At 40.1% G+C, this 51,299-nt stretch carries 50 protein-coding genes and 6 tRNA genes (2 of these 56 cut by a window edge); 44 read left to right on the top strand and 12 right to left on the bottom strand.

What is annotated here, in order from left to right:
* The 6 genes from ACZ5XR_RS16860 to ACZ5XR_RS16835 form a co-directional block, all read left to right on the top strand.
* Window positions 1–62 (top strand) — tRNA-Val (locus ACZ5XR_RS16860) (it extends 14 nt beyond the left edge of the window).
* A gap of 143 nt (window positions 63–205) precedes the next feature.
* Window positions 206–278, top strand: a tRNA-Lys gene (locus ACZ5XR_RS16855).
* A gap of 39 nt (window positions 279–317) precedes the next feature.
* Window positions 318–392, top strand: a tRNA-Gly gene (locus ACZ5XR_RS16850).
* Window positions 393–400: 8 nt separating this feature from the next.
* Window positions 401–474, top strand: a tRNA-Cys gene (locus ACZ5XR_RS16845).
* Between the two features lie 183 nt (window positions 475–657).
* A tRNA-Phe gene (locus ACZ5XR_RS16840) sits at window positions 658–733 on the top strand.
* Between the two features lie 16 nt (window positions 734–749).
* Window positions 750–823: transfer RNA gene (locus tag ACZ5XR_RS16835), tRNA-Gly, on the top strand.
* A 168-nt stretch (window positions 824–991) separates the two neighbouring features.
* Here ACZ5XR_RS16835 and ACZ5XR_RS16830 read toward each other — a convergent pair.
* The gene (locus ACZ5XR_RS16830; RefSeq protein WP_464497473.1) at window positions 992–1,285 is read right to left on the bottom strand and encodes a hypothetical protein; all 294 of its coding nucleotides are present in this window, start codon (window positions 1,283–1,285) and stop codon (window positions 992–994) included.
* 412 nt (window positions 1,286–1,697) lie between these two features.
* On the opposite strand from ACZ5XR_RS16830, the gene ACZ5XR_RS16825 reads away from it, so the two are divergent.
* The 18 genes from ACZ5XR_RS16825 to ACZ5XR_RS16740 all read left to right on the top strand — a co-directional run bounded on the left by ACZ5XR_RS16825 (window position 1,698) and on the right by ACZ5XR_RS16740 (window position 22,417).
* Window positions 1,698–2,432, top strand: coding sequence for a GntR family transcriptional regulator (locus ACZ5XR_RS16825; protein WP_464497472.1), 735 nt, complete (start codon window positions 1,698–1,700; stop codon window positions 2,430–2,432).
* Window positions 2,433–2,591: 159 nt separating this feature from the next.
* On the top strand, window positions 2,592–3,608 hold the full coding sequence (locus ACZ5XR_RS16820; RefSeq protein ID WP_464497470.1) for an SIS domain-containing protein: 1,017 nt from the start codon (window positions 2,592–2,594) through the stop codon (window positions 3,606–3,608).
* Between the two features lie 441 nt (window positions 3,609–4,049).
* Window positions 4,050–4,790 carry a GntR family transcriptional regulator gene (locus ACZ5XR_RS16815; RefSeq protein ID WP_464497469.1) on the top strand — a complete coding sequence of 247 codons (741 nt, stop codon included), beginning with the start codon at window positions 4,050–4,052 and terminating at the stop codon, window positions 4,788–4,790.
* 89 nt (window positions 4,791–4,879) lie between these two features.
* Window positions 4,880–5,713, top strand: a complete 834-nt coding sequence (locus ACZ5XR_RS16810) for a fructoselysine 6-kinase (RefSeq protein WP_464497468.1) — start codon at window positions 4,880–4,882, stop codon at window positions 5,711–5,713.
* 101 nt (window positions 5,714–5,814) lie between these two features.
* Window positions 5,815–7,107 (top strand): ABC transporter substrate-binding protein, encoded by a 1,293-nt coding sequence (locus ACZ5XR_RS16805; protein ID WP_464497466.1) that lies wholly within the window; start codon window positions 5,815–5,817, stop codon window positions 7,105–7,107.
* 53 nt (window positions 7,108–7,160) lie between these two features.
* Window positions 7,161–8,045 carry a carbohydrate ABC transporter permease gene (locus ACZ5XR_RS16800; RefSeq protein WP_464497465.1) on the top strand — a complete coding sequence of 295 codons (885 nt, stop codon included), beginning with the start codon at window positions 7,161–7,163 and terminating at the stop codon, window positions 8,043–8,045.
* Between the two features lie 6 nt (window positions 8,046–8,051).
* Window positions 8,052–8,957: a carbohydrate ABC transporter permease gene (locus ACZ5XR_RS16795; protein ID WP_464497464.1), complete on the top strand. Its 906-nt coding sequence runs from the start codon at window positions 8,052–8,054 to the stop codon at window positions 8,955–8,957.
* Window positions 8,958–9,096: 139 nt separating this feature from the next.
* Entirely contained in the window at window positions 9,097–10,110 is a 1,014-nt protein-coding gene (locus ACZ5XR_RS16790) for an SIS domain-containing protein (protein WP_464497462.1), read from the top strand.
* Window positions 10,111–10,300: 190 nt separating this feature from the next.
* On the top strand, window positions 10,301–11,314 hold the full coding sequence (locus ACZ5XR_RS16785; protein ID WP_464497461.1) for an SIS domain-containing protein: 1,014 nt from the start codon (window positions 10,301–10,303) through the stop codon (window positions 11,312–11,314).
* A 180-nt stretch (window positions 11,315–11,494) separates the two neighbouring features.
* Entirely contained in the window at window positions 11,495–12,148 is a 654-nt protein-coding gene (locus ACZ5XR_RS16780) for an HAD family hydrolase (RefSeq protein ID WP_464497460.1), read from the top strand.
* Between the two features lie 291 nt (window positions 12,149–12,439).
* Window positions 12,440–13,387, top strand: coding sequence for an agmatinase (speB, locus tag ACZ5XR_RS16775; protein ID WP_464497458.1), 948 nt, complete (start codon window positions 12,440–12,442; stop codon window positions 13,385–13,387).
* Between the two features lie 233 nt (window positions 13,388–13,620).
* Window positions 13,621–14,202 (top strand): TetR/AcrR family transcriptional regulator, encoded by a 582-nt coding sequence (locus ACZ5XR_RS16770; protein ID WP_464497457.1) that lies wholly within the window; start codon window positions 13,621–13,623, stop codon window positions 14,200–14,202.
* Window positions 14,203–14,489: 287 nt separating this feature from the next.
* Window positions 14,490–15,923 carry an APC family permease gene (locus tag ACZ5XR_RS16765; RefSeq protein ID WP_464497456.1) on the top strand — a complete coding sequence of 478 codons (1,434 nt, stop codon included), beginning with the start codon at window positions 14,490–14,492 and terminating at the stop codon, window positions 15,921–15,923.
* Between the two features lie 481 nt (window positions 15,924–16,404).
* Window positions 16,405–16,695, top strand: coding sequence for an SAV0927 family protein (locus ACZ5XR_RS16760; RefSeq protein WP_464497454.1), 291 nt, complete (start codon window positions 16,405–16,407; stop codon window positions 16,693–16,695).
* Window positions 16,696–16,716: 21 nt separating this feature from the next.
* Window positions 16,717–16,965, top strand: a complete 249-nt coding sequence (locus ACZ5XR_RS16755) for a biotin/lipoyl attachment domain-containing protein (protein WP_464497453.1) — start codon at window positions 16,717–16,719, stop codon at window positions 16,963–16,965.
* Window positions 16,966–17,096: 131 nt separating this feature from the next.
* Window positions 17,097–19,232, top strand: a complete 2,136-nt coding sequence (locus ACZ5XR_RS16750) for a sigma-54 interaction domain-containing protein (RefSeq protein ID WP_464497452.1) — start codon at window positions 17,097–17,099, stop codon at window positions 19,230–19,232.
* Between the two features lie 284 nt (window positions 19,233–19,516).
* A complete protein-coding gene (locus ACZ5XR_RS16745) occupies window positions 19,517–21,010 on the top strand; it encodes an aldehyde dehydrogenase family protein (RefSeq protein WP_464497451.1) in 1,494 nt (497 codons plus the stop codon).
* Between the two features lie 33 nt (window positions 21,011–21,043).
* Window positions 21,044–22,417 (top strand): putrescine aminotransferase, encoded by a 1,374-nt coding sequence (locus tag ACZ5XR_RS16740; protein ID WP_464497450.1) that lies wholly within the window; start codon window positions 21,044–21,046, stop codon window positions 22,415–22,417.
* Between the two features lie 232 nt (window positions 22,418–22,649).
* On the opposite strand, the gene ACZ5XR_RS16735 is transcribed toward ACZ5XR_RS16740, so the two are convergent.
* The gene (locus ACZ5XR_RS16735; RefSeq protein ID WP_464497449.1) at window positions 22,650–23,099 is read right to left on the bottom strand and encodes a S1 domain-containing RNA-binding protein; all 450 of its coding nucleotides are present in this window, start codon (window positions 23,097–23,099) and stop codon (window positions 22,650–22,652) included.
* A gap of 196 nt (window positions 23,100–23,295) precedes the next feature.
* Complete coding sequence (locus ACZ5XR_RS16730; RefSeq protein ID WP_464497448.1) at window positions 23,296–24,651, bottom strand: sigma-54 interaction domain-containing protein; 1,356 nt, start codon at window positions 24,649–24,651, stop codon at window positions 23,296–23,298.
* Window positions 24,652–24,908: 257 nt separating this feature from the next.
* Here ACZ5XR_RS16730 and ahlS point away from each other — a divergent pair, with 257 nt between their 5' ends.
* The 3 genes from ahlS to ACZ5XR_RS16715 are packed head-to-tail and all read left to right on the top strand — an operon-like array spanning window position 24,909 to window position 28,365.
* A complete protein-coding gene (gene ahlS / locus ACZ5XR_RS16725) occupies window positions 24,909–25,757 on the top strand; it encodes an AhlS family quorum-quenching N-acyl homoserine lactonase (RefSeq protein WP_464497446.1) in 849 nt (282 codons plus the stop codon).
* A 14-nt stretch (window positions 25,758–25,771) separates the two neighbouring features.
* Window positions 25,772–26,896 carry a zinc-dependent alcohol dehydrogenase family protein gene (locus tag ACZ5XR_RS16720; protein ID WP_464497445.1) on the top strand — a complete coding sequence of 375 codons (1,125 nt, stop codon included), beginning with the start codon at window positions 25,772–25,774 and terminating at the stop codon, window positions 26,894–26,896.
* Between the two features lie 29 nt (window positions 26,897–26,925).
* Entirely contained in the window at window positions 26,926–28,365 is a 1,440-nt protein-coding gene (locus ACZ5XR_RS16715) for an NAD-dependent succinate-semialdehyde dehydrogenase (RefSeq protein WP_464497444.1), read from the top strand.
* A 108-nt stretch (window positions 28,366–28,473) separates the two neighbouring features.
* Here the strand turns inward: ACZ5XR_RS16715 and ACZ5XR_RS16710 are convergent, their stop codons facing one another.
* Window positions 28,474–28,650, bottom strand: a complete 177-nt coding sequence (locus ACZ5XR_RS16710; protein ID WP_464497442.1) for a Spo0E family sporulation regulatory protein-aspartic acid phosphatase — start codon at window positions 28,648–28,650, stop codon at window positions 28,474–28,476.
* Window positions 28,651–28,912: 262 nt separating this feature from the next.
* Here ACZ5XR_RS16710 and ACZ5XR_RS16705 point away from each other — a divergent pair, with 262 nt between their 5' ends.
* Window positions 28,913–30,619: an alpha-keto acid decarboxylase family protein gene (locus ACZ5XR_RS16705; protein ID WP_464497441.1), complete on the top strand. Its 1,707-nt coding sequence runs from the start codon at window positions 28,913–28,915 to the stop codon at window positions 30,617–30,619.
* A 333-nt stretch (window positions 30,620–30,952) separates the two neighbouring features.
* Here ACZ5XR_RS16705 and ACZ5XR_RS16700 read toward each other — a convergent pair whose 3' ends face one another.
* Entirely contained in the window at window positions 30,953–31,750 is a 798-nt protein-coding gene (locus ACZ5XR_RS16700; RefSeq protein ID WP_464497440.1) for a helix-turn-helix domain-containing protein, read from the bottom strand.
* A gap of 144 nt (window positions 31,751–31,894) precedes the next feature.
* Between ACZ5XR_RS16700 and ACZ5XR_RS16695 the strand changes: the two genes are divergently transcribed.
* From ACZ5XR_RS16695 to ACZ5XR_RS16660, 8 genes are all read left to right on the top strand, one after another.
* A complete protein-coding gene (locus ACZ5XR_RS16695) occupies window positions 31,895–32,653 on the top strand; it encodes a sugar phosphate isomerase/epimerase family protein (protein ID WP_464497438.1) in 759 nt (252 codons plus the stop codon).
* 24 nt (window positions 32,654–32,677) lie between these two features.
* Complete coding sequence (locus ACZ5XR_RS16690) at window positions 32,678–33,757, top strand: Gfo/Idh/MocA family protein (RefSeq protein WP_464497437.1); 1,080 nt, start codon at window positions 32,678–32,680, stop codon at window positions 33,755–33,757.
* A 17-nt stretch (window positions 33,758–33,774) separates the two neighbouring features.
* Entirely contained in the window at window positions 33,775–34,815 is a 1,041-nt protein-coding gene (locus tag ACZ5XR_RS16685) for a Gfo/Idh/MocA family protein (protein ID WP_464497436.1), read from the top strand.
* The gene (locus ACZ5XR_RS16680; RefSeq protein WP_464497435.1) at window positions 34,815–35,783 is read left to right on the top strand and encodes a sugar phosphate isomerase/epimerase family protein; all 969 of its coding nucleotides are present in this window, start codon (window positions 34,815–34,817) and stop codon (window positions 35,781–35,783) included. The genes ACZ5XR_RS16685 and ACZ5XR_RS16680 overlap by 1 nt, the downstream gene beginning before the upstream one ends.
* A gap of 238 nt (window positions 35,784–36,021) precedes the next feature.
* The gene (locus ACZ5XR_RS16675) at window positions 36,022–37,473 is read left to right on the top strand and encodes a L,D-transpeptidase family protein (protein ID WP_464497434.1); all 1,452 of its coding nucleotides are present in this window, start codon (window positions 36,022–36,024) and stop codon (window positions 37,471–37,473) included.
* 180 nt (window positions 37,474–37,653) lie between these two features.
* Window positions 37,654–37,992 (top strand): hypothetical protein, encoded by a 339-nt coding sequence (locus tag ACZ5XR_RS16670; protein WP_464497433.1) that lies wholly within the window; start codon window positions 37,654–37,656, stop codon window positions 37,990–37,992.
* A gap of 488 nt (window positions 37,993–38,480) precedes the next feature.
* A complete protein-coding gene (locus tag ACZ5XR_RS16665) occupies window positions 38,481–38,756 on the top strand; it encodes a hypothetical protein (protein ID WP_464497432.1) in 276 nt (91 codons plus the stop codon).
* 57 nt (window positions 38,757–38,813) lie between these two features.
* Window positions 38,814–39,371: a hypothetical protein gene (locus ACZ5XR_RS16660; RefSeq protein ID WP_464497430.1), complete on the top strand. Its 558-nt coding sequence runs from the start codon at window positions 38,814–38,816 to the stop codon at window positions 39,369–39,371.
* A gap of 67 nt (window positions 39,372–39,438) precedes the next feature.
* Here the strand turns inward: ACZ5XR_RS16660 and ACZ5XR_RS16655 are convergent, their stop codons facing one another.
* Both ACZ5XR_RS16655 and ACZ5XR_RS16650 read right to left on the bottom strand, forming a co-directional pair.
* A complete protein-coding gene (locus ACZ5XR_RS16655; protein WP_464497429.1) occupies window positions 39,439–39,753 on the bottom strand; it encodes a DMT family transporter in 315 nt (104 codons plus the stop codon).
* A gap of 1 nt (window position 39,754) precedes the next feature.
* Window positions 39,755–40,105 carry a DMT family transporter gene (locus tag ACZ5XR_RS16650; protein WP_464497428.1) on the bottom strand — a complete coding sequence of 117 codons (351 nt, stop codon included), beginning with the start codon at window positions 40,103–40,105 and terminating at the stop codon, window positions 39,755–39,757.
* A gap of 238 nt (window positions 40,106–40,343) precedes the next feature.
* Here ACZ5XR_RS16650 and ACZ5XR_RS16645 point away from each other — a divergent pair, with 238 nt between their 5' ends.
* The 5 genes from ACZ5XR_RS16645 (at window position 40,344) to ACZ5XR_RS16625 (ending at window position 44,702) form a co-directional block, all read left to right on the top strand.
* Window positions 40,344–40,775: a MarR family winged helix-turn-helix transcriptional regulator gene (locus tag ACZ5XR_RS16645; protein ID WP_464497427.1), complete on the top strand. Its 432-nt coding sequence runs from the start codon at window positions 40,344–40,346 to the stop codon at window positions 40,773–40,775.
* A 3-nt stretch (window positions 40,776–40,778) separates the two neighbouring features.
* A complete protein-coding gene (locus ACZ5XR_RS16640) occupies window positions 40,779–41,807 on the top strand; it encodes a hypothetical protein (RefSeq protein ID WP_464497425.1) in 1,029 nt (342 codons plus the stop codon).
* 119 nt (window positions 41,808–41,926) lie between these two features.
* Window positions 41,927–42,379, top strand: coding sequence for a DUF2269 family protein (locus tag ACZ5XR_RS16635; protein ID WP_464497424.1), 453 nt, complete (start codon window positions 41,927–41,929; stop codon window positions 42,377–42,379).
* 185 nt (window positions 42,380–42,564) lie between these two features.
* Window positions 42,565–43,323, top strand: a complete 759-nt coding sequence (locus tag ACZ5XR_RS16630; RefSeq protein WP_464497423.1) for a hypothetical protein — start codon at window positions 42,565–42,567, stop codon at window positions 43,321–43,323.
* 479 nt (window positions 43,324–43,802) lie between these two features.
* Entirely contained in the window at window positions 43,803–44,702 is a 900-nt protein-coding gene (locus tag ACZ5XR_RS16625; protein WP_464497422.1) for a TIGR01777 family oxidoreductase, read from the top strand.
* A 54-nt stretch (window positions 44,703–44,756) separates the two neighbouring features.
* On the opposite strand, the gene ACZ5XR_RS16620 is transcribed toward ACZ5XR_RS16625, so the two are convergent.
* Genes ACZ5XR_RS16620 through cysT form a run of 4 tightly spaced genes read right to left on the bottom strand, consistent with a single transcriptional unit; the run spans window position 44,757 to window position 48,531 of the window.
* Window positions 44,757–45,827: a sulfate ABC transporter substrate-binding protein gene (locus ACZ5XR_RS16620; RefSeq protein ID WP_464497420.1), complete on the bottom strand. Its 1,071-nt coding sequence runs from the start codon at window positions 45,825–45,827 to the stop codon at window positions 44,757–44,759.
* A gap of 25 nt (window positions 45,828–45,852) precedes the next feature.
* On the bottom strand, window positions 45,853–46,929 hold the full coding sequence (locus ACZ5XR_RS16615; RefSeq protein ID WP_464497419.1) for a sulfate/molybdate ABC transporter ATP-binding protein: 1,077 nt from the start codon (window positions 46,927–46,929) through the stop codon (window positions 45,853–45,855).
* On the bottom strand, window positions 46,919–47,728 hold the full coding sequence (locus ACZ5XR_RS16610) for an ABC transporter permease subunit (RefSeq protein WP_464497418.1): 810 nt from the start codon (window positions 47,726–47,728) through the stop codon (window positions 46,919–46,921). Before ACZ5XR_RS16610 ends, ACZ5XR_RS16615 begins: the two co-directional genes overlap by 11 nt.
* Window positions 47,725–48,531, bottom strand: coding sequence for a sulfate ABC transporter permease subunit CysT (cysT, locus tag ACZ5XR_RS16605; RefSeq protein ID WP_464497417.1), 807 nt, complete (start codon window positions 48,529–48,531; stop codon window positions 47,725–47,727). The genes ACZ5XR_RS16610 and cysT overlap by 4 nt, the downstream gene beginning before the upstream one ends.
* 327 nt (window positions 48,532–48,858) lie before the next feature.
* On the opposite strand from cysT, the gene ACZ5XR_RS16600 reads away from it, so the two are divergent.
* The 3 genes from ACZ5XR_RS16600 to ACZ5XR_RS16590 all read left to right on the top strand — a co-directional run bounded on the left by ACZ5XR_RS16600 (window position 48,859) and on the right by ACZ5XR_RS16590 (window position 50,590).
* A complete protein-coding gene (locus ACZ5XR_RS16600) occupies window positions 48,859–49,023 on the top strand; it encodes a DUF2292 domain-containing protein (protein ID WP_464497415.1) in 165 nt (54 codons plus the stop codon).
* Between the two features lie 137 nt (window positions 49,024–49,160).
* Window positions 49,161–49,637 carry a hypothetical protein gene (locus tag ACZ5XR_RS16595; protein WP_464497414.1) on the top strand — a complete coding sequence of 159 codons (477 nt, stop codon included), beginning with the start codon at window positions 49,161–49,163 and terminating at the stop codon, window positions 49,635–49,637.
* Between the two features lie 227 nt (window positions 49,638–49,864).
* A complete protein-coding gene (locus ACZ5XR_RS16590) occupies window positions 49,865–50,590 on the top strand; it encodes a TerC family protein (protein ID WP_464497412.1) in 726 nt (241 codons plus the stop codon).
* A gap of 84 nt (window positions 50,591–50,674) precedes the next feature.
* Here the strand turns inward: ACZ5XR_RS16590 and ACZ5XR_RS16585 are convergent, their stop codons facing one another.
* On the bottom strand, window positions 50,675–51,299 hold the 3' portion of the coding sequence (locus ACZ5XR_RS16585; protein ID WP_464497411.1) for an HAD family hydrolase. It continues 203 nt past the right edge of the window; only the last 625 of its 828 coding nucleotides appear in the window; its start codon lies off the right edge, out of view; it ends in the stop codon at window positions 50,675–50,677.

Below are 51,299 nucleotides of genomic sequence, written 5' to 3'. Positions count from 1 at the left end.
GCTGGGAGAGCATCTGCCTTACAAGCAGAGGGTCGGCGGTTCGATCCCGTCATCCTCCACCATTTTTTTTGAGCCATTAGCTCAGTCGGTAGAGCAGATTGCTTACATCAATGATTAAGCTTCTGCGGCAATCTGCGAGAAAGAACGAGAGTTCTTTTGAGCATCTGACTGTTGCAATATATATTTAGGGGAGAAACCCTAATATGAGCCATTAGCTCAGTCGGTAGAGCATCTGACTTTTAATCAGAGGGTCGAAGGTTCGAGTCCTTCATGGCTCATCAAAGTTTTTTACGATAGCAAAATAACTCACCAAATATGCGGAAGTAGTTCAGTGGTAGAACACCACCTTGCCAAGGTGGGGGTCGCGGGTTCAAATCCCGTCTTCCGCTCCATAAAATACGGCGGCATAGCCAAGTGGTAAGGCAGAGGTCTGCAAAACCTTTACCACCGGTTCGAATCCGGTTGCCGCCTCCAATTAAATAAATGTTGGGTTTTGGATTATAACAGGAAATTAGATTTCGCCGGGGTGGAGCACGTTCGAATAAACTTTTTCGAATCATCCACATCGCACCAATTGAACCGCATTTTGAATAAGCGTTCTGAGATGGGGACGAAGGACTTACCACAATCAATGTTTAGGGCACAATACAAGATTACGGCTCAGTAGCTCAGTCGGTAGAGCAAAGGACTGAAAATCCTTGTGTCGGCGGTTCGATTCCGTCCTGAGCCACCATGATCCTTTTTATATTGCGGGTGTAGTTTAGTGGTAAAACCTCAGCCTTCCATGCTGATGTTGTGAGTTTGATTCTCATCACCCACTCCATATTAATTCCTAGGTGATGTAAAATGGCATTCAATCTTTAATAACTATAATCTTCCTTTTTTAAAATTATTTAATTACTCGTTATTTTTAGTAATTAAGTCAGATAACAAAAAATAAGGCCACTCATTAATGAGTTGGCTTTTATTGTTTTAATGCAACTGTTTGCAATTATTCTCTACGTTTAGTCCAGCCATCAAGAAAGGGGATTTTATCACCGTCAAAGACCGCTTCTATATCTCCAAAGTGAAAAAATTCCTCCTGATTGGGGTCATCATCTAAAATGGCCCAAAAACCTACCCTTTCGTCCTCTAATTGTGTTATATGGCCATGATAAAAAATAACTTCATCGTCCTCTTTAACTGTCCAATAGCGAACAACAATCGTTACATAGTCACCTTCCTGATAAGGGAAATCTGTTAGACCTGGTCCGTATATACTATCGTCTTTGTATTTTACTTTCATTGTCAATTCCCTCCTATATCTTATTTCTTCCTCGGCAATTAGCAATGTGCTTCTAACACCTCTGGATAACACTTCGGACAATACCAGTTTTTATATTTATATGAAGGCTGCAATTTTGTATTAATGGTTTTCGGCTTCGAACGGTTAATGTTTTACAAAAATGAAATGCAATCGATTATATGCTCGTGATTTATTTTTTAAATTCTACGCCTTTTGATTGATCAAACTATGTAAGGAATCCGTAAACAGATTCACATTACCTATGGTAATAATGAATTATCAAGATTTTTATTTTGCAAACTGTAAACGTATTTAATTTAATAATGTTGTATTAATCAGTTAAAATAGATATGATATTGTTAAACAAACATTACCAGTGGTAAAGGAACTGATTTTTATTATGGATAAAAATATGGAAACGACAAAAAGCGGCTTACCACCGCTTTACCAGCAACTAATGGAAAAGATACTGATGCAATTCAAGGATCTTTCTCCGCTCACCCCGATTCCTTCTGAGCGTGAATTATGTGAAATATTCGGTGTCAGTCGCCCTACCGTCAGAAGGGCATTGGAGGAACTCAATCAGGTAGGGGAAGTGGTTCGGCTCCCTGGGAAGGGGACATTTATTGCGGATAAAAAATATACGGACCATGCTATGCAATCATTTATTGGATTTCACGAAGATGCGAGCAGGCAGCATAAAAAGCCCACCTCCATGGTGCTCCAGCAGATTGTTACACCTGCCCCTTCCGATGTTTCAGAAATGCTTAAGGTTCCTGTCAGTACAGAGGTGTTTTTATTAGAACGTTTAAGATTCCTGGACAATGAGCCGGTTTGCCTCGTTAGTAGCTATATCCCATTGAATATCTGCCCCGAATTAATTCGTACGGACTTTTCCGATTTGTCTCTTTATGCATTTCTTGAGTCGCATGAGATTACCATTTATAAAGCGAAAAGATCCATAGAAGTAAAAAAAGGAGATATGAGGGAATCCGCCTACTTAAATATTGAGAAGGACAGCCCTATTGTTTTATTTCAAAGCCTAGGTTTTATGGAGGATGGTTCTCCGTTCGAATTTGTCAAATCGCGATACCCCGCTTACAAGGCACGGTTTGAAAGTGAAGTTTACCGGCCGGAGGAGATATAAAAATGGCAGCCGGAATAAATCGGCTGTCATCACAATGCCAATGGCTATGTTTAATTTTTAAAAAATTCGAAAAATAATTGATTTTCTTTTGTTGGTCATGTTATATTGTGTCCAGAGGTAATATACCACTGGTTATAACAATATAAAATGGAGGCGTAAATGATGTTTAACTTTAACGTTGAAAGATTTTTAAAGATCCAAAATGGTGCTTTGTCATTGAAAGATGAATTTGATACAGCCATTGATGAAGTTTTAGAAAAAGGAATCGAGAATGTATTTTTCGTCGGTACAGGCGGCGCTGTCATCTTAATGGAGCCAGCAGCGTTTATTTTAAAAAACCATTCCACTCTGCCAGTATATACAGAAATTTCATCTGAAATAATGTTGATTGACAATAACCACTTTAGTAAAAAATCTTTAGTTATCATGCCTTCGCTTTCGGGAACGACAAAGGAAACTGTCGAAGCAGCAAAATGGGCGAAAGAAAAAGGTGCAACCACCATCAGTCTTGTCGGCCATGCAAATACACCGTTAGCACAATTAACGGACTATACCTTTGTCAACTTCGCAGAAGATGACACATCTTGTGAATCCTTCTATATCCAATCTTACTTGTTAGCATTTCGCTTGATGCATAGACGCAATGAATTTCCTCAATATCAGCAATTTGTTGAGGAAATGGAAAACCTTCCTGCTGCTTTATTAAAGGTTAAAGAAGAAACAGAAGAAAGAGCGAATGCCTTTGCGTTGAAGCACCAAAACACACCATACCACATTCTGTCTGGCGCCGGCATTGACTGGGCACAAACCTATTATTACGGAATGTGTATTTTAGAAGAAATGCAATGGATTAAAACCCGTCCTGTCCACGCATCCCATTTCTTCCATGGAACATTGGAATTGGTGGAAGAGGATACTAGCATTCTTGTATTTAAAGGAGAAGACAAAACACGTCCATTAGCCGAAAGAGTTGAGCGCTTTGCCTTCAATTTCTCAAAAGAAGTGACCGTGTTTGATTCAAAAGACTATGAACTCGAAGGTATTTCGCCAGAATTAAGAGCTTTTGTTTCACCGATTGTGTTTGCAACATTACTCGAGAGGGTCAGCTGCTATTTGGAAAAATATCGTGAGCATCCGCTTACTACAAGAAGATATTATAAAAAGGTTCCATTTTAATAGGATAATTGAAAGCAGTCAGCCTTTAACGGGGTTGATTGTTTTTTTCTTCCGCGTATTATATCAAAGATTCTCCCATACACACCACGAAGCTGAAACGGTGGGGGCTAATAAAAAATATTCTAGTTATTTTAATGTATTTTTAATAATCTGAAAAATTAAAAAATATGTTGACATATGATAAAGTTTGTAATATTTTTAAATTAATCACACACGATAAAAGACTTTGTCTATACCTCAGTGTCGCCTGCATATAATATCAATTTAAGTATATTTTCAATCCCATGTATGAAAACGCTTAATATTTCAGTTGAAAACATGATTAATCATCTATGTCCTTCGTTCTATAAAAAATGCAGCAAATGGTATATACCATTTGCTGTAAATTGCCAGAATCGTATAAAATAAAAGTAGATATCAATTTATTTAATAGGGGACATAATGATGCACAGAAAGAATACAGACGATGAAGCCATTCCTTTTTACAAACAATTAAAGGAAAAAATTCTCGATGATATTGAAATGGGGAAATTGAAACATGGTGATAAGCTGCCTTCCGAAAGAGAGTTAGCCGAAATTTACGGTATTAGTCGGATGACTGCCAGGCATACACTGTCCATTTTAGAAAGAGAGGGAGTGGTGGAACGGCGGGTCGGGGCTGGAACGTTTATTTCTAACAATAAAATTGAAATGGACTTTATTACCTTTAACAGTTTCACGAACATCATGTTGACGAGAGGGTTCATTCCATCTACACAAATTTTGTCCATAAAAAAACTCAAAGCAAAGCCGTTTTTGGCCCATAAATTCAATTTACCGGCTGGTGAAGAGATGGTTGCCATAAAACGATTGAGGCTGGTCAATGAAATGCCCATAACAATTGAAGAATCCTTTCTTCCTGAAAAGCTTGCACCTAACATTGACAAGATCATTACGGACAATTCTTCGCTCTATCAAATATTGGAAAATCAGTACGGAATTGTTCTTGTAAAAGCAAAAACGCATATGCAGGTTACCTTCTCAACAGAAAGTGAAAGCAAACTGCTCAAAATCCGCTCAGAAAGTCCTTGCATTTTACAAGAGGCTGTTGCTTATGACCGAAATGAACAGGAAATGGAATTTTCCACCTCATTAACCAGAAGTGATATTGTCAGATTTTACTCGGAATCGAATCTAAAATAAGATTCGGCTCTCGAACAAATGGTATATACCATATTAAACATTGAATTAAAATGGTATATACCAAAATAAAGAATTAGGAGGTAAGAGTAATGAAAGTGATCGGTGTTGGCGATAATGTGGTTGATATGTATCTTCATAAAAAAACAATGTACCCGGGCGGAAACGCGCTGAACTTTAGCGTTTATGCGAAACAGCTAGGGATTGAAACCGCTTACTTAGGGGTGTTTGGTAATGACCGTGCTGCTGAACATATTATCAAAACGTTAAAAGAATTAGAGATTGATATTTCCCACTGCCGGAAGCATGTCGGTGAAAATCCTTACGCGCAGGTGGATTTGGTGGATGGTGACCGCGTTTTCATAGGAGGAAGTGACGGTGTACAAAAGGAGCATCCGATTGTCCTCACAGAAGACGACTTAGATTATATTAATACCTTTGAAATCGCCCACAGCAGCATTTATAGCGGCATGGAATCGGAATTGCCAAAGCTGAAAAGCACCGGCATACTCGTTACATTTGATTTCTCAGCTGATTATACCGATGAGATGTTAGAAAGTACCTGCAAGTATGTAGATGTCAGTTTACTATCATGCGGGCACCTGTCCAATCAGGAAGCTGTGAATCTATTAAAACAGGTTCATTCCTATGGCAGTCAACTCGCGATTGGCACTCTGGGTTCCCGCGGTTCTATCGTTTATGATGGGCATACCTTCTACCGCCAGGAACCGCATTTTGTCAAACCTGTCGATACATTGGGTGCCGGAGACTCATTTTTCACGGCGTTTATCACCAATTATCTGCTAGGAAAAAAAGAAACGCAAAATGAGCCGCTTCTTATCAAAAGCAGTATGGAAGCGGGTGCGAAATTTGCGGCAAGAACCTGTCTTGTAGAAGGCGCTTTTGGGTATGGGATTTCATTCTAATCCAAATAGAATGGAATTTTTGATAAAAGATCAACCGGGAGGTGGCAGCACGGATTTTCGATTTGATTGTTTTTTGAATAAAAAATAAGGAGGTTCATTGAATGCGTAAAAAAGCAAATATTTTATTGGCAGTCATGTTGATGGTTGGTGTCTTATTGGTTGGGTGTTCCAACTCCACCTCATCATCTTCCGATGGATCAGGGAAAATCGTCTTAAAGTTTTTGCACAAGTGGCCTGAACCAGAAAATCACCCTTATTTTGACCAAGTGGTAAAAGACTTTGAAAAGCTTCATCCCAATATTGTCATTCAGACGGACGCCATTGCAGATGGACCAATCAAGGACAAGCTTCGCGTCATCCTTGGCGGCAATGATGTACCTGATATCTTCTTTTCTTGGTCAGGGGAATTTGCGAGAAAATTTGTCCGTGCAGGCGCAGCTTTGGATTTAACCCCTTACCTAAATAAAGATACGGCATGGAAAGATAGTTTTATCTCTTCATCCCTTCAGCCATTCCAAACGGATGGGAAAAATTATGGAATTCCAATTGACCTTGATGCGAAGTTCTTTGTTTACAATAAATCAATCTTTGCAAAATATAATCTTCAAGAACCAAAAACATGGGATGAATTTAACCAAGAGCTAGCTACCTTAAAGCAAAATGGTGTGACGCCGATTATCTTTGGTAACCAGGATCCATGGGCTGCCATCCATTACTTGACAGGTCTAAACCAAAAGCTGGTACCGCAGGATGTCCGTATGAAGGACTATACCCCTAAATCTGGTGAGTTTACAGATCCGGGTTATGTACAAGCCTTACAGATGTTTGTCGATTTAAATAAAAATGGTTATTTCATGAAAAATGCAAACTCAACTTCACATGATATGGCAAAGCAATTATTCTTTGCGGGAAAAGGGGCGATGTTCTATCTTGAGCTGGTAGAATTCCCGGATGTAGAAAAGGCCATGAAAGGAAATTGGGGCTTCTTCCCGATGCCGTCTATTTCCGGAGGTAAAGGCGATCAAAATATGATCACCGGTGCACCGGATGGATTCCTCGTTTCATCCAAAACAAAGCATCCAAAAGAAGCCATTGAGTTCCTGAAATTTTTAACAAGCAAAGAAGAAGGGGCAAAGCTTACGACACAACTTGGCTGGCCAAGCCCGGTTAAAGGTGCGACAACATCGCAAAATGCAATAAAACAAGTGGCTGAAGGTGTTGACTTTATTAATAAAGAGGACGGTATGGCAATATGGCTTGATACGGATATAAATGCCAAAGTGGCAGATTCCTATTTATCCAATGCCCAGCTGCTGCTTGACGGAACGAAGACACCAAAACAAGTCATTACAGAAGTTCAAAGTGTGGCGAAACAGGTTCAGAGTGATAACTAAGAATAAAGGGCAGGCAGAAAAAAACGGCTTGCCCCCTCAGAAGGAGGGATAGAGTGAAGGCACTTGGAAATAACAAAATCGCTATTTTTTATATCTTGCCAGCCTTCCTTGTGATTGTGTGTTTTGTATTTATACCGATTGTCTTTAATCTGTATAATAGCATGTTTAGTTGGAGCTCGTTTGATGCGTCAAAAACGTTTGTCGGTTTCGAGTATTATAAACGCCTTTTTACGGATCCGGTATTTTATACATCCCTGAAAGATAATTCACTATATGCCGTCATCTCACTTGCTTTTCAGGTAGGCCTTGGATTAGTGATTGCCGGGATTTTGGAAGATAAATTGATTAGAAGATTTCAACCCTTCTTCCGGACCGTCTTTTTTATCCCTTCGGTTATTTCCTTGGCTGTTATCGGCTTGGTATGGCAGCTTCTTTATAATCCTGAAATTGGATTAGTTAACGCCTTTTTTAAATTCATCGGGCACGCAGGCTGGGCCCATGACTGGCTTGGAGATAGTAAAACGGCCATGTTCGCGGTCATCTTTGTTTCGCAATGGCAATATACCGGTTACATGGTGATGCTTTTCTTAATTGCCATGCAAAAAATACCGGCTGAATATTACGAGGCAGCCTTGATTGACGGTGCTTCCAAAGTCAGGACTTTCCTGAGCATCACTATTCCTCAAATCAGGGAAATGATACTCGTCGGAACGGTTATCACCGTCATTGGTGCCTTCAAGGTATTTGATGAAGTGTATGTTATGACAGATGGAGGTCCGGGTCGTTCAACTGAAGTGTTGGGAACCATGCTTTATCGTGCGGCATTCCGAAATGATGAAATGGGCTATGCTTCCGCGATTGGTACCATTATATTTATCATTACTCTAACCCTTTCCCTGCTTCAAATGAAATTGGGGAAATCGGGACAGGAGGTGTAAGGCAGGATGAATGCCAAACATGAACCTATTGTTACTCCTAGTGAATTAAGGGAGGTTCGGACAAAAGCATCCGGAATGTCTGTAGCGAAAATGAAAGACCGGCTCTTTCAATTCATTGTTCTCATTTGGTTTGGGATTTTTGCCCTTGTGATTATCTACCCCCTCATTTGGCTTGGATTAAGCGGGCTGAAGTCAAATAGTGATTTCTTTTTAAATACGTGGAGTCTTCCAAAGCAATGGTTGTGGAGCAACTTCCAGGAAGCATGGGATGCAGGCATTGGCCAGTATTTCTTAAATAGTGTTATTGTCACTGTATCATCTGTTCTTGCCGTATTGCTGTTGGGCTCAATGGCAGCCTTTGGCCTTAGCCGCTTTCGCTTTAAAGGGCAGACCTTCATGCTGGTCATCATTTTGAGCGGTTTGATGCTGGCGCCGCAGGTAAGCTTAATCCCGCTTTATAAAATCCTGCAGGCAATAGGCTTATACAATACATATGGGGCCTTAATTGTTCCGTATGTTGCCTTTCAGCTGCCGTTTTCGATTTTCTTGATGAGATCCTATTTTCTCTCGATTCCGGCTGAGCTCGAAGAATCAGCTATTCTGGATGGTTGCAATAGCTGGAAGGTTTACAGGTACATCATTTTGCCGATGGGGAAACCGATCATTGCTTCTTGCGCCTTGTTAACCGCCATGAATGTATGGAATGAATTTATGTTTGCGCTTGTATTTGTTGAAGATTCAAGCCTTAGGACAATTCCGGTAGGCTTGATGAACTTAAGAAGCCAGTTGAACACCAACTTTGGCATTCAATTGGCCGGTTTGGCCATTGCCGCGCTTCCAATGATTTTTGCCTATATCATTTTCCAAAGGCAATTTGTCCGCGGGTTGTCTGCCGGAAGTGTCAAAGGGTGATTTGGTGCAGTTTGGCCTAATAGGGAAGGATGGTAGGTTTTCCTTCTCTTCATTTAAAAATGGTATATACCATATGGTAGAGCCAATCGGCGGATATCAAATTTTAAAAGGAATATAAAACAAAATTGGAGGAATTCACATGTTAAAATTCGAGCAGGACACATTTTTAGAGTATGTAGGAAAGGAAGCCATTGCCAAAAGGGAGGAAATTGAAAAAATCGTTGATGGAATCTCCGAGAAGGGCTTTAAAAATATTTTTCTAATTGGGTCGGGCGGAACCGTTGCGATGATGTATCCGTTTGAATATATTTTTAAGTCCAATTCTACTTTGGACGTTCATGCCGAAATTGCCGCAGAACTATTGGTGATGAACAATCGTCATTTATCCAAGGATTCAGTTTGTATTTTCGCATCGGTTACCGGCACGACGAAAGAAACAGTGGCAGCTGCCCAATTCTGCAAGGAAAAGGGAGCAACAACGATTGGCTTAGTAGCGCAGGAGGGGACAAAGCTTGCTGAAGCGGTTGATTACAGCATTTCAATTGGACATGAAAAACATTCTTTCGATACTTTCTTTATCCATTTACAATTGCTTACTTTCCGCTTTATTCATAACAATGATGAATTCCCTCAATATGAGCAATTTGCAAATGAAATCGCTTTGCTTCCAAAAGGGATTGTCAACGCACTGGAAGCATTCGATTCCCGGGCTGAGCAATTTGCCATCAAACACAAGGATACGGGATACCATATGTTGGTTGGTGCAGGCAATTTATGGGGTAATACCTATTCCTATGCCATGTGTATTTTAGAAGAAATGCAATGGATCAAATCCAAATCAATCCATGCGGCAGAATTTTTCCACGGCACCCTTGAGCTGGTCGAAGAAGATACAAGTGTCATCCTGTTTAAGGGGGAAGACGAAACGAGGCCACTAGTGAACCGTGTGGAAAAATTTTCAGAAAAAATTACGAATGAATTGTTTATTATTGATACGAAAGATTATCCGTTAGAAGGAATCTGCGAAGAATTCAGAAAGCATTTTGCCGTTAATCTGAACTGGGCCTTGACCGGACGTCTCAGTGTCTACCTGGAACGTGAAAGAAATCATTCTTTAGAAATTAGAAGATATTATCGGAAAATGGAATATTAATCTCATCGGATAATTTCGCGCAATTTTGCTGAATAGGGGGATGGAGAGCTTTCCTTCTCTTCCTCCCTTTTAAAAATGGTATATACCAAACAAAGGCACAATTATCATTTTTAGTTTCACAATTGGATTTGTCGAAGAGGCATTTCAAAGATTCTTATAAAAAGTTTAAAGCAAAATTGGAGGGATTTACATGTTAAAATTCGAGCAGGACACATTTTTAGAGTATGCAGGAAAGCAGGCCATTGCCAAAAGAGAGCAAATAGAAAAAATAGTTGATGGGATCTCTGAAAAAGGCTTTAAAAATATTTTTCTGATAGGATCAGGCGGAACGGTAGCCTTGATGTATCCATTTGAATACATTTTTAAGTCTAATTCCTCATTGAAGGTTCATGCCGAGATTGCTGCAGAATTGTTAGTGATGAACAATCGCCATTTATCAAAAGATTCGGTCTGTATTTTCGCGTCTGCTTCCGGAACTACGAAAGAAACGGTGGCTGCCGCCCAATTCTGTAAAGACAAAGGTGCGGTAACCGTCGGTTTAGTGGCAGCAGAAGGCACACCACTGGCGGAACTTGTTGACCACTGTATTTTAGCAGGACACGAAAAGCATTCATTCGATTCGTTCTTTATACACCTACAATTGCTTACTTTCCGCTTTATCCATAACAATGATGAGTTTCCAAAATATGAGCAATTTGCGAAGGAAATCGCTTTGCTTCCTCAAGGTATTGTTAACGCCCTGGAAGCATTCGATTCTCGGGCTGAGCAATTTGCCATCAAGCATAAGGATACGGGATATCACATGCTAGTCGGCTCAGGCAATCTTTGGGGTAATACCTATTCCTATGCAATGTGTGTGCTGGAAGAATGTCAATGGATTAAAGCCAGATCAATCCATGCCGCCGAATTCTTCCACGGTACCCTTGAACTTGTGGAAGAAGATACGAGTGTATTACTGTTTAAGGGAGAAGACGAAACCCGTCCGTTGATGGAGCGCGTGGAAAGATTTGCTGAAAAGATCACGAAGGAACTATTCATTCTTGATACAAAAGATTACCCGCTGGAAGGAATCAGTGAAGAATTTAGAAAGCATTTTGCCGTCAATTTGAACTGGGCCTTGACCGGACGGATCAGCGCATATCTTGAACGGGAAAGAAATCATTCCTTAGAGATTAGAAGGTATTACCGAAAAATGGACTATTAATTTTTAGATTAAATGAATCAGCCCCAAATCAAATTAGACAGGGCATAAGGTCATATTTCAACCTTATGGCCCTTTTTAATTAGGGACACTTGTCTTTTTTATTTAACTTAATAGTAGGAAATAACTTTTATTGTATGATTGGGGAATGGAAGATTTTCAATCACCATTTAGGAGGGCAATATGGATCAAATTAAGCTTGTGATTTTTGATATGGATGGACTTTTATTTGATACAGAAAGGCCGTCATACCTTGCAATGAGAGACATAATGGAACAAGAGGGCTATGAATTTGTGTTGGATCATTATAAACAATTAATTGGACTTGCCTCAGACAAATCGAATCTTGTTTTGCAGAAGCTATACGGTAATGACTTTCAATTTAAACCGCTCACAGAACCGTATCAGAGAAGATTTGATGAAATTTTAGTCACCGATGGTCTCGTGGTAAAACCTGGGGCCGAACAATTGTTAAATGCCATTGATAAAAAGGGGCTAAAAAAATGCATTGCCTCGTCGAGCAGCAGAGAAACGATCGAACGTTATTTGAGGATGGCAGGATTGGAATCCCGCTTTGATTTCTATGTTAGCGGCCATGAGGTTAAATTTGGAAAGCCCCATCCCGATATATTTTTGGAAGCCTGCAAACGTGCAAATGAAACTCCGGAATCGGCCATTGTTTTGGAAGATTCATTAAACGGATTAAATGCGGCATATGAAGCCAATATTCCATGCATCATCGTACCGGATTTAATAGAGCCGAATGATGAAATCAAACAAAAATCCTATGCCATTGCAGCAGATTTGAATGGAGTTTTGAACATTGTTGGGATCTAATCGCTAGCATGCCTAAGTATTAAAAATATATTGCACAAAAAACTCCTATTGTAGAATTTGTGGCCTTGTTTGTTTCCTTAAGCAAACAAGTCTTCTGCATAGGAGTTTTTCAATTGAATAAAAAAGATATGACTTAGTGTCTAAGCAGCGATAGAAAATTAGATACACACTGCATAGGAGTGTAAGATGTCACAAAAAAACATTAAGAATAGTTTGATTATTCTGCATCATCATGATAATATGAAATTAAACTAACTATCGGTAGTTAGTATTAAGAAAAGGAGGAATAAAATGAAATATCCACTATCTCCAGATGTAAAGCCAGAGTTTTGTACGACAGGAACATTTATGAGGTTACCTTCTTCCAGGGAGGATGCAAAACTAGCTATTGTGGGAATGCCTTTTGATACTGCGGCTTCTTTTCGTGTGGGAGCCCGTTTTGCACCACAGGCTATTCGTCAAGCATCAATGACGCTATTCCCTTACCACCCGATACATGAGGTTTATCCTTTTGAAGACAGTAAGGCGATTGATATCGGGGACGTATCTGTCATTCCCCATAATATCCATCGCAGTTATAAAGTGATTGAAGATGCCATGTTTGAATTGATGGATAAAAATATCATTCCCGTAGGTTTAGGAGGAGACCATTCTGTTACTTTGGCCAACTTGCGTGCCGCGGCTAAAAAATATGGGCCAGTGGCGATGATTCATTTTGATTCCCATACGGATACATGGGACACATATTATGATGAAAAATATTGGCACGGTTCCCCATTTATTCGTGCACATGAAGAGGGATTATTGATCCCAAATAAGGTATTTCAACTGGGAATTAGAGGGACACTGAATCATCCTGGGGACTTGGAAGCAAGCTTCGAATTAGGTTACAATGTCATCACTACTCCTGAAATGCATGAACGCGGGTTTGAGAGCATTTTACGTGATATGAAAGCGGTGATTGGCGACACACCTTGCTTCTTAACGTTTGACATTGATTTTGTCGATCCTTCCTGTGCGCCGGGAACTGGGACACTGGAAGTAGGAGGCTACAACAGCCTGGAGACCTTAAAAATGGTTCGCTCTTTAACAGATTTTAATTTTATAGGCTTTGATTTAGTAGAAGTATTGCCATCCTATGATCCTACTCAGATTACTTCCCTTTTAGCCGCCACGCTTGTCCATGAATTTGCTAGTTTGGCCACATTGAAAATTGTAAAAGAAAAAAAATCTGAATAATTACTTTCATTGTAATCATCACAGTCATCTATATCCTAGGAATTAAGTTGAACGGGGCACCTATACGGAGCGTATCGGTTTTGAACGACGCATCCATAATAAAATAAAAAAATGATAAAAGCTCTGTTTTGTAAAAAAACAGGGCTTTATTGTTAGAAAAGATCCATTTTTTAGACTATCTGTTTTTTCCAGTATATAATTTAACTAACTAAAGTTAGTTTCGGGGGATGAATATGACCAAGGACAAGATTATTGCAGCTGCATTGTCGCTTTTTGCTAAAAATGGATATAAAGGAACCAGTTTGGCTGATATTGCGAAGGCAGTCGGTATCCAAAAGCCTTCTATTTATAATCATTTTAAAAGCAAAGAAGAGATTTTTCTTTCCATCTATGAGAAAATTCTCTGGTTTCATGTACAAGAAGTAGAAAAATTAATGGAAGAGATAAAAAGTGTAAGTGCAAAGGAGCAGCTTTTTCAAATCGTTAACTTAACGTTTCAATATTATATTGATTATGAGGAGCAGTCTACTTTTCTTAACAAGGCAGTCTTTTTCCCCGCAGAGAACTTGAAGGAGCAATTGCACGAACAGTTTATCGTTGCTGAAGAAGCGCTGTCAGCCATTTTAAGAACCATTATTAATAAAGGTATGGAGAACGGAGAAATTCGTAAAGGGAATATTGATGATTTTATCATGTCTTTTTATTGCTTAATTGATGGGATATTTATTGAATTATCCTTTTATGGTGTTGAAAAGATGAAACCAAGGATCTTAAATATCTGGACCAATTTTTGGTATGGTCTTAAAAATGATTGAAAGCTGCTGAATAAGGCAGCTTTTCTTAACTTATTAGCCTTGTGGACTTCCAGCCTCTGCTTCTATGCATTTCATCATATGTTATTCACATTTACATAGAGGAAAATGAGATTTCGATATTTTTCTATGAAAAAACATCAGCTTCCCCTTTGGAACGATTCTTGCATATTAAAGGTGAGAGCACACATTAAATTTAAAACAAGTGGGGGTGGGGTAATTTTTCCTAATAGGGACAGCAGTTTCACTTAATCTTTTATTTTGGTCAAAGGGGAGGCAGATACTAGTTTATGGCAGAAACAAAAGGACTCAAGGCAAATGCAATTAGTTCATTGGAATCGGTAATGTTGGGGATAGGAGGGACAGCCCCTGTCTATTCTTTATCTGCGAGTACTGGTTCATTAGTGGCAGCGGTTGGATTAATGGGGCCGGGATCGCTATTATATGCGGCAGTTGTGATGTTTGGAATATCATTTGCTTTTATGTATCTGAACCGTTGGCGTTCTGATTCGGGCGCAAGCTATGCATGGGTGGGTAGATCGATTAACCCAAGCCTTGGATTTATGAGCGGCTGGGCGCTCTTGATCTCAACAACTCTCTTCATGATTGCCGGATCATTGCCTGCAGGGACCGTTACATTGGATTTAATCGCGCCAAAGTTGGCGAATAATGTGGTAGCCGTAACCATTGCCGGTGCGTTTTGGTTTATCGCCATGAACATTTTGGTCATGATTGGAGTCGAGATTACCGCTAAATTTCAGAAAATTATGACTGTTCTTGAAGTTGGCATATTGCTTATTATCACGATTGGGGCAATGATTAAATTTGCAGCTCACCCTGTCCATCATTTTTCATGGGGTTGGTTTTTACCATCCGGATTTAGCTTTAGTACATTTGTTGCCGGTTCTCTTGTGGCTGTTTTCTATTACTGGGGCTGGGATGTAACGGCAAACCTGACGGAGGAAACCGCAGATCGCCATAACGCACCCGGCAAAGGCGGGGTTTATGGAATGATTTGTATTTTCTTGATTTTTGAATTGCTGCAGGTAACGTTCCAAATGGGAATGAACAGCCAGCAAATAAACCAGGCAAGTACAAATTTGCTTCCGGTGGTCGGGAACCTGATTTTTCCGCGTCCATGGGGTGATATCGCCATAATCGCTGTGATGATCAGTACCATCGCCACTTTAGAGACATCACTTTTACAATCGACCCGGACCTTCTTCTCTATGGGACGGGACCAAGTCATGAACAAAAAATTGGGGGAGCTCCACCCGAAATTCAAAACACCATGGGTATCCAGCATTATCATTGGAATTGTTGCCCTTATCTTATTTGTTCTTTCTGCATTTAGTAGCGGGATTAGCTCCTTGATGACAGATGCGATTAATGCCATCGGGCTGCAAATTGCCTTTTACTATGGTCTCACTGGTTTTTCCTGTGCTTGGTATTATCGAAAGGTCAGGAATGGCAAAGACATCCTTATGCGTATCATTTGGCCGCTTGCTTCAGGAATTTTCCTTTGGTTTATTGCCATATACGATATAAAACAACTGGATTTAGTCACGAATATAGTTGGAATAGGGACACTGCTAATCGGTGTCTTCCCGCTGATGTATTATCGTAGAAAGTATCGGAGCAGTTTCTATGAGGACCGTTTGGAAAGCTGGAATCCTGATACTCCAACACAAGTTCATTATCCTTCAAACCGGGCTGAAGGTTAAAGGCTTTGAAAAGCGCATCATGTGGATGCGTTTTTTTTTGACCTCTTGTTTCGAACACCTAAAAAATAAATCAACGAAGCTAGAGCTTTTGTGCGTGAGCAAATTCAGTCAGTTATCCAATTCCAAGAGTTTTATGCAAAGCTGCATAATAAAGTCATTTTTACATATCGCTTACCTTCTATTTTTTTAAAAAGGCTAATCTTATGACGGACACTTTTGCTTTTTCCCTGGTTGGTATTGTCCGTTAGGGGCTTTATGACGGACACTTTTTACTTTTCCCATATCGGTTCTGTCCGTTGGGTGCCTTATGACGGACACTTTTCCCTTTTCCAGATCAGTTTTGTCCGTTAGGGGCCTTATGACGGACACTTTTCACCTTTTCCCATACGGTTTTGTCCGTTAGGAGCCATTATCAAGTTTATATATTGGCATGAAACTTGCGAGTAGTATTCATAACGTTAAATATAGGAGGGATTTTTAGATGGCGCTTGATATTTTATTTGAAAAAAATGAACAGCAGCAGCTGCATTATTATTGTCTCATTTCTCATAATCACCGCTATGATTTAACCATTGGTTATTCGGAGTACTTTTTCGGAAAAGCAATGGTCACTTCTATGCAGTCAGGGAAAATGGTGCTGCTTTGCCAGGACGATATTGATTTGGATCTTCATTGGACCGACAGATTAGGAATTGAAGTGGAGGATGTACCGGAATTTCAAGATTTCCTTCGTCTTGTGCTGCAAACGCGGCCTTTTCATGAAGAATATTAAAAATCTGGAGGAGTGTTATTCATGTATTTTGGCGTGATTCTAAGCCCTTGCTTTGGAGAGGTGGAACAAATTACGGTCAAAAATGCCGAGCGGATTTTTGAGTGGGAAACATTATTTACCATTAAAACAGAAGCGGGCTCGGTTGAGGAAGTGCTGACTGAGGTGAGCGGGGAAATCGAATCGTTGGAAGTGCAGGAGGGGGATCATGTGATTCCCGGAATGGTATTAGCCTATATAAAAGAAGATTTGTATAAAATAGGAAGCGATTGACATGAAATGGAAAAGCAATGACCAACAAAAAGAAGATGGTTCGGCAACATCTTCTTTTTTGATGATTTTTTTGTTAAAAGATTCAAAATAAAATGATAGTATAGGATTGATACGAAAAGGGAGATGAAGCTATGTTTTCCGTCACTAAAGAAAAAGTCAAACCAATCATATCAGTCACGATAGAGGCAGGAGAAGCTTTAAGACCAATATTAGCCAATTTTAAGGAACCCTTTCTATTCCTAAAAAAGAAAGAGCAAATATTTGCCTATGTACAGATACATAACTCGTTAATGGAAAAACTGGAACAGAATGAGTATTCCATGGAAATATTGTTGCAGCATGCCAAATCAATCGAGAGCATCTGCTATTTAACCGAGCATATTTCGCTGCCGATTCTGTTCCAGATTATTGGCGGGCCGTTCGCCATCATCACCGATGAAGATAACAAGTCGCTAGGGTATCTCCTGAGAGAAGACGTGCTTACCGAACTGTTTATGCAAGGAAATAAAAATGTGGATTTTCTCCGGATTCTTTTGTCGTCCATTCCGATGGGTATTTTCGTTATTGATAAAGAAAAAAAGATGATCAATTGCAACGAGGCCGGATTAAAAATGATTAAATCCTCTGCAGACAAGGTGTTGAATTTCCCCGGAGAAACTATATTCAGCGCCGAGCATATCCAAAACGTGTTTGCAAGCGGCAAGACGATTCTTAATCATCTGGAATTTAAAAATGGTATGGGGGTGCTTGTTGATTACAGCCCTATCCTTAATCTGGATGAACAGGTTGAAGGTATTATCATTGTCGTTCAGGATTTGCCAATGGTTGAGGAAATGGCCCTGGAAATTGAATATATCAAGGACTTGAATATGGACTTAAATGCAATATTGTCCAGTATTTATGATGAAATTCTTGTCGTTAACGCCAAGGGGGAATTGCTTCGTTACAGCGAAAACATCATTGATGATTTTTGGCAGATGGATTTAAAGGAACTAATCGGAAAAAATATTACGGTGCTTGAGGACAAAGGTCTATTTACTCCTTCTGTTACAAGGCTGGTTATGGAAAAAAGGAAAAAGATTTCCGTTGTCCAGGAAACAAGAACGGGAAGAAAAATTCTGGCTGTAGGAAATCCCATTTTTAATGAAAAAAATCAATTGGACCGGATTATTATCGCATCGCGCGACATTACTGAAACAACACGCTTAAAGACTGAGCTCCATGAAATGCGGAAAATATCAGAGCAATATAAGAAAGAACTGGAAGACTTCAAAAGTAAGGATGCTTTTTTGAAAAAATTGATTTATTGCAGTCCGAAGATGGAAAAGATCATGAATCAGGTCAGGAAAATTGCCGATTTTTCATCTACCGTCCTGCTCCATGGCGAGTCAGGGGTAGGAAAAGAAGTGATTGCCCAAGCGATTCACCAATTAGGAAAGCGTTCACATCAGCCGTTTTTGAAATTAAATTGCGGCGCCATTCCAGAAAATTTGTTGGAAAGTGAATTGTTTGGCTACTCAAAGGGTGCGTTTACCGGTGCTGATAAAAATGGCAAAGACGGTTATTTTAAACAAGCTGACGGCGGGATTTTATTCCTTGATGAAATAGGAGAGATGCCGATGCATCTGCAAGTAAAGCTCCTTCGAGTCCTCCAGGAACAAGAGGTCATCCCTGTCGGCAGCACTACCCCGTTTAAAGTGGATGTGCAGATTATCGCCGCCACGAATAAAAATTTGGCCAAAATGGTCGAGAAAGGGACTTTCCGCGAGGATTTATTTTATCGCTTAAATGTTATTCCGATTCACATTCCGTCGCTAAGGGAGCGGACAGAAGATATTTCCTTGCTGGCGTTTCACTTCCTGCAGCAGCTGAATGAAAAATACGCGCGCAATTATCATTTAACCCCCGATGCCGTGAATGTACTTGAATTCTATTCATGGCCGGGTAATGTCAGAGAACTGCAAAATATTATTGAGAGATTAGTAGTGACGGCCGATCATCCGGCGATTGATGCAGAGTTTGTCAGCCAATTTTTATCGCTGGGCTATGAGCATAAAAAAATGCGGCCAGTGGTAACACGGGTGATTCCTTTGCAGGAGGCCATCGACTATGTAGAAGAGCAATTGATTGTCATGGCGATGAACCAATATAAAACGACGACAAAGGCGGCTAAAGCATTAGGAATCAGCCAATCCTCTGTCAGCAGGAAATATCAAAAAATTCTAGCTGATAAAAACATTAAAATGGAAAACCTGTCAACTTACTAATAAAAAGCTGTTTCAGAGTTGCTTTTATCTGGAACAGCTTTTTTTTTCGTAAAAATCCAAATAGTGTTGAATTGGGCGATATGTTCTTACGGTTTGGGGATATAGAGATGCGAACAAACAAAACTTCAAAAGGCTTTAGCAACTATGCAATCAGAAATAGGCCTATGCAAAATTGAATAGTTTTTTAGAAAATAAATTGAAAAATCGCAATCTGGCAGCTTTTTGTTATTGGCACGCTTCTTGCATTATTTATGAATGAGGGTAATTCAAAGGAGGAATAGATAATGGTCGAGGTAAAAAAAAGAGTAATCAACCTTAAAATGTATATCGATGGCGAGTGGCGTGATGCGGAAAATCAGGAAATACGCCCTGTTGTGAATCCTGCAAACGGAGAAGTCATTGCCCATGCCCCGGAAGGTACAGTAGCCGATGCACGTGCAGCCATTTATGCAGCGCGCAAAGCATTCGAAGCCGGTGTATGGTCGGGTCTTTCCGCGCAGGAACGAGCCTCCTATTTATTAAAAATTGCGGACAAAATTGATGAGAATGCCGATGAACTAACCGAGCTTGAAACAATGGATAACGGAAAGCCATTACGGGAAGCAGGCTTTGATGTCGCCGATGCGGCGGCGTGTTTCCGTTATTATGCGGGGTTGATTACCAAGCCGGATGGCCAAACCTACCATGTAGCCGATCCGATGCAGGCTATGGTAGTCCGGGAGCCTGTCGGTGTCTGCGGCCTCATTGTTCCCTGGAATTATCCACTATTAATGAGTGTCTGGAAACTGGCCCCTGCACTCGCTGCAGGAAACACGGTCGTCTTTAAACCATCGGAGGTAACGCCGGTCACCCCGAAAAAGCTATTCGAAATTTTTGAAGAAGTAGGCTTGCCAAATGGTGCCGCCAATATGGTCATGGGAGCCGGCCCGATTGTCGGCAACGAAATTGCCTCGCACCCGGAAGTCGATATGGTGTCATTTACCGGCGGTACGAAAACAGGCAAGCATATTATGAAAACCGCGGCAGATACGATGAAAAAGGTGTCGCTGGAATTAGGCGGCAAATCGCCGAATATCATTTTTGCCGATGCCGATTTTGAAACCGCTGTCGATTATGCCTTGTTTGGCATCTACGCCGGTTCCGGCCAGGTCTGTTCTGCCGGTTCAAGAATCCTTGTAGAAGAAAGCATTTTTGATCAATTTGTCGCTCGCTTTGTCGAACGAGCGAAACAGATCAAAGTAGGGCCGGGCAATGATCCAGCTACCGAAATGGGTCCGCTGGTAAGCAGGCAGCATTTGGAAAAAGTACTTTATTATATTGACCTTGGCAAACAAGAGGGGGCCACGATTGCCTGCGGCGGCAACCGCATTGTCAAGGATCATCTGGAAAAAGGATTCTTTGTTGAACCGACTGTGTTTGTCGATGTGAAGCAGGACATGAGAATTGTCCAGGAGGAAATTTTCGGTCCGGTTGTCTGCATACAGAAGTTTAAGGATGAAGAAGAAGCTGTGAAACTGGCCAATGGCACCGTTTACGGGCTGGCAGGCGGGGTATTCACGAAAGATGGGGCCAAATCCTTACGTGTCATTAAAAAATTGCGCGCCGGGATTACTTGGGTAAACTCCTATCACCCAACCTATAATGAAGCTCCATGGGGCGGCTATAAGCAAAGCGGAATTGGCCGCAGCCTTGGAACATTTGGCCTGGAGGAATTCCAGGAAATTAAACAGATTAATATCAATTTACAGGTAGAGCCTATTGGCTGGTTTTCAAATTAATAAAAAAAATTTTACAATAAGGAGACAATCAAAATGAGTATCGATTTAACGCAAGAAAAAAAGAATGAGCAGAAAAAAAGTGTGACCGAATATATTAATAAGGTTTTAAGTTTAATAGAAAAAGAAGAAGTTTCTAAGGAGGATGCGGCCTGGATTACCAAGGAAACGGTTGATGGATTCCGTGAACATGTCAATCCGGGATTCCTTGCCTACCGAAAAACCGTTACTAAAGACGGACAGTTTGCTGCAGTAGAGTGGTCTGATAACGGCGCTTGCTTTAAAGATGTAAACGGCAAGGAATATATCGATTGTTTGGGCGGCTTCGGCATTTATAACGTCGGCCACCGCAATCCTAAAGTAGTAAAGGCTGTAACTGATCAGTTGAAGCATCAAGCCCTTCATAGCCAGGACCTATTGGACCCTCTCCGTGCGATGCTTGCGAAAATTTTAGCTGACATTACACCAGGAGATTTAAAATATGCCTTCTTCACCAACAGTGGCACAGAAAGTGTGGAAGCTGCTTTAAAACTTGCAAAAATGTACAGTGATCGGACAACATTCATTTCGACTACCCGTGCGTTCCATGGAAAAAGCCTTGGATCATTGTCAGGTACGGCCAAAGGGATGTTCCGCAAACCATTCCTTCCGTTGATTCCAGGCTTCCGTCACGTGCCATTTGGTGATATTGACATGATGAGAAAAACGTTGGAAACTTGTGCCCTCGTAGGTGAAGAGGTTGCTGCCGTTATTTTGGAGCCAATTCAAGGGGAAGGAGGTATTATCCTGCCGCCGGAAGGTTATTTGAAACAAGTTCGTGAGCTTTGCGATAAATTTGGTGCCTTATTAATTTTTGATGAAGTGCAGACAGGGATGGGCCGTACCGGAAAAATGTTTGCCGCTGAATTATATGATGTTGTTCCGGATATCATCTGCCTTGCAAAAGCATTCGGCGGTGGTGTGATGCCAGCAGGTGCTGTTGTGGCGAAGGAGGAAGTGTTTAAAAGCTGGTTCCCGAATCCGTTTATGCATACGACCACTTTCGGTGGTAATCCACTTGCCTGCGCTGCAGCAATTGCCACAATCGGTATTTTACTAGAAGAAAATCTGCCGGAAAGAGCTGCTGTAGTGGGAGAATACTTCCTTAAAGAGTTGAAAGAGGCAGCCTATGGTCATGAAGATTTAGTTCAGGAAATTCGCGGCCAAGGCTTAATGATAGGCATTGAATTCCATCAGGACGAAATCGGCTATGATGTATCAAAAGGAATGTTTGACCGTGGTGTCCTTGTAGCCGGAACGCTGATCAATTCCAAGACCATTCGGATTGAGCCGGCGCTGACCATAAGCTACGATGAGGTTGATAAAGTAGTCAGCACGTTTAAAGAAGTATTGGAACATGTAAAATCCTAAAGGCATCCTTTTAGCGCGGTTTTAATATGATGCTGTTTTAAAAGCAATCGGCTTTTCCGCCGATTGCTTCCATTATCATATTGTTACAATTGGTACTGGGGATTCGGCCTCTGTGGGACTTGGATGAAAACTTTGAACGCTTTGTACTAAATTGGTTTGAGCTACATTAAAGAAGCAAGCCAATTACAGGCTTGCCTTTATCTATCTAATGAAGTATTTAACACGCAACAAGTTATCCTCGTCTTCCGCCTCTACCGCCCTGTTTTGCTCCGGTGTTCTTTTTTAGGGTAGATAAATTCTCTTCACTCGTCTTTAAAAAACGAGCCATTTTATCTTCAAAACTTTCCTTCGGCTTGAAATTACCTTTTGGACGAAAATCTTTGGAACGATTATCAGATTTTCCTTGGCGCGGTGGGCGTTTTGTATAAGAAGGGGTTTGTCCTTCGGGTCTATCGATCGCTTTTTTGATGGACAAAGAAGTTTTTCCATCATTTATACTAATCACTTTTACCTCAACCTGATCGCCTATCTTGAGATGGTCATTCACATCTTTTACATAGCTATCCGCAACTTCACTGATATGCACTAGACCTGTTGCTCCATCCGGTAATTCTACGAATGCTCCAAAATTAGTGATGCCTGTTACTTTACCTTGTACCTTGCTGCCAACTTCAACTGACATAAAAATACCGTTCCCCCTCAATAATGTTAAAAACACTTTATTATAACAAATTTTCGACAAAAATAATATCCATTGGAGCCATTCAGTTAGCTTAATAACAAATAAACGGGATCACGGTAGCAATCCCATTTTTAAGATCCGATTAGCACCTTTCTATCCGGTGGCTGTATGGGTAAGATTAATATACCACTAATGGCTACCCATCTCGCTTCCACCGCTGCAGCTTTTTCACTAATGTGGTGTGATCAATTCCCAGTGATTTGGCGGCCTGGCGCAACGATGAATGATTGGCAATCGCCTCATTTACGATTCGTTTTTCCAGATGTTCTAATCTGCTTTTTAAATTCGATATCGGTTCATTGTCTATTTGTTGAAACTGATAGGGTAAATGATAGGGTTCAATCGTTGGCTCAAGTACGGAAGTAACAAGGTTCTCCATAATATTTTTCAGTTCCCGTACATTTCCAGGCCATTGATACTGGATGAGACAACACTTGGCTTCAGGTGTCAAGACCTTTTGAATTTTGTACCGTTGACAATATAAATCAAAATAATGATCAGTAAGCAGCTCAATATCTTCCTTACGCTCGCATAAGGGAGGGATCCGCAGTTCAATCACCGAAATCCTGTAGTAAAGGTCTTCCCTAAATTTCCCTTGTTTGGTTAAGGTCACGATATCCTGATTGGTGGCACTAATCACACGAATATTTACCGAAATGTCTGCTGTTCCTCCGATTCTCCGTATCTTCTTTTCTTGCAGCGCGCGCAGAAGCTTGACTTGCAGCTGGACGGGCATCTCTCCAATTTCGTCAAGCATAATGGTCCCATTATTGGCCAATTCCAACAACCCGAGTTTTCCTTCACGACGTGCTCCTGTGAAGGCACCCGACTCATAACCGAAAAATTCAGACTCTAAAAGTGTCTCAGGGATAGCTCCACAATTCACTTTAATAAATGGTTTATCCTTCCGATCGCTGAAATCGTGAATCAGGTTGGCAATCACCTCTTTTCCTGCTCCAGAAGGGCCGGTTAACAAAACACTAGTGGGGAATGGAGCAATTTGGGTTACTTTTTCATAAATTTTTTTCATTTGGATATCACGGAATAGGAATCTATTTTCTTCTTCATCCGTTGTAAAGGTAAATCGATAGTTTTGCATTCTTGAAAAAGTATTGGCTTTGCTTAGATCCTTTTGCAATGAATTCAGTTTGGTAACATCTCTTACACTAGTTACGACCATTTCAATGGTTCCATCTTCAGCAAAAACAGGATTTCCTGTTACAATTACTTCTTTTGTATGTGCGATGGTTTGCAATAGAGAGATCTTTTTCTTATCGCGTAAGACCTGAAGAGAAGCAGATTGATCGATATATCCTTCTTGAATTAAATCTTTCATATGCCTTCCAACGAGATGTTCACGAGAGAAACCGGTGATCTGTTCATAAGCCTGATTAACGAAAATAGTGATTCCATGACAATCTACAGCATAAATTCCATCCGTTGAGAATTCAAGAATGGCCAACATTTGTTTATTATTCAACATTTCAATCATAAATTTCCACCCTTTTGTAACATGTGGGTGGTGAAAACTTCTTATTTTGCTGAATTTTTTCACCACCTTACTAGTATGAAGTTATATCGCGTTTTTGTAAACCCTTACGAACTATGAATGGTGAAAAAATTCACCGATTCCAAATATTAAAAACTCGTAAATTAGCGTCAAAATGGCATTTTGAAAGTTGGCATGAATCTTGCAATTAATATATGCGTGGTTAATTTTAGTTGAATAAAAAAACAAGGAGGCTTATCATGGCAAATATTATAACACCAAAACCGAAGCTCTATGTGATGGATAATGGAAGAATGAGCATGGATAAAAACTGGATGATTGCGATGCATAATCCAGCGACGACAGACAATCCAACAATGCCATCTGAAATGGTAGAATTCCCAATCTACACAGTATTGATTGATCATCCGGAAGGAAAAATTTTATTTGATACTGCATGTAACCCTAATTCCATGGGGGCAGAGGGCCGATGGACAGAATCAACCCAAAAAGCTTTTCCATGGAAGGCTGGCGAAGAGTGCTATCTTCATCATCGTCTTGAACAACTGAGGGTTCGTCCGGAGGATATTAAATATGTCGTTGCTTCCCATCTTCATCTAGACCATGCCGGCTGTTTGGAGATGTTTACAAACGCAACGATCATTGTGCATGAAGATGAGTTTAATGGCACGCTTCAATCCTATGCCCAACATAAAAAAGAAGGCGCATACATTTGGGGAGATATTGATGCCTGGATTAAAAACCACCTGCAGTGGCAAACCGTCAAGCGGGATGAAGATTTCCTTGAACTAGCTTCTGGGATTCGCGTCCTAAACTTCGGAAGCGGTCATGCCTGGGGAATGCTTGGACTACATATTGATTTGCCTGAGAAGGGTGGAATTATTTTAGCTTCAGACACGATCTATACCGCTGAAAGCTTTGGACCACCTATTAAGCCTCCTGGAATTATCTATGATTCAGTCGGATACGCAAAAACCGTTGACAGAATTCGCCGCCTGGCAAAAGAAACGAATTCAGAGGTCTGGTTTGGCCACGATTCGAAGCAATTTGCCGAGTTTATCAAATCCACCGAGGGATATTACGAATAAAAGGAGAATGAGCAATGAAAATACGAGCAGCAGTACTTCATGAATTGGGCCTGCCTGCGCCTTATGCAGAAAGTAAACCTATCAAAATCGAAACACTGGAATTGGATCCTCCTGAACGCGGTGAAGTGTTAGTGCAAATTAAGGCGGCGGGTCTTTGCCATTCGGATCTTTCAGTCATTAACGGAAGCCGTCCACGTCCCATGCCAATGGCATTGGGGCATGAAGCTGCGGGCGTCGTTGTCGAAGTAGGGGAAGGTGTCACAGACTTGAAGCCAGGAGATCATGTGGTATGTGCTTTCGTTCCAAGCTGTGGTCATTGCCTTCCTTGTCAAGAAGGACGTCCAGCGCTTTGTGAACCAGGGGCTAAAACCAATACAGCAGGAACGTTGTTAAGTGATGAACGGCGGATTCATTTAAATAAGGGAACCGTTCATCACCATTTAGGTGTTTCGGCCTTTGCCGATCATGCGGTCGTATCAAGAAACTCCTTAATCAAAGTGGATCCTGAGATTCCATTTGAAAAAGTGGCTGTGTTCGGATGTGCGGTTATGACAGGGGTTGGAGCGGTTGTCAATACAGCAAGCATTGAAATGGGAAGCACTGTGGCGATTATCGGGCTTGGCGGAGTTGGACTGAGTGCGCTTCTTGGGGCAATCACAGCTGGAGCCAGCCGAATTGTCGCAGTAGATGTCAATGATACAAAGCTTGAGCAAGCACGTGAATTAGGAGCCACTGATACATTTAACTCAAGAGATCCGGAAGTTGTCTCCCTAATCCGTGAAGCAACAGGTGGTGGAGTTGATTATGCATTTGAAACAGCAGGAGTAGTCCCTGCCATGAACGTTGCTTATGGTATTACGAAACGCGGGGGTACAACGGTTACGACCGGATTGCCACATCCTGATCATCACTTCTCTTTCCCGCAAGTGACCTTAACGGCGGAAGAGCGTACTCTTAAAGGGTCATATGTCGGAAGCTGTGTACCTGCACGGGATATCCCTCGGTTTATTGAATTGTATAAGCAAGGCCGTCTACCAGTCGATCAGTTGTTAACGGATTGTTTGTCGTTGGATGAGATCAACGAAGGCTTCGATCGGCTGGCTCGAGGGGAAGCATCCCGTCTGGTCGTTGTATTCTAATTTAATAAAAACAGCAAGGGGGAAGCGTGTTGGAAAAGTATCAGTTATTTATTGGCGGGGAATGGGTGGATAAAAAGGAAACATTTGATGTCATCAATCCCGCAACGGAAGAAATAATTGCACAGGTGCCTAATGCATCACAAGAAGAAATGAGACTTGCAGTTGAAGCTGCTGTTCGTGTTCAGCCGGAATGGGCAGACACGGTTGCATCCGAACGGGCGAAAATTCTCGTCGAAGCTGCGAAATTGATGCGTGAGCGAACGGAAGAGCTTGCTCGAATTATGACGCTTGAAGAAGGGAAGCCGCTTAGCGAAGCACGTGGTGAAATAGCGTATGCCATTTCTTTTTTGGAATGGTTTGCTGAAGAAGCTAAACGAGTTTACGGGGATACCATTCCATCCAACTCTAAGGATAAACGAATTATGGTACTCAAGCGTCCAGTTGGTGTGACAGCAGCAATCACCCCATGGAATTTTCCTGCAGCCATGATTACAAGAAAAATCGGACCGGCACTCGCTGCAGGCTGTACCATGATCGTCAAGCCTTCTGAATTAACGCCATTATCCGCATTCGCGATTGCCAGCATTTTTGAAGAAGCTGGTCTGCCAAAAGGTGTACTTTCTGTTGTCGTTGGAACAGACCCTTCTGAGCTGACACAGGTTTTAATGGAAGATATCCGGGTGCGAAAACTTTCCTTCACAGGATCGACAGGTGTAGGAAAGTTGTTAATGAGACAGGCCGCTGACACGATGAAGCGGGTTTCTTTTGAGTTAGGGGGACATGCTCCGTTTATTGTTTTCCCGGATGCTGATTTGGAGGAGGCTGTTTCCCATGCCGCATTGGCAAAAATGAGAGGAATGGGTGAAACATGCGTGGCGGCCAATCGTTTCTACGTACACCAGGATATTCTCCCAGCCTTCACAGAAAAATTAACGGATCGTCTGCAAACCATGAAAGTCGGAAATGGCCTTGAAGAAGGAATCGCAGTAGGGCCACTGATTGAACCATCTGCTGTTCAAAAAGTAGAAGAACATGTACAAGATGCTGTTTCGAAGGGTGCCAAACTCCTATTAGGGGGAGAACGTACAGGATTTGAAAAAGGATTCTATTATCCACCAACGATTCTAGCAGATGTTACTGAAGAGATGAAGATATCCAGTGAAGAGACATTCGGTCCGGTTGTGGCGATCCTTCCTTTTGAAACGGAAGATGAAGTAATCCACAAAGCTAATGATACGCGTTATGGATTAGCCGCTTACTTCTTTACACGGGATGTGGGCAGAATTTTCCGCCTCGCTGAGCGTTTAGAATTTGGCATTATCGGTGCTAATGACGGTTTGCCATCCGTTGCCCAAGCTCCATTTGGCGGCGTGAAGGAGTCCGGATTAGGTCGTGAAGGAAGTAAATACGGAATCGAGGAATATCTCGATATCAAATATCTATCCCTTGGTGGAATTTCTGCAAAATAGGTCATAAGAAGGGCTTCTCCCAACAATTTGTTGGCGATGAAGCCTTTTGTTTTCTAAAGAAAATTTAAAAAAATTCCCGTATTCAGGTGTGAATTACAGGACTTTTAATCAAACTTCTGTATGTTGCTGATTTTTTCTTTTTTGATACATCGTGATAAGCTCGTCTAATTTCTGACTGTAACAAAGGGTGTCATTGCTATTTAATCCGGTGTTCCCCGCAATTAGGATCAACATCTTTCTCATCTGATTGATCCGGTCCTCCAGTTCCTCCATCTCGATTACCATAATACATTCCCCTGATTCTCTTTAACTGTTTAATTCGATAAATTGTTTTCTCGCCATTATTATTATGCGAAAAATTTTAAGTAATTGGAATACATCTGACAAAACCACCTAAAACATTACAAAAAACTGTATAAATAGACGAAACATGGTAAAAGAAAGGAGCGAGAGCCTTTTCCGATCCACACACAGGATAACCTATTCGATGAAAGGGGATTATAAAACAGAAAAAGTCTAAGAAATTAATAAGGAGTGAGCGCTGGATATGACTACAGGCAGCTCTGGCACACAAACCGGAACGGCACAAAAAACTGTTGGCCAGTATTTGTTCGATTGCCTGAAGCTGGAGGGCATTACCGAAATTTTCGGCGTTGCAGGGGATTATAATTTTACACTGCTTGATACTTTGGAGCGGTATAATGGTATCCAGTTTATAAGCGGACGGAACGAGCTAAATTCGGGTTATGCCGCGGATGGCTACGCAAGAATCAAAGGCATTTCTGCTCTTATTACGACCTTCGGGGTAGGGGAGCTTAGCGCCTGCAATTCGATAGCGGGAGCCAACAGCGAGCATGTGCCAATCATTCACATTGTGGGTGCGCCTCCTGATAAAAATCAAAAGGAGCATAAGCTAATGCACCACACCTTAATGGATGGAAATTTTGATGTCTTCCGCAAGGTGTATGAGCAGATTGCGGCTTATACCGCGGTGCTTACTCCGGAAAACGCCAAGATTGAAATTCAGGCTGCAATTCGCATTGCGAAGGAAAAGAAAAAGCCAGTATACCTGGTTGTTGCCGATGATTTAGTGAGCAAGCCGATCATGGCCCGTGAAGTGCCGATGCCGTTGCGCCCTATGTCTAACTTGAAAACCCTTCAGGCAGCAGCAAATCATGTCCGGCAGCTGCTGGAGCATGCCCACCGGCCGGTTATTTTGGTGGACTACAAAACGATGCGTTTCTGCCTTCAGACAGCAGTTCGGCAGCTAGCCGACGCAATGGACGTACCCGTTGTGACTACGATGTTCGGTAAGGGAGCATTCGACGAAACTCATCAGAATTACATCGGAATGTACCTAGGCTCTTTCGGAAGTTCTGAAGTGCAAAACACGGTAGAAAATGCAGACTGTATCATTGCGATCGGCATGGTATGGGCGGACACCAACACCGCAAATTTTACCGCAAAGCTGAACCCACTGGTGACTGTCAATATTCAACCGGATATGGTCAAGGCCGCTGAGGCGGAATATCCGAATGTACTGGCAGCCGACATGTTACTTGCAGTACAGAAGGTTGGTTACAAGGGCCAAAGGGGGGCGGGAAAGGTATTTTTTCCTTACGATCAAGTCACTGCTAGTGCCGACGATCCTCTAATGGCAGCCGGATATTATCCCCGTTTTCAGCGCATGCTGAAAGAGGGCGATATTGTGATCGTCGAGACAGGGACGTTCTATAATGGAATGGCGGAGGTGAGACTGCCGAGCAATGTAACATATATTGGGCAAGGAGGTTGGGGGTCGATTGGTTACGCCACACCATCGACCTTCGGTGCCAGTATCGCGGCGCCAGAACGACGGGTGTTACTGTTTACAGGCGACGGCTCCCTGCAGCTGACAGCCCAGGAGATTAGTTCCATGCTCTATTACCACTGCAAGCCTATAATTTTCGTCTTGAACAACGATGGTTATACGATCGAGAAATATTTGAATGTCAAAACAGTGGATCAAAAGTATAACAAAATCCCTCGATGGTCCTACACGAAGTTGGCCGAAGCCTTTGGTGGCAACGCGTTTACCGTTACGGTCCGGACATATGGAGAACTTGACCAGGCTATATCCCAAGCAGAAAAGGAAATTGCCGAAAGACTCTGTATCATTGAAATGATTGCCGGGAATCCGTTGGACGCACCCGAATATATGCGAAGGATGCGTAGCTATTTGGAGAAGCTGAATGTGCAACGCAGCCAAAATTAAAAAAAGTTATAGACTACATGAACGAGCATTCAGAAAAGAATTACTCTCACTACGCTAAAAATTACGTTGTAAACTCGTATTTTCCTGCCGACGTTACCACAACTTAATCTTCTCAAGACATGAACTGTAGTTATGGTCAATATTGATGAAAAACAGGTTATACCATTTACTGGGATAACCTGTTTTGGCTTCTGCATCATAGTGAACACGAATCACGAAAATTTGGTTTCCTTGCTAAATCAACAAAAAAGTGAAAGGATGAATATAATCATTCTCTTACTTCTTTTCTATTTTTAATCGTTTAAAATTCATGAAATCTTACATTAGATTAATCTACTCCTGCCGCCTATATGCTCCTGGGGCTACGCCGTATTTTTTACGAAATACTTTATGAAAATAAGGATAAGTCCCGAACCCACAATCCTCGGCAATCTGCTCCAGTGTCATTGAAGTATATTTCATCCTCTCGATCGCAGCGGTAAGACGGATTTCCAGTGCATATTCAATCATTGTTTGCCCAAGGCTGATTTTAAACAGGTGGACTGCGCGGGAGAGACTGAGCCCGGCATGCCGTGCTACTGCCTCCACTTTAAAGGCGGCTGTGGCATGCTCTTCAATGTAGCGCATCATTCGTGTAACTGCATAGGGGCGATTGAAAGAAGGAGCTGTTTCGTTGACTGACCGTTCAAGAGACAAACAAATGGCTCGTAATAAATATCCGGAAAGCTCTTTATTTTTTTCAGATGAAGGTCGTCGCTCTTCGATAATCAGGTGTCTCCATAAGGCAATAAGCTTGTCATCCAATTCAATCCGTGAGATGGTAGGTTTGACCGAACGACACCACCATTCATCAACCCAATCGCCCTCACATGCTAAGTGATAGTCCCCACTCATCACCTTGGACTCTGCTAAATGATCTTGGCTTTCTTCAATAAGCAGTTCATATTGATCCCCTGGTTTAATGAGCAAGAGATCTCCTTTCCCGATTGCCAATTTCTTTCCCTTTACTATAATTTCACAAAATCCTTCCGTTTGCAGTCGAAATAAATAGGCTGGGAATCCGGTCCGATAGTGGGAATAAAAGGGCTGGGTGTGATAGGAATACCCGCAATAACCAATGTTCGTAGTCATAGGACCTCCTTATTTAGAAAAAAATATAATAATAGCAAAATAGTTTATGTTTTAATAATATAATCTATATTCATATCAATGTACATAATATATTCTGAAATCAAATAAGTAATGTTTTGAATCTGATAGAGATGAGGATGGAAAATGACGATTATTCCAATAGCTGTACAAATGTATACATTACGTAAAGAAAGCGAAAAAGATTTTGCTGGTACATTGAAAAAAGTAGCTGAACTTGGTTTCGATGGTGTAGAGTTTGCTGGATATGGCGGATTGACTGCAAAAGAAGTAAAAGATTTATTGGATGACCTTGGTCTTCAAGCGGCTTCCAGCCATGTGTCTCTTGAAGAATTGAAAAGTAATTTGGAAAAAGTGATTGAAGATCAGAAAATATTAGGAAGCAAATATGTTGTCTGCCCGTATTTAATGCCGGAAAGTCGAAATGAACAGAATTATAAGGCCCTTATTTCTTTTTTGGATCAGGCTGGTGAGAAGTGCCTTCGTGAGGGCATTACACTTCTTTATCACAACCATGATTTTGAACTGGAACGTCTTTCCGATGGCAGATTAGCATTGGAAGCTATTTTTGACGATACAAACCCCAACCATGTGAAGACAGAGTTTGATGTGTACTGGCTAACAAAAGCGGGTCAAAATCCAGTAGAGTGGATTGACCGTTATAAAAATAGGACGCCGCTTGTCCATCTAAAGGATATGACCACAGATGAAGAACAGTTTTTTGCTGAGCTTGGTACAGGTGGGGTTGATATTGAGGCTGTATTAAGTATTGGTGAAAAAGCCGGAGTAAAGTGGTGGGTGGTTGAGCAGGATGTTTGTCGTCAAAATCCATTTGAAAGTATTGAGGTTAGTATTAAATACTTAAAAGAAAAGCTGCACCAATAAGCAAAAAAAATAAGGGGAAAAAAGATGGTAATGAATGTTGGGATTGTTGGCTGCGGGAATATTAGCGGCATTTATATTGAAAATAGTCATCGTTTTCCGGATTTCGAAATTATCGCTTGTGCGGATTTGGACAATAAGAAAGCAGAGGAAACTGCCGCAAAATACGGAATTAAGAACGTTTTATCAGTAGAGGAAATGCTTGTTTCAAAGGATATTGATCTTGTACTAAATTTAACCATTCCACAGGCTCACGCAATGGTATCCTTGAAGGCAGCTGAACACAAAAAACATGTGTATTCAGAAAAACCGCTTACCATTTCGTTTGAAGATGGAAAGCGTGTTTTAGATATAGCGCGTAAAAATAATGTTTTCGTCGGTTCAGCACCAGATACTTTTTTAGGTGGAAGCATCCAGCTTGCTGGACAATTAATAAAAGATGGTGTCATTGGTAAACCAATCGGTGCTACAGCTTTTATGATGTCTCGTGGTCCTGAGTCCTGGCATCCAAATCCCGAGTTTTTTTATCAAGCCGGCGGTGGACCAATGTTCGATATGGGTCCATATTATCTTTCCGCACTTGTTTGCTTAATGGGTTCTGTAAATCGGATTGCTGGTTCAACAAGTATCACTTTCCCAGAGCGCTTTATTACCAGCCCTAATAAATCCGGAGAAAGAATAAAGGTCCAAGTACCGACACATGTTACTGGGATTCTTGACTTTGACAATGGTGCAACAGCAACCATTACAACCAGTTTTGATGTATCAGCCTCTCGTACACCATTTATAGAAATTTACGGAGAAAACGGAACCATCAGTTTGCCGGATCCGAACCAATTTAACCAGCCGCTTTTAATAAAAAAGTTTGGTGAAGAAGAATGGAAAGAAATCAAGCCAGATGGTGATGCCAATGATAATTTGCGTGGAATCGGACTTGCAGATATGGCAAAAGCGATTGTTTCAGGTAGGAACCCGCGTGCCAATGGTGATATGGCATTGCATGTTTTAGAAATCATGCATGGTATTCACCGTTCATCTGAAACCGGAATGCACTATATTATGGAGAGTACATGTGAGCAACCGTCTTTATTAATAGAAGAACAATAAAAGGGAGGAAATTAACAATGAGTAAATTAAAAGTAGCTGTAATCGGGTGTGGAAGTATTGCAAAATATCGCCATTTGCCGGAATATAATTTCAATAATCAGGTAGAAATTGTTGCCGTATGCGATATTGTGGCAGAGCGAGCAGAGAAAATGGCTGTACAATATGGAGCAAAAGCTTATACAGATTATAAAGAGGTAATAAATCTTGAGGACATTGATGCTATAAGTGTGTGCCTGCCAAACTACTTACATGCACCTGTATCGATTGCGGCATTGAATGCAGGCAAGCATGTTTTATGTGAAAAGCCTATGGCCACTTCACAAGAAGAAGCAGAAGCGATGATTCGTGCAGCAGAGGAAAATGATAGAAAGCTCATGATCGCTCACAATCAACGTTTTGTTTCTTCCCATCAAAAAGCAAAAGAAATTATTGAAACGGGCAAGCTTGGAAAAATTTACTCCTTTAAAACCACATTCGGCCATCCTGGACCTGAAGGCTGGAGTGTAGACGGGGCAGGAAGCTGGTTTTTTAATAAAGAGCAGGCCTTTATTGGTGCAATGGGTGACCTGGGCGTACATAAGGCAGACTTAATGCGTTATTTACTTGGGGAGTTTACTGAAGTTGGAGCCTTCATTGAAACAAATGCGAAGCAAAATACAGAAGTCGATGATAATGCCGTTTGTATTTTACGAACAGAAAGCGGAATTATCGGTACACTTACTGCAAGCTGGGCTTATGTGACTGGTGGCGATAATTCTACTATTATATACGGAGAAAAAGGTACCCTTCGGTTAGAAGCTGATCCAGAATACTCACTTATTGAGGAATATCGAGATGGCAGTATCGTTTATCATAAATTAGATAAAATCCAAACAAATGAAGAAGGCGGACAGACATCTTCTAAGGTGATCAACCATTTTGTTGAAAGTATTCTTGAAAATAAACAGCCACTTATAACCGGTGAAGAAGGAATGAAGTCACTTCAGATTATACTAGCTGCCCTAGAGTCACAAGAAACGAAACGAATTGTTTCCTTAAAGAAGGAAGTGTTAGCATAATGAAATTAGGTGTCTTTACTGTCCTATTTGCAAATAAATCATTTGAAGAAATGCTCGACCATGTGAAAGCTTCAGGGCTTGATGCAGTGGAAATCGGCACGGGATGTTATCCAGGGAACGCCCACTGCCCTCTTGATGAACTTTTGGAAAATGAGGTAAAAAGAATAGACTATCTAAATGCTGTCACATCAAGAGGGTTAACTATCAGTGCTTTCAGTTGTCATGGAAACCCGCTTTCACCGGACAAAAGGTTTGCGGAAGAATCCGATTCCGTATTGCGTAAAACTATTAAATTAGCATCTCTTCTAGGTGTTCCTGTTGTGAATGCATTTTCTGGTACTGCTGGTGACAGCGAGGAAGCAAAGCAGCCAAACTGGCCAGTTGTTCCTTGGCCATTGGAATATGGAGATATTTTAACCTGGCAATGGGAAAATAAATTGATCCCCTATTGGAAAGAAATCGGGGAAATCGCTACTCAGCATAATGTGAAAATTGGTCTTGAGCTTCATGGCGGTTTTCTTGTTCATACACCTTATACCATGCTGAAACTTCGGGAAGCAACCTGTGAAGCTATTGGTGCAAACTTGGACCCTAGTCATTTATGGTGGCAAGGAATCAATCCGGTTGCAGCTATCAAAATTCTTGGAAAAGCTGGCGCCATTCATCATTTCCATGCCAAAGATACTTACATTGATCAAGATAATGTTAACATGTTTGGATTAACTGATATGCAGCCCTATGGAAATGTACAGACACGTGCATGGACATTCAGAAGCGTCGGCTGCGGTCACAGTGTGCAGGAATGGTCTGATATCATGAGTGCACTCCGTACTTATAACTATGACTACGTGGTCAGCATCGAACACGAAGATCCATTAATGTCAATAGATGAAGGCTTTTCACGAGCGGTAAAAAACTTAAACGACGTCGTGATCCGTGAAAATCCAGGGAATATGTGGTGGGCGTAGAGAAAAATAAAAATATTGAACAACGCTGCTCTTGTGCGAATTGCACAAGAGTTTTTTTATTTTTTAAAAAGTTTCATTAATACTAAAAAAATTTATTATATTTTTATGCAAATTATGACAAATTTCATACTGTTCAATCAAATAGAATAATATTAATATAACAAAAGGCAAATTAATCCAATGTTAAGGAAGAGTAAAGGTTAGAAGGTTATGATTGTTGAGTACCAGGTAAGGGGATATGTTTATGAGAAATGCAGTATATGTGCCAGTTAAAGAAATGGAAAGAAGACGGTATAACACCAAGCCAAGGTTCACAAATTTGATGCTTATTACAGGTGTCATTATCTTTATCATTGCACTTGTATTTGCAGGCATCAGCTATTATCAAGCAACCCGATTTAATGGGAATATCACCATCAATGGCACAAAAGTCGGCGGACTAACGGCTGATCAAGCCATAAAAAAGTTGAAATCATCGGTATTAAAAAATGAAGTTTACCTTGGAAATGAAAAAATCTTCGATGGTAATGACACGAAGTCTGGATTTACGGATCAGGATCTCCCTAGTGTCAAAAAACTATTAAAACAACAGAGGACTTTTTTCCCTTCCTCAAAGGCAAAAAATTATTCTTTAATACCGAGCGGGGGAAACCCATATCGAAGCATAACCATGAAAAACCAAATCGAGGAAAAGCTCACTCTGATGAATAAGAGCTTAATAGAACCTCAGGATGCATCGGCCTATATAGAAAATGGAAAAATCATCATCACCAAAAGCAAGGCTGGGACGCAATATGATGTAGCCAATACTGTTAAGGATTATTTAAAACAGGAAATAAATAGAGATATTCATCTTAAACCCGTCTATCTACAGCCAAACAAGGAAGACAGCCCGATCATTAAGAATCAAGTGAGTATGCTACAGCAACTTTTACAACGAACCGTGGATTATAAGGTCCAGAACCAAGTTTATTCTTTAAAAGGCAGCGACGTTATAAAAAAGGCGTCAATCTCAAAAAACATGCAGTATACCATTGACTATGGCGGTATAAAGAACAAGGTGGCGGAGATTAATCGCTCTCAATCAACATTAAATAAAAATTATACCTTTAAGACACACTCAGGTTCGGTTATTTCTGTGCCAGGTAAGTCTTACGGCTGGGCAATCGATGTGGACAAAGAGACGAAGCAGATTCAGAAAGCCTTTGAAAAAGATGAAAAATCGCTAAATGCCAATAATATTTATGGAGTTGGCTGGAGTACTTATGGTGTCGGCTATCAAGTTACCACGAACAATGGAATTGGCGACACGTATGCGGAAGTGTCCATAAAGGACCAGCGGATTTGGATTTATAAAAATGGGCAGCTAAAACTTACTACCAATGTGGTTACAGGCTGGCATGGGGTTAATCAGGATACACCAAAAGGCGTTTGGTATATCGAGTACAAACAATCACCATCCATTCTCAGGGGCAGCGAAGTAGGGAATCTGAATTATAGTGTGAAAGTATCATATTGGGCCCCCTTTACGCTGGATGGATGCGGCTTCCACGATGCAAGCTGGCGGAGGAACTGGTCCAGTAATGCCTATCTTACGAATGGATCGGGCGGTTGTGTGAATACCCCGCCAAGTGTTATGAAAACAGTGTATGATAATCTAAGTCAAAACGAGCCAGTAATCGTGTATTGAAATGGGTAAAGGGATTCATTTTATATCATTTTTAGAGGATAAAACAGTCTATGTTTTATCCCCTTTTATTGTTGATCTTCATTTATTGTCAAGGCAGAATCCCAGAAAATTACCTTGATATGTTATAAAATTATCTTTAAAACATACACTCTTCTTAGTAATAAAAGAGGAGATGCCGCTATGAACTTCGAGATGCAAAAAGCGAACATGCTGGCCAAAAATATAAATGAATTTATTAAATTTATTCAGAAAAATCATGAAAATAAAAGAACAGATAAAATGTTTCAAATAAAACTGCTAATGGAAGAATTTAAATTTCAAATACTGGCTGATGAACTTCGGAGAATCAATCAATATTCTTGGGATGAAAAGTACACTTGTTATTTAGTCGATAGGTTTATAGCGGGGATTAACGTTATTGAAGAATACGTGAAACATAATTATGATGATGTATATATTTTTTCGGCAAGACTCCATACACTAAAAAATCTCAGCTTGCCATTTACAAAAAAGGAATAACTGCTTATAGAGAAAGAAACGGTTCCAGGGGAATCGTTTTTTTACTTATACAAAAAAGCGTGGGTGTCAGTAATTGACTTCATATCTAAATTGGAATTTGGTGAAACAAAATATAGAGAAGCATACAAGAATGAAACGATAGATAAATAGACAGTGAGTACAACAATTCGGCGTTTATTTTTTATTATTTTTTTCTTTTGTTTGTATTTTTTTAAATCCACAATTTTATTTCCCTTGTTCACTTGTATTACCCCCGTTTATTTATACATTTGAATTTATAATTAATTATAAAATATTATTTGAATTTTGCAAAAATTAAATATTGCATTCTATAAATTTTTTTCTTTTAGAACTGTTAAATTTGGTTTTTGATTTTTTTACATGATAAAAAAAGTACAATTTGGCTTGTCATAAATCGGTTCTACTTGTCATACTATTTACTAATCAACTGACGTCACGAAAGACGTCAGGATAAAATGAGGGATTGTATGGTATATCGCCCAACTGTTCGTTATCCAGATGTATATGAAAAATACATAAAGCAATTAGACGAAGCAACTCATTTGGATCGCAATCAGCTCATTCGTTTAGCATTATTTATTTCAGCTCATTCTAACGAATACAGAGCAATCTTGGAAAGCTATAAAAAAGCGGACTCCCTCCTTCCTCAGGCTGATTGGAGGAAGGATGAAGATGAATGCTGGAAAAATCAAAATTATATTCCAAGACCTAAAAACCAAGAACAAAATAAAACGGTCATTTAATGCGGAAATAGGAATGAGAAGGAATCTCCAGACAAGCAACCGAAAGGGAGGGTTATAATGGGAACTAAATATAGCCAATATGGCCTTATTAATAAAGGTTTAATGGAATTAAATGAAAAGGGTAAGATGAATAGATTTTTAGGCTTTTTAATCAATGACAAAAGATTGACCTTTAAAATAAATGTGCCTAATGAGCTGTTTTTTCGAGCAGAAGTTTTATGCGATGATATTCTTCAGTTGAGAGAAAAAGAAAAAGAATATTCGCAAGCGGAGTTAGTCCAGCATATTTTTTTAGATTTCCTTGATGAAGTGAGAAGAAGCGACAGTAATGTGAACTCGATTTATTCCAGATTAAATGTCCGCCATCAGGAACTTCCGATGGTTAATGACAGACCCATGATCCCAACAAGAAGTTCCACCCCATTACCAATAAAAATCGATAGAAAAGATGTATTAAGAGCCGAAATATTACTTCAGGACCTTTCCTATTTTGAACCGGATCATGAATTAAATGTTGAAAAATTAATAGAAATCGTCTATTTAGATTTTTTGTTTGAATATACAAAAGGACGTCGGAAAAATGTCATTAAGGAAATTTTAGAGTATATAGATTAATGGGGTCAGTCCCCCGCGCCTTTAAAGCGGTAAAGCGGCGGGGGTCCGACCCCATTTACGACCCCATTTACGATACCACACGCAGTCCGATAACCCCAATGATAATTATTATGACGCTAAAGATTCGCCCTGCGTTTTTAGATTCTCCATACAGGAACATATTGATGAAAACAGCCCCAGATGTTCCTATGCCTATCCAGACAATATAGGCAATACTCAGTTGCAAATAATGAAACGAAGTATATAAAAGAGCAAATGAAGTGCTGAATCCCCCAATATAAAGCACCCCATTTTTTAATGATTTTCGTTGACTAAATAATTTTAACCCCGCAGCACCGATCACTTCTCCTGCTGCTGCAAGAAGAACAAGCAGCCACCCCATATTAGGCAGCTCCTTTCGTCATTTCTTCTTCATCATTTCTGTTATCTGCAAGATTCAGACCGATCACTCCGATAATAATTATGGCTATAAACAAAATCATGATGCCATTGAATCTCCCGCCAAAAAGGAAATAATCCATGATTACCGTCCCAATGGTACCGACACCTGAAAAAATGGCATAAACCGTCCCAGTCGGCAGGGTGGCACATGCCTTCGGGAGAATTAGAAAATCGGTTAAGATAATTGCTATCACAAGTCCCCATTCCCACCAGGTTTGAGCCGTATTAAATCCATAAACCCAAATTAATTCAAACAAACAAGTTAATGCGACAAAAAGCCAGGCTTTATTCAAAAAACCACTCCTTACAATGTGGCTGTATTAGATTTTATATTTCCCGATTTGGATTGTTCCCATTAACTAAGATGAGAATTTGAGAGTATAACAAAATTAGTAAAATATAATATTATTATGTAAACTAAATCACTTGAAAACAAAATAGTAATTAAAAACTTACTAATACCTTATAAAAATCTTGTATTATAGATAAATTAGTAATAAAATAATTACTAAAGTGGAGGTGAGATTGTTCATGAATGAAGAAATTGCAAAGGAATACATTGCTTTAATTCCAAATTTATTTGGCGGCTTTAGCGAGTTAAACAAAGAATCCATGGAATTAACACATATGCAAAATCATGTTATTGAGTTTATCTATATGCAACAAAGAGCTTTGAATCTTAAAGAAATCAGCTCCGGTTTAAATATTGCCAAGCAGCAGCTAACGAATATTGTTAGTGATTTAGAAGCAGGAAGCTATATAGTTAAACTGCCCGACACGAGGGACAAACGGGCAGTTTTGGTGTCATTGGCACCAAAAGGTAAAGTGATTATTGATAAAAAGTGGACGAAGATTTATCAAAAGTTTAGCAATAAGTTATCAAAATTAAATGAAGAAGAGCAACTAGATCTAAACTTTGCTCTTCATAAAGTTAATGTATTGCTAAAAAAGATGGAGGATTAAGAAATGAGTGAAACGTTGCCTCGCAAGGGTATTAATTATGATGTAGGGACGTATACCCGCGGGAAAAGTTCATCGTCGCGTGAAATATTCAATCCTGAAATCGTTAAACGCGAAATGGAAATCATTAAAAATGATTTGCATTGCAATGCCATCAGAATTTCCGGTCAGGATATCAGTCGGCTAACCCTTGCTGCAGGCTTTGCTCTTCAACAAGGGTTAGAGGTGTGGTTTTCCCCCGCGTTAGTGGATGGAACGGTGCAAGAAACCCTGAAATATTTTTCAGAATGTGCTCAAGCAGCCGAAAAACTACGAAAGCAGTCTCCTGATATTATTTTCGTTGCGGGGTGTGAGCTTACTTTTTTTATGAAGGGGCTCGTTATTGGAGAGACTTCTTTTGACCGAATGCAAACTTTTATGTCGCCGTTGAAGCTGTTAAAAAACACTATCCTTAAAGGTTCATACCACAAACGGTTAAATGTCTTTTTATCAAAAGCGGTTAATGGGATCAAAGAACATTTTCATGGCCAGCTTACTTATTCTTCAGGAATCTGGGAAAATGTCAATTGGGATTTATTTGATTTTGTGGGAATTGATTATTATCGAGATGAACATAACAAGAAATCCTATTGCGAAAAATTAAGGTCTTACTTTAAGTATGGGAAACCTGTCGTCATATTGGAATTCGGTTGCTGCACATACAGAGGAGCTGAAGAAAAGGGTGGTTATGGTTGGGCAATTGTCGACCGAAATAAAACCCCCAATCAAGTAAAAGGGAAGTTTGAGCGCGATGAAAGTGCGCAAGTCAACTATCTTAATGAGTTGCTTGATATTTTTGTCGAAGAAAAAGTAGAGGGAGCCTTTTGGTTTACGTTTGTTATGCCTAGCTATCCATTTAATGAAGAAGATCCATTTTATGATTTAGATATAGCTAGCTACAGCGTTGTGAAAAGCTTAAGCGAACAAAACAATGGTCTGACATGGGAACCAAAAAAATCTTTTTATGCACTTGCTGAATATTACGATAACCATTAACCATAGATAATCCACAATGAGCATCCGAGCGGATGTTTTTTTTTACGATTTTCATCTTATTTCATAACTTTTTACCTAGGAACATAGTAATGAAGTAGGGAATTTAAAGGGGGAATAAAATGAGCTTATATGGGTTATTTTTATTTATTCACGTAGTGGCAGCCGTTTGCGGATTGGGGGCTACTTTTGCATTACCGCCGCTCATGAATTTGCCGAAAACCGTCTCGCAAGCTAAATTTGCTTTTTCTGTAAACGAAAAGGTAGAAAAAATGGCGAAATTCGGAAGTATTGGATTATTAGTAACAGGGCTTATCATGGGCTGGGTCCATCCGGAACTTTTTAAACAAATTTGGTACATAACCGCCATTGTCCTCTATATTTTAGTTCAACCAATCGTAATTGCCTTTATGCCAAAAAAAATGAAGCGTCAGATAGAAATTTTGGAGACAGCAGAAGACGATGAGCTTCCGGAAGAGTATCTTACTATCTCCAAAGAATTGAAACTCTTTACTATCATCCTCAATATTATCGCTGTTGTCTTTCTTCTATTAATGACGATAAAGCCGTTTTAACCCAGCTATTAAAGCTGGTTTTTTTATGGAAAAATTATTAAGTGGGGACGTGGTTAAAACAATTTCAGCATCTTAAAAAACTTTACAGAGTTCATTAACTTTAACAGTTTGTTAATAAATTGGAAATAATTTACGGACATCCTATCATTTGTAATACCATATTTGATTTTCAAGGAGGACGTTACATGATGAAAAAGCTGCCCATTCCCTATCTTTTAGCCACTGCCTTATTTTGTATGAGTATCGGTTCATCGACCGTGTTTGCCGCAAGTGAACAGAAATCTGAACCTCAGTCTTCTTATGATCGAATGGGACATAAAGGGCATTTTGGGCATGATCCCGATTTAATTAAAAAGAAAGCTGAAAAGCTAGGTATACAAACTAAAGGAAAAAACATTAATACACTCATGAAAGAAATTAGGGAAGCCAGAATTAAAAAGAAAGCTGAAACATTGGGAATTGAAACAAATGGAAAGGATCTGAAAACAATCCGTGACGAGATCCGGACAACTGTTATACAAAAAAAGGCTAAGGAATTGGGAATACAGACAGGTAATAAAGATTTGAAAAGTTTAGCAGCCGAAATTCGCGAAACCATGATTAAAAAAGAGGCCAATGAATTGGGCATTTCTTCAAATGGGAAAAGCCTCCAAAATTTAGCTAAGGAAGTGTACGAAACACGAATCAAGAAACAAGCTCAAGAATTAGGGATACAAACTACTAATAAAAATATTCGTGAACTTGCAAAAGAAGTAAGAGAAAAAAGGGTTTTCGATGCAGCAAAGAAGTTAGGAGTGAACACGAAAGGGAAGTCGACGCACGAAATATTTAAAGAAATTATGACCAAGCATGCAGATAAGGTGAAGGAGCTAAATCTATTTCCTTATCAAAAGGATGAATTCCTGCGATTTGCTGGGCATCAAAAAAGATGGGATTCAAATTGAGATAAACATTTTTAGAATTCATTTAAAGGGCTCTTTTGTTGCAGTCATTTGCAATGAAAAAGCCCTTTTTTAATGAATTACCAAGCCCATTCAGTTTCAACCTGATATAAATCTATTTGCAAAAGGCTGTAAAAATCATGATTAATAAAGGTATAATAAGGCTTAGAAAATTGAATGGGGAATGTTGGAATGTTTCTTTTATTCCCAATAGTTTAAGGAGTGAATGAAGATCGTTAGTCCAATTTTTATTCGATCGCTCGTCTATGCAGGAATACTTTCTAACGTCCTTGCCATCATAGTGTGTTTGTTATTTAGAGAATTTGACTTTATACCTGGAAACTCCATGGATTTAAGTATTTGGATTGGGGCCAATATTTTTCACCGAAAATTTTTAGGAACATGGTAATTTCGTTTGGCATTAGAGCTTTATACATAGACTGAGGGGATTTGTACATTCTTTTTTTGATCGGAGGCGGAATATGAAAATCATCATTGCTGGCGGCTCAGGATTTATAGGACGGAAATTATCGGAAATTCTTCTTGAAAATGATCATGAAATCTTGATTTTAACAAGAAGGGAGCAACCTTCTGACGGCAAAATCAAGTATATTAAGTGGCTTGAAGAGGGCGCTACTCCTGAAAAAGAGCTTGAGAAGGCAGACGTGGTCATTAATCTGGCAGGTGTCTCCATTAATTCTGGACGTTGGTCGGCAGAACACCAGAAACAAATTTATGATAGCCGGATGAAAGCAACTGACGAGCTTGTGAGAATCATTGCAGCTTTACCTGAAAAGCCTTCCATTTTTATCAATGCAAGTGCAATTGGCATCTATCCTTCATCGCAACATGCTGTTTATACGGAAAATTCATCAGAGGTTGCCGGTGATTTTCTGGGTCGGACAGTTCATGATTGGGAAAGAAAGGCTGCCCAAGTGAAGGAATTTGGAATTCGTACTGTCTTTATGAGATTTGGTGTTGTGCTGGGCAAGGATGGTGGAGCACTGCCTCTTATGGTGCTACCATATAAATTATTTGCAGGAGGAACCATCGGTTCGGGGAAGCAATGGGTGTCTTGGGTACATGTAACAGATGTTGCTCGCTCAATACTATTCGTCATTCAAAACAATCATATTAGTGGACCCGTAAATGTTACGGCACCGGAACCATTGCGGATGGGGGAATTTGGCAACGTAATTGCTGCTGTTTTACATCGTCCACATTGGTTTCCAGTACCTGCTTGGATCATGAAACTCGTTCTTTGGAAAAAAAGCTCCCTTGTTCTTGAAGGACAGCATGTTGTCCCCGAAGTATTAATGAAAGAAAAATTTGAATACAACTTTCCGTCGCTCGAATCAGCTTTGAGAGATTTATTAAGTTAGGGGCCTGACCCCCGCTGCTTTAAAGTTGTAAAGCGGTGGGGGTCTGACCCCATATTAATTCCCTGCAACTACTTGATCCCAAATTCCGCCGTCCCCGTAGAGGTCGTTCCCTACTTTTTTCCAGCCTCCTAAATAGTTTGTGTCGAACAAGCCTTCTGGTTGTTTGAATTTGTTGTCAAAGTCTTTTGCAACGGTAGGATTGACTGGACGAAACCCGCTTTCAGCGAAAATCTTTTGTGCTTCTGGTGTCCAAAGGAAATTTAAAAATGCTTCTGCCACTTTTCGTGTACCGTGTTTATCGACATATTTGTCTATGATCGCAGCTGGATTTTCAATGGAGGTTGTGTATTTTGGGATAATTTCCGCATAATTTTTTCCTGAATTGATTCGGTCGATCAATTCATTTTCATAAGTAATGATGACATCACCAATCCCTTTATCAAATGTAGACATAGACTCCTCGCCACTTTTATCTAATGATTTAACGTTTTTATAGATTTTACTTAGTAATTCTTTTGCTTGAGCTGGATTTTGTTTCCCTGTTTTTTCTTCCGATATTTTCAGTCCTGCACCATAGATAGCATTGACATCCCATTTGGCACCACCGGATGTTTTCGGATTCGGAAATAATACTTGAACACCTGATCTGGTAAGATCTGACCAATCCTTAATCCCCTTTGGATTCCCTTCACGGACACCGAATACGGCTATCGATTTAGTAATGATCCCGTTATATGGTGCGCTTTTCCAATCATGTGTAATCAGACCAGCCTTTACAATTTTGTTGATATCGCCTTCAAGTGATAAAGCCGCAATATCTGCTTCAAAGCCATTTGTGATATTAAGTGCTTGCGATCCTGAGCCCTGATAAGATTCTTTGAATACCACTGTCTGCCCAGTCTTTTTCTTCCATTCCTTTTGAAACAAAGGAAAAATCGCCTCGAATTCATCCTTAATCGTGGAATACCCGCCAATTGTAAGTGTTATCGTACCATTATTTTTAGAAGTAGAATCTCCTGTATTTCCAGTGTTACTTGAAGTACTGGAAGCGGAGCAGCCAGAAAGAACGATTGATACAAGTAAAATAATCATTGCGAAATATGAAATGAACGGTTTCTTTTTCATAAGATCTCTCCCTTTTAATTAAATGTTATATATAAACAGGCATTGGATCGATTTTAGCCTGATTTTCCAACACAAGAGTTTCTAATGGTGTGAAAACAGAAAGCTGATGGATTAACAGGTTTACCCTATCACCGGGCTGGAAGACTTTCTGATTAATGGCTTGGTAGGCAAATAGTGTGGTATCATTAAAGATTTCAATTTCCGTGAACCAGGAATCACCCCGAAAGTGAACATGTTTGACTGTACCAATCTGTCCCGCACTTTTTAGATTGGAAGTATGTTCGGGGCGGACCTCAATCCATTCCGGACGAATTAGGACTTGAACATCAGATATTGGATCAAACTTTGATAGTTCTGGAAATCCGATAAGTGAAAGGGGCACCTGGAGTTTGTTTGACTCGCCGATAAAGGACGCAACGAATGCGGATGCCGGTTTGTTGTATATTTCCCAAGGTGTACCCTGCTGTTCAATCCTTCCTTTTTGAATAATAATAATCTCATCAGCCACCTCAATGGCTTCATCTTGATCATGTGTTACAAATACCGTGGTGATTCCAAAATCATTGATTAACTTGCGAAGCCATAAACGCAATTCTTTACGGATTTTTGCGTCTATTGCTGCAAACGGTTCATCCAGCAAAAGTAACTGTGGTTCTGGTGCAAGTGCACGGGCAAAGGCTACTCTTTGACGCTGTCCTCCTGATAGCTGGTGCGGATATTTGTTTTCTTTCCCTTCAAGCTCCATCAGCTTTAGAAGGGAAAAAACCCTTTCTTTTATTGCGGATCGTTTCAGTTTTTTGATTTTCAAGCCGTATGCAATATTATCAAAAACAGTCATGTGTTTAAACAATGCATAGTTCTGAAAGACAAATCCGATGCCACGTTCCTGAACAGATAACGTATTGGCGAGTTTGCCATTGAAAAAGATTTCTCCAGCATTGGGCTGCTCAAGGCCGGCAAGCATTCGTAAAATGGAGGTTTTACCTCCACCACTAGGTCCGAGAAGCCCGACCAGATGTCCTTTTTCAATTTTAAAGCTCGTATTATGAATGGCTTGAAATGATCCGAATTGTTTCTCTATATTTCTTACTTCAATGTGCATGAAATTGATCTCCCTTTCTTTTTTTCATCCATTCCAAAAGCAGAAGGACTATGATGGATAAGAGTCCGAGAAGCAGTGCAACACTATCAGCAGCGATCACATGGTTATCCACCGAATCCTGATAGACTAATGTGGTAGCTGTTTGTGTCTGATTGATAATGTTGCCGGACACGACAAGCACGGCGCCAAATTCCCCGACAGATCTTGCAATGGTGAGAACGAGTCCGTAATATACTGCCCAGCGTATCGATGGCCACGTTACTTGAAAAAACGTACGAAAGGGACCTGCGCCCAAGGTGGCTGACGCTTCTTCGGAAGAAATTCCAAGCTCAGTAAGAACAGGAACAATCTCACGAATCATTAACGGAAAGGTGACGAAAACCGTTGCCATTACCATGCCAGGAAGGGCAAAAATGATTTTCACTCCCGCGTGCTCAAAGAACATCCCTAAAAATGTGGTTGGACCAAACAGCAGGATGATCATTAAACCTGCAATAATGGGGGAAACCGAAAAAGGTAAATCGACAATTACATTGAGAATGGGACGAAGCCATTTGGAAATCCAGGAACCACGCACCATCTCCAGTGATAACAGAATTCCAATTATGGCGTTAAGAAAAACAACGATGCTTACAATAATAAGACTGATCAATAAAGCGTGAATGGTTTCCGTGCGGTATAAAGCTTCGAGAAAGGGACCACCCCCTTTTTGAAATGCTCCTATGGCAATACTGGAAAAAGGAAGGATGAGAATGATGGTAAATAATAATCCAGTAATGATAATGAAAAATCTTCTCATATTTGTGCCCCCCTCCATTTTAAAAATCCATTTACCAGTAACAAAACAATGAAAGAGATCGTAATTAATACAATTGAAACTGCGGCAGCGCCCTGGGTGTTATAGTTTTCTATCTCACCATAAATAAATACCGATGCGACTTGAGTTTTTCCAGGAAGGTTACCAGAAATGAGCGAGATGGCCCCGAATTCCGATAGCGCTCTGGAAAAAGCAAGCATGCTTCCTGCAACCATTCCAGGAAAAACGGGAGGAAGTAATATTTTGAAAAAAGTTAAAACATTTCCTGCACCAAGTGAATAGCTTGCTTGTTCTTCAAAAGGATCAAGCTGCTCAATCATCGGCTGGACTGTTCGAATAACAAATGGAAATGTAATAAAAATCATGCCGATTACAATGGCAGCTTGATTGTATAGCAGATGAAACCCAATGGATTCAAGCCATTTTCCAATTGGGCTTTGAGGCCCTAAGAGTGTCAGCAACATCAAACCGGAGACAGCGGTCGGCAATGAAAAGGGAAGATCGACCAAACTGTTTAACAAGCGGTTCCCTAAAAAACGGTAACGAACCAAAACGAAAGCGATAAATGTACCGATAACAGCTTGAATCAAAGTTGTTAAAATACTAAGTTTGAAGGTTAAAAGTATCGCTTTCCAAGCAATGACGCCTGAAATTTCTTTCCAAAAGGGCTCCCATCCTAAGGAAAAGCCCTTCACATAGACGGCAGATATAGGTAGAACGACAAGGATAAGTAGATAACTTAATAGGACAGATCGCCATGCTAGGCGAAAACTGGTTATTTTCATTTAGACACCCCTACCATTGTTTGAATTTTCTGATAAATTGATAAAAAATAAAGCACCTACCCATATTTCAAGGGTTAGGTGCTTTTGGTTGACCAATCAGCAATTTGTTTTATTAAAGTAAGCTAATGATATAACAACTATTCCGATGAGTCAAGTGGGAATTTAAAAATTATTTACGGAAATTTCCAAAAAATACATTGACATCTGTTTCATAAGATTTTATATTTTAACCTATAGTTAAAATCCAAGTAAACAGGTTGGTAAAGTGAGACAAATTCTTATCCATTTTTGACAATATTTTTAGAGATTGGGAGGGGAGAAGAATAAATGGCCGCTTTAGATCAAGAAAGAATAGATTATATTGTGGAAATGTTAAAGGCTATAGACTACGGTTCAGTAGTTATCACTATACATGATGGGAAAATTATTCAAGTCGATACCACAGAAAAAAATCGGTTTATCAATAATAATAATAGTAATAAAAAGACATAGGTTCGATATATAATGTCTTGCGCATTTCTACTTAAGAAGTGCGTTTTTTGTTTATGGATTGAATCAGTAGTTACTTACACTTTGTTTTTATACTGTTTATGTTAAAATAATGTGGACTAAACATTTGGAGGCTATCAATGCTAACTTTTGAAGAAAAACTAGCGATTATAAGTGAATTTCCAAAACTGGAACGAGTGAATGTTTCACTCGGACGGGTAAATTTCCAATTTAACGAAAGTAATTTTGATAAAAAAAATGTGGTTTATCATCTACATCCAAACGGAAATGGCTTTGTCTATGCCGGACGTATCACGAATTATCAGACCGATGACAAAGGATTGGTTAATATCCGGGACTTTTCTGCCGAGAAATTAAAACAATTAATTCAACTGTCGATTAATAGCTTAACTGAAATTGAAAAACCTGTTGAGGAAGCAGCAATAATTGGTGACCTAAAAGAAGAACGGTGGTTGAATGACCAGAATGAAACACTTTTGCTAATAAATGAAGACGAAACATGGAATATTTATTTCGGCCTAAATCTTGAAGAAACTTTCGCAACATATGAAGAAGCCGAAATATTTTTAGTGGAAGAAGGCTTTAAACGCGTTTAGTGGGCAAGTTTAGGGGGACAGTTCCCCGGGTCTATTAAAGCGGTAGAGCAGTGGGGGACAGTCCCCCAGTCCATTAAAGCGGTAAAGATAAGGCCCAACAAATATTTAGGACATATATTCAAGGACTCTTCATACATTTAATTAAGAAGAACCAAGGAAAAGCTCATGTGTAATGAGGACGAGCTTGGCTGCTTCTTGAACTTGTGGAAAGGGAGTCTAAAATCTGGATGGAGTTCCTGCATGAAATAATCCAAAATTATAGTACATTTTTTTCACTGGATGCTTTTGAAAAGGCCATTTTTAGCCCTGCTAGTTGGGGAGTTATTGGCACGCTCATTATTCTTGAAGGATTATTGTCTGCTGATAATGCTCTCGTTTTAGCCGTAATGGTGAAGCATCTTCCAAAGTATCAGCGGAAAAAAGCCCTGTTTTACGGTATTTTCGGGGCCTATTTTTTTCGGATTTTGGTGATTGGCTTGGGGGTTTCCCTCATCAATATTGCCTGGATCAAGATTGTCTGCGGTCACTATTTGCTATGGATTGTCTTTCAAAATATGATTCAGAGGAAAGAAGAAGAAGACGAGGTTCGCTCTAAAAAAATGAGCTTTTGGCGAACGGTGTTAACCGTCGAACTTATGGATATTTCTTTCAGCTTTGACAGTGTCATGGCCGCCTTTGGGGTTTCGAATCAAGAATGGGTCTTATTTCTTGGAGGAATATTAGGAATTTTAATGATGCGTGGAGTGGCCCATATCCTGCTGGCTTTGATTGAAAAAGTACCCGAATTCGAAACAACTGCATTTGTCTTAATTGCAATCATTGGAATAAAAATGATCGTATCCGCATTCGGCTTTCATATGGATGAAATGATCTTCTTTAGTGTCATCATTATGATCTTCTTAGGAACATTTCTTGTACATCTTTTTAGAAAATCAGGCAGTGAAACATATTAATAATTGGGGTCAGACCCCCGGCGCTTTAACGCAGTACCGTGCCGGGGGTCTGACCCCATTATGTGGCCCCATTACGTGTCCCCATCACCTTGAAGGAATTTCTTGTTTTCCACCAGTTAATTGTAAGAGGTGACGTAATGCATAGGCGACACCATCTTCTTCATTTGTCTTTGTAATGATGTCTGCTTTTTGTTGAACATAGTGGGGGGCATTTCCCATTGCGACAGATGTGCTAGCGACTTCAAATTGCCCGAGGTCGTTTCCGCCGTCTCCAAAGGCTATAATTTCATCGAAGGATATGTTCATCATTTGCTGGTAACGCAGAATGGCTTTTCCTTTATGAGCCTGGTTTGATGTAATTTCGACATTATTAGGAAATGATGAAGCCATATTAATGGGAAATTTATCTGATAAAGTTGATTTAATTTCTTCTATTTTTTCGAGTTGATCAAAATGAACCAAAGCAATAAGTTTATAGATTTTTAGATTTTCCAGTCCGAAAATTTCGTCATAATTATAGGATCGAAAATAATCATCAATCTCCTTTTTACTTTTATCACGCAATGAAGGCAATGTTGAAGGATAGCCGCCCTGGTTTGTGTAAACAAGAATGCCTACTCCTAAACTCTTCAAAATCGAAAATACTTCCTTATAGATTGAAAGCGGTATTGTCGCTTCATACATCATTTCACGCATTTCAGAATAGATA

Source organism: Neobacillus sp. Fa239 (assembly GCF_055395235.1).
The sequence above is the reverse complement of the archived record's forward strand: the minus strand, read 5'-3'. Positions and strand labels throughout refer to the sequence as shown.

What these genes read in the sequence shown, in the direction of transcription:
- ACZ5XR_RS16735 (WP_464497449.1), bottom strand. Translation starts at nt 23,099, where the DNA reads ATGTCAGTTGAAGTTGGCAGCAAGGTACAAGGTAAAGTAACAGGCATC.
- ACZ5XR_RS16710 (WP_464497442.1), bottom strand. Translation starts at nt 28,650, where the DNA reads ATGGTAATCGAGATGGAGGAACTGGAGGACCGGATCAATCAGATGAGA.
- ACZ5XR_RS16600 (WP_464497415.1), top strand. Translation starts at nt 48,859, where the DNA reads ATGGCCGCTTTAGATCAAGAAAGAATAGATTATATTGTGGAAATGTTA.
- ahlS (WP_464497446.1), top strand. Translation starts at nt 24,909, where the DNA reads ATGGCAAATATTATAACACCAAAACCGAAGCTCTATGTGATGGATAAT.
- ACZ5XR_RS16590 (WP_464497412.1), top strand. Translation starts at nt 49,865, where the DNA reads ATGGAGTTCCTGCATGAAATAATCCAAAATTATAGTACATTTTTTTCA.
- ACZ5XR_RS16675 (WP_464497434.1), top strand. Translation starts at nt 36,022, where the DNA reads ATGTTTATGAGAAATGCAGTATATGTGCCAGTTAAAGAAATGGAAAGA.
- ACZ5XR_RS16625 (WP_464497422.1), top strand. Translation starts at nt 43,803, where the DNA reads ATGAAAATCATCATTGCTGGCGGCTCAGGATTTATAGGACGGAAATTA.
- ACZ5XR_RS16730 (WP_464497448.1), bottom strand. Translation starts at nt 24,651, where the DNA reads ATGATTGAAATGTTGAATAATAAACAAATGTTGGCCATTCTTGAATTC.
- ACZ5XR_RS16795 (WP_464497464.1), top strand. Translation starts at nt 8,052, where the DNA reads ATGAATGCCAAACATGAACCTATTGTTACTCCTAGTGAATTAAGGGAG.
- ACZ5XR_RS16595 (WP_464497414.1), top strand. Translation starts at nt 49,161, where the DNA reads ATGCTAACTTTTGAAGAAAAACTAGCGATTATAAGTGAATTTCCAAAA.
- ACZ5XR_RS16670 (WP_464497433.1), top strand. Translation starts at nt 37,654, where the DNA reads ATGAACTTCGAGATGCAAAAAGCGAACATGCTGGCCAAAAATATAAAT.
- ACZ5XR_RS16750 (WP_464497452.1), top strand. Translation starts at nt 17,097, where the DNA reads ATGTTTTCCGTCACTAAAGAAAAAGTCAAACCAATCATATCAGTCACG.
- ACZ5XR_RS16810 (WP_464497468.1), top strand. Translation starts at nt 4,880, where the DNA reads ATGAAAGTGATCGGTGTTGGCGATAATGTGGTTGATATGTATCTTCAT.
- ACZ5XR_RS16700 (WP_464497440.1), bottom strand. Translation starts at nt 31,750, where the DNA reads ATGACTACGAACATTGGTTATTGCGGGTATTCCTATCACACCCAGCCC.
- ACZ5XR_RS16720 (WP_464497445.1), top strand. Translation starts at nt 25,772, where the DNA reads ATGAAAATACGAGCAGCAGTACTTCATGAATTGGGCCTGCCTGCGCCT.
- ACZ5XR_RS16620 (WP_464497420.1), bottom strand. Translation starts at nt 45,827, where the DNA reads ATGAAAAAGAAACCGTTCATTTCATATTTCGCAATGATTATTTTACTT.
- ACZ5XR_RS16635 (WP_464497424.1), top strand. Translation starts at nt 41,927, where the DNA reads ATGAGCTTATATGGGTTATTTTTATTTATTCACGTAGTGGCAGCCGTT.
- speB (WP_464497458.1), top strand. Translation starts at nt 12,440, where the DNA reads ATGAAATATCCACTATCTCCAGATGTAAAGCCAGAGTTTTGTACGACA.
- ACZ5XR_RS16695 (WP_464497438.1), top strand. Translation starts at nt 31,895, where the DNA reads ATGACGATTATTCCAATAGCTGTACAAATGTATACATTACGTAAAGAA.
- ACZ5XR_RS16780 (WP_464497460.1), top strand. Translation starts at nt 11,495, where the DNA reads ATGGATCAAATTAAGCTTGTGATTTTTGATATGGATGGACTTTTATTT.
- ACZ5XR_RS16760 (WP_464497454.1), top strand. Translation starts at nt 16,405, where the DNA reads ATGGCGCTTGATATTTTATTTGAAAAAAATGAACAGCAGCAGCTGCAT.
- ACZ5XR_RS16785 (WP_464497461.1), top strand. Translation starts at nt 10,301, where the DNA reads ATGTTAAAATTCGAGCAGGACACATTTTTAGAGTATGCAGGAAAGCAG.
- ACZ5XR_RS16690 (WP_464497437.1), top strand. Translation starts at nt 32,678, where the DNA reads ATGGTAATGAATGTTGGGATTGTTGGCTGCGGGAATATTAGCGGCATT.
- ACZ5XR_RS16640 (WP_464497425.1), top strand. Translation starts at nt 40,779, where the DNA reads ATGAGTGAAACGTTGCCTCGCAAGGGTATTAATTATGATGTAGGGACG.
- ACZ5XR_RS16615 (WP_464497419.1), bottom strand. Translation starts at nt 46,929, where the DNA reads ATGCACATTGAAGTAAGAAATATAGAGAAACAATTCGGATCATTTCAA.
- ACZ5XR_RS16755 (WP_464497453.1), top strand. Translation starts at nt 16,717, where the DNA reads ATGTATTTTGGCGTGATTCTAAGCCCTTGCTTTGGAGAGGTGGAACAA.
- ACZ5XR_RS16825 (WP_464497472.1), top strand. Translation starts at nt 1,698, where the DNA reads ATGGAAACGACAAAAAGCGGCTTACCACCGCTTTACCAGCAACTAATG.
- ACZ5XR_RS16660 (WP_464497430.1), top strand. Translation starts at nt 38,814, where the DNA reads ATGGGAACTAAATATAGCCAATATGGCCTTATTAATAAAGGTTTAATG.
- ACZ5XR_RS16790 (WP_464497462.1), top strand. Translation starts at nt 9,097, where the DNA reads ATGTTAAAATTCGAGCAGGACACATTTTTAGAGTATGTAGGAAAGGAA.
- ACZ5XR_RS16680 (WP_464497435.1), top strand. Translation starts at nt 34,815, where the DNA reads ATGAAATTAGGTGTCTTTACTGTCCTATTTGCAAATAAATCATTTGAA.
- ACZ5XR_RS16630 (WP_464497423.1), top strand. Translation starts at nt 42,565, where the DNA reads ATGATGAAAAAGCTGCCCATTCCCTATCTTTTAGCCACTGCCTTATTT.
- ACZ5XR_RS16830 (WP_464497473.1), bottom strand. Translation starts at nt 1,285, where the DNA reads ATGAAAGTAAAATACAAAGACGATAGTATATACGGACCAGGTCTAACA.
- ACZ5XR_RS16705 (WP_464497441.1), top strand. Translation starts at nt 28,913, where the DNA reads ATGACTACAGGCAGCTCTGGCACACAAACCGGAACGGCACAAAAAACT.
- ACZ5XR_RS16765 (WP_464497456.1), top strand. Translation starts at nt 14,490, where the DNA reads ATGGCAGAAACAAAAGGACTCAAGGCAAATGCAATTAGTTCATTGGAA.
- ACZ5XR_RS16645 (WP_464497427.1), top strand. Translation starts at nt 40,344, where the DNA reads ATGAATGAAGAAATTGCAAAGGAATACATTGCTTTAATTCCAAATTTA.
- ACZ5XR_RS16665 (WP_464497432.1), top strand. Translation starts at nt 38,481, where the DNA reads ATGGTATATCGCCCAACTGTTCGTTATCCAGATGTATATGAAAAATAC.
- ACZ5XR_RS16740 (WP_464497450.1), top strand. Translation starts at nt 21,044, where the DNA reads ATGAGTATCGATTTAACGCAAGAAAAAAAGAATGAGCAGAAAAAAAGT.
- ACZ5XR_RS16815 (WP_464497469.1), top strand. Translation starts at nt 4,050, where the DNA reads ATGATGCACAGAAAGAATACAGACGATGAAGCCATTCCTTTTTACAAA.
- cysT (WP_464497417.1), bottom strand. Translation starts at nt 48,531, where the DNA reads ATGAAAATAACCAGTTTTCGCCTAGCATGGCGATCTGTCCTATTAAGT.
- ACZ5XR_RS16820 (WP_464497470.1), top strand. Translation starts at nt 2,592, where the DNA reads ATGATGTTTAACTTTAACGTTGAAAGATTTTTAAAGATCCAAAATGGT.
- ACZ5XR_RS16685 (WP_464497436.1), top strand. Translation starts at nt 33,775, where the DNA reads ATGAGTAAATTAAAAGTAGCTGTAATCGGGTGTGGAAGTATTGCAAAA.
- ACZ5XR_RS16610 (WP_464497418.1), bottom strand. Translation starts at nt 47,728, where the DNA reads ATGAGAAGATTTTTCATTATCATTACTGGATTATTATTTACCATCATT.
- ACZ5XR_RS16805 (WP_464497466.1), top strand. Translation starts at nt 5,815, where the DNA reads ATGCGTAAAAAAGCAAATATTTTATTGGCAGTCATGTTGATGGTTGGT.
- ACZ5XR_RS16770 (WP_464497457.1), top strand. Translation starts at nt 13,621, where the DNA reads ATGACCAAGGACAAGATTATTGCAGCTGCATTGTCGCTTTTTGCTAAA.
- ACZ5XR_RS16745 (WP_464497451.1), top strand. Translation starts at nt 19,517, where the DNA reads ATGGTCGAGGTAAAAAAAAGAGTAATCAACCTTAAAATGTATATCGAT.
- ACZ5XR_RS16655 (WP_464497429.1), bottom strand. Translation starts at nt 39,753, where the DNA reads ATGGGGTGGCTGCTTGTTCTTCTTGCAGCAGCAGGAGAAGTGATCGGT.